This is a genomic window from Caulobacter sp. GW456-12-1-14-TSB4 (assembly GCF_059424195.1).
Genome location: NZ_JBWKZF010000036.1, coordinates 1 through 42719 on the forward strand (window position 1 = coordinate 1; position 42719 = coordinate 42719).

Here is a 42719-nt window from a genome sequence, read left to right on the forward strand (position 1 = left end):
CCCTCCCACGCCTGCGGCGCGGGCCCCTCCCTCTCTCAAAGAGAGAGGGGGTCAATCCCCATCCCTCGCCGGGTGTTCGCTCTTCCCGCCCAATGCTAAAGCTCCGCCATACCCACGGAGACCGCCCATGCCCGACGCCAAGACCTGGATCGCCTTCGGGCTGGTGTGCCTGGGGATGGCCCTGACGCCCGGGCCGAACATGCTCTATCTGGTCAGCCGCTCGATCTGCCAGGGCCGCTGGGCCGGGATCGTGTCGCTGATCGGCACCGCGGCCGGCTTCGTGGTCTATCTGCTGTGCGCGGCGCTGGGCATCACCGCCCTCTTGATGGCCGCCCCGATCGCCTACGACATCCTGCGCTTCGGCGGCGCGCTGTATCTCGCCTGGCTGGCCTGGCAGGCGATCAAGCCGGGCGGCGCCTCGCCGTTCCAGGTGCGCGAGCTGCCCAAGGACAGCCCCGCCAAGCTGATCACCATGGGCTTCGTCACCAACATGCTGAACCCCAAGGCGGCGATGCTGTACCTGTCGCTGCTGCCGCAGTTCATCAAGCCCGAGCACGGCGGCGTGTTCACCCAGTCTCTCGCTCTGGGCCTGACCCAGATCGCCGTCTCGCTGAGCGTGAACGGCGCCATCTGCCTGGCCGCCGGGACGATCGCGACCTTCCTGGCCACGCGCCCCAGCTTCGCCCTGGTCCAGCGCTGGCTGATGGCCACGGTGCTGGGCGGCCTGGCCGTGCGGATGGCCACCGAGGCGCGTCGCTAGAGGTTCTCTTGACGGCGGTGGCGGCGCGGGGGCCTATCCCGCTCCAATGTCTAGATCGAAGCCCGCTTTTGGCGGGCTTCGCCGGAGCCCGCCATGAAGACCGCCCTCGCCACCGCCCTCGCCGTCCTTGCGCTCATTGGCTTTGGCGCGAGCGGCGCCCAGGCCTCCAGCCTCAAGGCCTGCGCGGTGCCGCCCAAGGTGATCCCGGCCCCGGCCGAGGTCCCGCCGGCCGACGAGGTCCACCCCGACGTGCCGATCGCCGCCTATCTGCTGTCGCTGTTCTGGTCGCCCGAGGCCTGCCGCGCCGGCATCCCGGAGTCGGACAAGGTCATCCAGTGCCAGAACAACAGCTTCGGCTTCACGGTGCACGGCCTGTGGCCGAACGGGCCGGACAAGGTCCATCCCCGCTACTGCAAGCCTAGCCCGGCGATGAGCCCGGCGACGGTGAAGGCCAATCTTTGCATGACCCCCTCGCCCTGGCTGCTGCAGCACGAGTGGCAGGCGCACGGCACGTGCCGCTGGGACAGCCCCGAGGCTTATTTCAAGAAGGCCCAGAAGGTCCGCAAGAGCCTGAACGTGCCCGACCTGGCGCCCGCCAACGACACCATGACGGCCGGCCAGATCCGCGACGCCTTCCTCAAGCGCAACAAGGGCATGACCCGCGACGGCCTCAATGTCCGGGTCAAGGACGGCCGCCTGACCGAGGTCTGGGTCTGCCTGGACCTGAAGTTCAAGCCCGCCGCCTGCCGGGGCGGCAACGGCGCCCCGGACAGCTCGCAGTTGCGGGTGACGCCGCGGGGCTAGGCTAGCACTTCCCCGGACTGTCGGACTTCAGCACGCAGATCATCTTCTGCCCCCGCATCGGGCCGTAACGCGTGACCAACTGCCCTTCGAAGAAGGTCCACTTGGCGCGGGTGTCCTGGGCGGCGACGTTCATCGCCTTGGCGTAGTCGCCCCGGGTCGTTCCGGCGGTGTCCTTGTTCAGGACCGCGTGCTTGACGCGGCCGTTGCAGTGACTCGACTCCGGGAAGCCGTCGTAGCAGCCGGTAATCAGTCCGGCCGGGAACGCCGCGCCGGCCGGCGACAGCCACGGGGCCGGGGCGCCATTGTTCAGGCCCGCCGGATTGCCGATCGAGGGGTTGGGCCGCGCCGCGTCGATCCAGTTGCTGTGCGAGTAGAAGTCCTGCGAGGCGTGGAAGGCCACGCCCATGTCCTCCAGCACGTTGCACTTGGCCCGGCCCTTGGCGCCGTTGAAGGTGCAGCCGCCGAAGATGCTGGTGCTGTCCAGCGCCCCGTTCGGCTTCACCAGGCCCGAGGCGTCGTTCACCGCCTCATTGATCTTGTTCATGATCCAGGTCCGGCAGGCCGTCAGCTGGGTCTGGGCCGCCGCCTGGCTCTGGGCGTAGCCCGGCGTGTTGAAAAAGTCGCCGCCGTCGCAGTGCGCGGCCTTGTTGCTCATCAGGCCCCGGGCCGGATTGTCGGGCGAGCCGACGGCCCCGAACGTTCCCGTCTTGCCGGCCAGTTCGGACAGGGTGTCGCCGCCGAAGCCCAGCCCGGACAGGCCCTGGCGCGTGATCCGCTCATGCTCGGCGTTCTGGCCCATGCCATGGATGGTGCCGAAGGCCAGGGCCTGGGGCGCGGTGATCGAGACAGCGGCCAGAGCCGCGATAACCAAGGCACGCTTACGCATCGGACGAGTCCTCCCTGTTATGCACCTATCGATTGCATATCTCGGAATACAAGTCACGATGGAAAGCGCGGCGAGAGGTGACCAATCGACGATCATGCCGAGGCGCCGAAAACCTCGTCCTACGACAAGCTCAGGATGAGGCTTCTTCGAACCGCCGCGAAAGATCGCCCTCACCCTGAGCTTGTCGAAGGGTGAGGACGAACTCCGGGCGTCAGCCTTCGATAAAGGCCAGCAGGTCCTTGTTGATGGTCTCGGCCTGCGTGGTCGCCATGCCGTGCGGGAAGCCCGGATAGGTGATCAGCGTACCGTTCTTCAACAGCTTGATCGCTTGGCGGGCCGAGGCGTCGATCGGCACGACCTGGTCGTCCTCGCCGTGCAGCACCAGCACCGGCAGGTCGATCGCCTTCAGGTCAGCGGTGAAGTCGGTTTCCGAGAAGGCGGCCACACAGTCGTACAGCGCCTTCACGCCGGCTTGCATGCCCTGACGCCACCAGTTGTCGATCACACCTTCCGAGACCTGCGCGCCCTCGCGGTTGAAGCCGTAGAACGGGCCGGCGGCGACGTCGCGGAAGAACTGGGCGCGGTTGTAGGCCGTGCCATTGCGGAAGCCGTCGAACACTTCCAGCGGCAGGCCGCCCAGATTGGCGTCGGTCTTCAGCATCAGCGGCGTCACCGCGCCGACCAGCACGGCCTTGGCGACGCGGCCGGGCTCGGCGCGGGCCACGTAGTGAGCGACTTCGCCGCCGCCGGTCGAGTGGCCGATGTGGATGGCGTTCTTCAGGTCCAGGTGCTTGGCCAGGCCGATGACGTCCGCGGCGTAGGTGTCCATCTCGTTGCCGGTGTCGGTCTGGCTGGACCGGCCGTGACCGCGACGGTCATGAGCGATGACGCGATAGCCCTTGGCCAGGAAGAACATCATCTGGGCGTCCCAGTCGTCCGACGACAGGGGCCAGCCATGGTGGAAGACGATCGGCTGGGCGGTCTTGGGGCCCCAATCCTTGAAGAAGATCTGCGCGCCGTCCGTGGTGGTGAAATAGCCGCTGCTCATGTCCGTCTTCCCTCTGCTGGGAGGCCGTCTGGCCCGTCCCGTTGTTCCGATGAGGAGAGAATGGACGCGACGGATCGTCGCGGATATGGAAACTATGGAAATCCATTGTTTCCGATCTTGATCTTACCAAGCCAGCAGCGACAGCCCTGGAATATCGCGGAAGTCGGCCGCGTTGAGCGTGACCAGGGTCGCGCGGTGCGTCAGCGCCTGAGCGGCGATCATACGGTCCACGGTTTTGCGCCTGGAGTAGCCCGTCGCCTCGACGATCGTGCGGTAGGCATCGGCCGCCCTGCCATCGAAATCGAGAACAGGAAGGATTCTCAACATCGCATCCAGGCGATTGCGGCGAATGCCGGTCCCGGATGGCTCGCGGCAGACACCGCCCTCCAACTCCACCCGACTGATAACCGACAGGAGGATCGCACCGTCCAACGCCGCGAGCTGCTCAGCGATCACGGGATCGCCATCGCGCAAACAGATCGCGACACTGGTGTCGAGAACGTACGTCACTCAGAGGCCGGGACGTTCAGGGAACAGGTCTTCGTCGCGGACTTCGATGCTGTCAGGGCGCGGTAGCTTGTTCAGCTCCGCCACCAGATCCTTGATGGAGCCCTTTGTCGGATAGATGGTTAGGACATCGCCCGACCGAACCAAGGTCAGCTCCACGCCCGGACCAAAGGCCATGTCGCGTGGAAGCCGCACGGCTTCGCTGTTTCCGCTCTTGAAGGTTCTGCTCGTCGCGGTCGCCATCGCCAGTCCTTGATCAAAAGGCGGGGAGTGATGACGCGTATATACCATTCTGAGATCCTCCCTGAAAGCGACAGCCTAGAACCCCTTCAGCGCCCAATCGTAGCGCTGAGCCGGCTGGTAGCCGAGGGCGGGGTTGGCGCGGACGATCGCCCGCAAGGGCTCGTCCAGATCGCGCATGACGACGTCGATCAGGGCGCTGCGGGCCGCGCGGATCGCTTCGTCCTTGGGTGCTGTGCGCGAGCAGGCGGGGCATCGGGCGACCTCGCCGCCGTCACCACGCACCACCTGGACATCGACACGGCAACCGCCGCACTGCACGACATGGTCGGCCATGACCCGCTCCCGTTCCACAACTCATGATGGAACAAAAGAAGAACGCCCACAAGCCCGAAACGCAAAACGGGCGGTCCCTTTCGGAACCGCCCGTTCGCTAGCGTGTCACTTCGTCAGAAGCGCGGAGCTTATTCCGCGGCGCCTTCCGGAGCGTCTTCGGCCTTCTTCGACAGGTCTTCACCGGTCTCTTGATCGACGACCTTCATCGACAGCTTGGTCTTGCCGCGGTCGTCGAAGCCCAGGAGCTTCACCTTGACGATCTGGCCTTCCTTCAGCACGTCCGACGGCTTGGCGACGCGTTCGTTGCTGATCTGGCTGACGTGGACGAGGCCGTCCTTGGCGCCGAAGAAGTTCACGAAGGCGCCGAAATCGACGACCTTCACGACCTTGCCGTCGTAGATCTTGCCCACTTCGGCTTCGTCGGTGATCGACTTGATCCAGTCGATCGCGGCCTTGATCTTGGCGCCGTCCGAGGCCGAGACCTTCACGGTGCCTTCGTCGTTGATGTCGACCTTGGCGCCGGTGGTGGCGACGATCTCACGGATCACCTTGCCGCCCGAGCCGATCACTTCACGGATCTTGTCGGTCGGGATGGTGATGGTCTCGATCTTCGGAGCGAAGTCGCCGACCTCTTCACGCGGGGCGTCCATGGCCTTGTTCATTTCGCCGAGGATGTGCTCGCGGCCACCCTTAGCTTGAGCCAGGGCCTGCTCCATGATCGCGGGCGTGATGCCGGCGATCTTGATGTCCATCTGCAGCGAGGTCAGGCCTTCGCTGGTGCCGGCGACCTTGAAGTCCATGTCGCCCAGGTGATCTTCGTCACCCAGGATGTCCGACAGAACCGCGAAGCCGTCCTTTTCCAGGATCAGGCCCATGGCGATGCCCGAGACCGGACGGATCAGCGGCACGCCGGCGTCCATCATGGCCAGCGACGAACCGCAGACCGTGGCCATCGAGGACGAACCGTTCGACTCGGTGATCTCCGAGACCAGGCGGATCGTGTAGGGGAAGTCTTCCTTGGCCGGCAGCATCGGGCGCAGGGCGCGCCAGGCCAGCTTGCCATGGCCGATTTCACGGCGGCCCGGGCTGCCCATACGGCCGGTTTCACCGACGCTGTAGGGAGGGAAGTTGTAGTGCAGCAGGAAGGATTCCTTGTAGGTGCCTTCCAGGGCGTCGATGAACTGCTCGTCGTCGCCGGTGCCCAGGGTGGCGACCACGATCGCCTGGGTCTCGCCGCGGGTGAACAGGGCCGAGCCGTGGGTGCGCGGCAGGATGCCGACTTCACCCAGGATCGGACGGACCTTGTCGACGGTGCGGCCGTCGATGCGGATGCCGGTGTCCAGGATCGAGCGGCGGACGATGTCGGCTTCCAGTTCCTTGAAGACCGAGACCAGCTTCAGCGGGTCGATGCCGGCCGGGTTGGTGTCGCTCTTGGCGAAGGTCTCGATGGCCTTGGTCTTGGCGGCGCCCAGCGCGGCGACGCGGTCGCCCTTGGCTTGGATCTTGTAGGCGTCGGCCAGGTCCTTGCCGACGGCCTTCTTCACTTCGGCCTTCAGGGCGTCGGTGTCTTCCGGTTGGAAGTCGAAGGGCTCCTTGGCGGCGTGCTCGGCCAGGTCGATGATCGCGTCGATCACGGCCTGCATTTCCTTGTGGGCGAAGTTGACGCCGCCCAGCACGATCTCTTCCGAGAGCTCCTGGATTTCCGATTCAACCATCATCACGGCGTCGGCGGTGCCGGCCACGACGAGGTCCATCTTGCTTTCCTTCAGCTCGTCGAGCGTCGGGTTCAGCACGTAGCCGCCATCGACGTAACCGACGCGCGCGGCGCCGATCGGGCCCATGAACGGGGCGCCCGACAGGACCAGGGCGGCCGAGGCGGCCACCATGCCCAGGATGTCGGGATCGTTCTCGAGGTCGTGCTGCAGCACGGTGACGACGACCTGGACTTCGTTCTTGAAGCCCTTGACGAACAGCGGACGGATCGGACGGTCGATCAGGCGGGAAACCAGGGTTTCCTTTTCCGACGGACGGCCTTCACGCTTGAAGAAGCCACCGGGGATCTTGCCGGCCGCGAAGGTCTTTTCCTGATAGTTGACCGTCAGCGGGAAGAAGTCTTGGCCGGGCTTCGCCTTCTTGGCGAACACGGCGGTGGCCAGGACGACGGTTTCGCCCATGGTGGCCAGAACGGCGCCGTCGGCTTGACGGGCGATGCGACCGGTTTCGAGGACCAGCGTCTTGCCGCCCCACTCGATCGTCTTGCGCTTGATATCGAACATTTTTGCTTCTTTCGGTTCCGAAGGACCCATTTCCTTCAGGACGGACAGGGGCGGGCGGCCGAAGGGCGGTCCCGAGATTTCCTCATCCAGTTCGACAGGCGCCCGAAGATCGTGATCTCCGGCCTACATGTCCGGATCACGCTTAGAGCGAATCCGCGACAACCTCTCGTTTCGGCCTGTCTCGAAACGAAGGCTAGAAAAGCATTCGGCCGCCCTACGAAAGCAGAGCGGCCGAATTGTGCCTTAGCGACGCAGACCCAGCTTTTCGATCAGGGACTGGTAACGGGCGACGTCGGACTTCTTCAGGTGGTCGAGAAGCCGGCGACGCTGGGAAACCAGCTTCAGCAGGCCACGACGGCTGTGGTTGTCCTTCTTGTGCGTCTTGAAGTGCTCGGTCAGGTTCGAGATGCGCTCCGAGAGGATCGCGACCTGGACTTCAGCGCTGCCGGTGTCGCCTTCGGTGCGGGCGTGTTCGGCGATGAGAGCGCTCTTGCGCTCGATGGTGATCGACATCGGGTTGTCTCCGCTCAGGTGAGTTGGAAGACCCGCACCGGATTGAGCTTCCCGGCGCGCATCTCGCACAAGGCCACCAGTCTGTCCCCGGACATGGCGGAAACGGTGCGATCGCCGGGCGGAAGCTCGGCTTTCAGCGTTTCAACCTGACGCGGAAGCAGGACGATGGCGCGTCCCTGTGCAAGCCGGAAGGCGTCTTCATCGGTCACGGCCAACGCCGGGATGTCGTCCAGCGCGGTCTCGACCGGAAGCAATGCCTCCGACAGCCGGGCCTCATAGCTCAAATTCTCAAGGGTTTCCAGCGATATCGCGCCGCTCTCGGTAAACCCGCCCACCCGCGTGCGGCGCAGGTCGGCGACGTGACCGCAGGTTCCCAGCGCCTTGGCCAGGTCCCGGACCACGGCGCGGACATAGGTGCCCTTGCCGCATTCCATCTCCAGGGTGACGTGGTCGGCGTCGGCCGCCTCGGTCACGCGCAGGGCGAAGATGTTCACCTTGCGGGTCGGCAGCTCGAACTCGACCCCGTCGCGGGCCAGGTCATAGGCGCGCTCGCCGTCGACCTTGATGGCCGAGAAGTTCGGCGGGACCTGGTCGACCTCGCCGATGAAGGCGGGCAGCGCGGCCTCGACCTGCTCTCGGGTCGGCCGCACGTCCGAGGTCGCGGTCGTCTCGCCCTCGCGGTCCAGGGTCGTGGTGTCGCGGCCCCAGGCGATGGTGAAGCGATAGGCCTTGTCGGCGTCCATCAGGAACGGGACGGTCTTGGTCGCCTCGCCCAGCGCGATCGGCAGGATACCGGTGGCCAGCGGGTCCAGCGTGCCGGCGTGGCCGCCCTTCTGGGCGTTGAACGCGCGGCGCACCTTGGAGACGGCCGTGGTCGAGGTCAGGTCATAGGGCTTGTCCAGGCAGATCCAGCCCGAGACGGCGTCGCCCTTCTTGCGGCGCGCCATTTAGGCCTCGTCGTCTTCGTCGATGACGTCCGCCAGGGTGCGGACGTCCTGCTGGACGCGCGGGTCGTCGAACAGGCGGTCCATATAGGCCGCGGCGCCGAAGCTCTCGTCGTGAATGAACTTCAGGTCCGGCGTGAACTTCATGTCGATCAGCTTGCCCAGACGGCCGCGCAGGAAGCTCGCGCCGCGGTTCAGGGCCTTCATGACTTCCTTGATGTCCTCGTCCCCGCGGCCGACCTCGCCCTTCAAGCCGGCGCCGAGCGGCTCGACGAAGCAGACGGCGTGCCGCAGGTCGGGGCTCATCCGCACTTCGGACACCGTGAACGAGACGTTGACCAGCACCGGATCGGCCAGGCCTTCCTCGCGGAAGACGTCGACCAGGGCGTGGCGGATCAGTTCGCCGGCGCGGAGCTGGCGTTGCGAGGGGCCCGTGGGGCCCTTCTTGGCATCGGCCTTCTTGGGACCAGAAATGCGCTTCATGGCGCGGAATCCTTGAGGCCCGGCCGGCGGATCGAACGCCGGTGCGCGGGGAAAATCGGAAGGCGGGGTGTCTAGGCCTGTCGGACCCGGAAGTCCAGCCTTACGCCCCCACCCGCGCCTTGAAGAATGCGATTACCTGATCGCGGGCCTTCATGCTGCCGCTGTCCGGGACCGAACGGTGCAGGTGCAACGTCAGCACCGAGTGCGGGTCCATCGGCACGCCTGGCGCGGCGTCTTCATCGGCCAACTCGACCACCTCGACCTTGTCGCCGAACTCGGCCTTGAGGCGAGCGATGCGCGCGTCGGGCACCAGCTTGTCGGAGGTGAAGCGCAGGGCCAGCAGCGACAGGTCCTCGTCCTTGAACCTCCGCTTGGCGCAGGCCAGCTCCGAGGCCGAGCAGTCCAAACCGCCCTTGTCCTTCAGCGGCAGCGAGGGCTGGGACAGCACCGGGGCCACCACGGCCGGCTCGGTCATCATGGCCAGGGCGAAGCCGCCGGTGAAGCACATGCCGACGGCGCCGACGCCCTTGCCGCCGCACTCTTCGTGCGCCTTGCGGGCCAGGGCGCGCAGCCAGTCGACGATCGGGCTGGAGCGGCCGTCCTTCCAGACGCTGAACTCGCGGCGCACGCAGATGTTCTTGAGGATCACGCCGACCGCGTAGCCGCGCGTGACGGGCTTGGCCGGCTTGCCGAACAGGCTGGGGCACCAGGCGGTCAGACCGGAGGCGGCCAGGTCGCGGGCGAAGGCCAGCACGCCTGGATGCAAGCCCGGCACCTCGTGGATGACGATCACCGCCGGTCCGGAGCCGATCTTGTAGACCTCACGCGTCCAGCGCCCGTCATCGAACTCGAAACGCTCGAACCCCGCCAGCACATCGTCCGCCATGCCCCGCCCCTCTTTGTTTCGAGGAGGCTAGACTGGCCAGGATCAGAAGGCCATCGCCCGCTCCCAGACGGGTCGGGGCCTGCCCTGCTCGGGACGTTCGGAGAGGTCGCCGGGCTCGAGCAGCAGGCGGATCTCGATCTCGGCCGAGCCGTCGGCGGGCGCGGGACAACGGCGCACCCAGGCGGCGGCGTCCTCGCGGGAGGCGACATCGAAGACCCAGAAGCCGGCGAGGGTGCGGCCCCCACTCAATGTATCGGGGGCGACGACGTCGGGGGCCATCCGCGCGCCGCGCGCCGAGAGTTTGGCCCGGTCAGCGACGCCGGCCCGGATCAGTTCGGCGTCGTAGTCGCGCATCGCCTGGCCCAGCTCGGGGCCAACGTCGGTTTCGACCTTCAGCAGCACCATGAACCGCATCGCGCGTCTCCCGCCGGCCATACCCGTCTTTGGGGGCCGGCCCTGTCTTAAAGACGCGCCAGCTTCCCTTGTTGCGACATGGGGGACGGAAATTCTTGAACGGATGGCCTAGTTGGTTGTGTCGGGATGCTGCGGGCTGTCGGTCCAGTCCGACATCGGGTCGGGCCCGTCGTGCTTCCTCGGCAGCCGCCATTCGCCGCGATACGAGAAGTCCAGCGTGCCGCAGACGTGGGCCTTTCCATCCGCCTTCGGATCATTGCCGAACGCCTGGATACGCAGGTCGCGACGCAGGGCGATGGTGCTGAACGACAGCCACAGGCGCGTCGAACCGGGGCAGAAGGCGCGGACATAGATCTTGCCCTGGGCCGCCGTGGCGTCGACCTCGTAGAGCGAGGCGTTACCGTCCACGCCCTCCATCGCGTCGAGACCGCCGGGGTCGAGGTCCTTCTGGCGGCCGTCCTTCAGCCGCGCCTCGGCCGGCACGCCGGTGGCCAGCACCTTGATCGGCCGGCTGGCGCCCATGAAGCCTTCCTTGAACAGGATCGTCACGCCCGCGCCGGTCAGCCGCTTCGCGTCGGGCGAGATCGGGTCGTAAGAGAACATCCGCGTCTCGGCCCAGGCGGTATTGGCCGCCAGCAAGGCCAGGGCCACGCCCCCCCAGATCGCTCGGTTCATCGCTTCAGGTGCAGGTTCGCGGCCTCGGCGTCGAAGCTGGTCAGGCGCCAGGTCGATCCTTCCTGGGTGAAGGTCAGCAGGCAAGGACCGTCCCTCTTGGCCGCGCAGACCCGGCCATCGCCCGTGGGCCGCAACATGCTGGCGATCGCCACCCGGCCCGGGATCGGGCGATCGGGGGTGTAGCCATAGTAGTTGGCCGCCGCGTGGAAGGTCTCGGGCCGGATCAGCGCCTCGCCGGCCGCGTCGGCGATCGGACCCGCCGCCAGGGCGGCCAGGGCCATCACGCCGTTGCTCGACCCGCCGCGCTGGCGCGCCTCTTCCATCAGCCGCGTCTCGATCTGATACTTCAGCGCCCGCCGATCGACATGGTTCTCGAAGGTCGCCCGGTCGTTGTCGCGAATGGCGACCAGCAGGTCGTGCACGTCGCCGCCGGCGTCGAGACGGTTCACGGTCGCGCAGGCGCTCAGCGAGGCGGCGACAACGGTCAAGGCGAGGAGGGCTCTGATACGCATACGGAAGGCGTAGCTCGGGATTGGGGCGATTTCCAGTCTGGAACGGTCAGGCCGCCGCAGCGACGGCTTTGGGGCTGCGAGCACGCGCCTCGGGCGACATGTTCTCCAGGCAGGCGCGCAGGAATCTGGCCTCGGCGCCTGGATCGACAAAGAACCGGCGCGGCAGGAAATAGGCCATGCCCATACCGACGAACAGCCAGCAGTCTCGCCCCGGAATGATCTCCGAGATCGACCACCAGACCAGGCGCGTCTCCGTCGTCGGTCCCGCGATGACGAAGACTTGGTCCTCGATGCGGTAGGTCATGTCCATGCGTGGAGGAACGCCGCGCGCGCGCCAAGCGTCCTGCGCCATTTTAGGCGCAAACCTTAGCAAGAGCACCAAACCAAAGATCGCGGTCGCGATGTTTGCCAGATAGCCTTGGCCGGGCGCCACCCGATCAACCAGCCAGCTGCCGGCAAGGCCACCGACGATGATCATGGCCAGCACGTACCATTGGAAATGCCGTCGCCAGCCCAACACATGCTTGTTGAGCGGCGCGCAGGCCTTCCGCCCCTCGAAGGTCGCGATCTCGCCCCTGACTTCCATGCCGAACTCCAGACGCAAGAAAGGCGCGAGCTTGCGCCCGCGCCTTCCTTTAAGCTGAGTTCCGATCGAACGCCTAGTCGAGCTGGCGCTTGATCTCCTCGACGGTGAAGCACTCGATGGTGTCGCCGACCTTGATGTCCTGGAAGCCCGCGAACATCATGCCGCACTCCTGAGCGACGGGGACTTCGTTGACCTCGTCCTTGAAGCGCTTGAGCGTCTGCAGGGTGCCCAGTTCCAGAACGACGATGTCGTTGCGGATGATCCGGACCTTGGCGCCCTTGCGGACCACGCCTTCGGTGACCTTACAGCCGGCGACCTTGCCGATCTTCGAGATGTCGAAGGCCTGCAGGACCTCGGCGTTGCCGAGGAAGGTTTCGCGCTGGATCGGGGCCAGCATGCCCGAGAGCACGCCTTTGATGTCGTCCAGCAGGTCGTAGATGATCGCGTAGTAGCGGATCTCGACCCCTTCGCGTTCGGCCAGGGCTCGCGCCTGCGCCGAGGCGCGGACGTTGAAGCCGATGACCGGCGCGCCGGCGCCCTTGGCCAGCATGACGTCGCTTTCGCTGATCGCGCCGGCGCCCGACAGAATGATCCGCGCGCGGACCTCGTCGGTCGACATCTTGTCCAGCGAACCGATGATCGCCTCGGCCGAACCTTGCACGTCGGCCTTGATGATCAGCGGAAGCTCTTTCAGCTTCTTGTCCTGCAGCTTGGCCATCATGTCGGCCATCGAAGCGCCGGCGCCGATCGGCGCCAGCGACTTCTCGCGCTTCTGGCGGATGCGGTACTCGGTCAGCTCGCGAGCGCGGGCTTCGTTCTCGACCACGGCGAAGGCTTCGCCCGGCGAGGGCACGCCGTCCAGGCCGAGGATCTCGACCGGGGTGGCCGGACCGGCTTCGGTCAGCTGCTCGTTGCGTTCGTTCAGCAGCGCGCGAACGCGGCCGAACTGGGCGCCGGCGACGACGATGTCGCCGCGCTTCAGCGTACCGCGATTGACGAGGACGGTCGAAACCGCGCCACGACCCTTGTCCAGCTTGGCCTCGATCACCACGCCGTCGGCGGTGCGGTCGGGGTTGGCCTTCAGGTCCAGCACTTCGGCTTGCAGCAGGATGGCGTCGAGCAGGTCGTCCAGACCCGTGCGGGCCTTGGCCGAGACCTCGATGATCTGGGTGTCGCCACCCAGGCTTTCGACGACGATCTCGTGCTGCAGCAGCTCGTTGACCACGCGGGTCGGATCCGAGCCCGGCTTGTCCATCTTGTTGACGGCGACGATGATCGGCACGTTGGCGGCCTTGGCGTGTTTGATCGCCTCGATCGTCTGCGGCATCACGCCGTCGTCACCGGCCACCACCAGCACGACGATGTCGGTGATGTTGGCGCCGCGAGCCCGCATCGCCGAGAAGGCGGCGTGGCCGGGGGTGTCGAGGAACGTGACGCGCTGGCCGTCCTTCAGGCGAACCTGATAGGCGCCGATGTGCTGGGTGATGCCGCCGTGTTCGCCAGCCGCCACGTCCGTGGCGCGCAGGGCGTCCAGAAGCGACGTCTTGCCGTGGTCGACGTGACCCATGATCGTGACGACCGGGGGACGCCCTTCCAGGTGATCGTCGATGTCCTCGGCGCCGATGAAGCCTTCTTCGACGTCGGCTTCCGACACGCGCTTGACGGTGTGACCGAACTCGGTCGCCACCAGCTCGGCGGTGTCGTTGTCGATGACGTCGTTGATCTTCAGCATCACGCCCTGACGCATCAGGAACTTGATGATCTCGACGCCGCGCACGGCCATCCGGTTGGACAGCTCCTGCACGGTGATGACGTCGGGAATGACGACTTCACGCGCGACGCGGGTCTGTTCGGCGACGCCGCCGCGACGCTTTTCCTTTTCACGTTCGCGAGCCCGGCGGACCGAGGCCAGCGAGCGCATGCGATCGGCCGAATCCCCGTCACCGGCGACAGCCTGGATCGTCAGGCGGCCTTCGCGGCGCTGCGGAGCGCCCTTGACGCGCGAGACGGCCTTGTTCGGCGCGTTCGCGGCCTTGCGGCGATCGTCATCCTCGTCCGGACGGCGGCTGACTTCGCCACCGGGACGCGGGGCCGAGCGCATGGCGCGTTGGATTTCCGGCGTGGCCGGGGCCGAGGCGGGAACGCCGGGACGCGGACCGCGCGGCGGACCGCCGGGACCACGGGCGCCCGGAGCCGGACGCGGCGCGAGGGCCGAGTAGCGGACGGTCTGCTGCGGCCGGTCGCCTTGCGGGCGATCACCCTGCGGACGGTCGCCACGGTAGCCGCCGCGATCGCCCTGCGGACGATCACCGTCGGGACGCGGACCGCGCGGACGGTCGCCCTCGGGACGGGGAGCCCGTTGACCGAAGTTGGCGTTGGCGTCGGGACGCGGCGCGCGTTGGTTGAACGGACGGTCGCCCTGCGGAGCCGGACGATAGGTCGTCGTGCTCGGACGATCGTCGCGACGATCGCGGCTGGGCTCGTAGCTACGGGTCTGGCCGGGAGCCGCCGCCGAACGGGGACCGTCATGGCGTTGGCCGTCGTGACGTTGACCATCGTGACGGGGGCCCTCGTGGCGAGGACCTTCGTGACGCGAACCTTCGTGACGGGGCGCATCCTGGCGCGGAGCCTGCGGCGCGGCCGGGGCCTGCGCGACAGGACGCTGGACCGGAGCGGTCGCCTGCGGGGTCACCGGCGCGGCGGGCGCGGCCGGAGCTTGAGAAACCGGAGCCTGGGCGACCGGAGCCGGCGCCGCCGGAGCGGGCGGCGGAGCCGCGGCCGCGCGTTCGGCCGCGGCCTTGGCGGCGGCTTCACGCTGGGCGGCGTCCTGGGCGGCGCGAGCGCGCGCAGCCTCGGCGGCCTGGTCGGCCTGCTGACGAGCTTGGTTTTCACGAGCGGCGTCGACGACGCGCTGGCGAGCGCGCAGTTCTTCCTGCGAGAGACCGCCAGCCGAACCGCCACCACCCGACGGGGCGGCGCCGCCGCCTTGCGATTGTTGCGGACGGGGCTGCGGCGGGGCGTCGTGGCGACGCTCGGCCGAAGACGGCGCGGCGAGATTGCCGGTCGCGGGCGCGTGGGTGCGCGTGCGCTTGGTTTCGACCACCACCGTCTTGGTCCGGCCGTGGCTGAAGCTCTGCTTCACGACGCCCGCGCTCACCGAGCCCTGGCGGGGCTTCAGCGTCATCGGGGTGCGTCCGCCGTTCCGGCCGTTTTCGTTCTCGTCGCTCATGCGCTCGCTTGTACTTCCGCCAGGCGGTACCTGGCTAAAAAACCGATGTTTCCATGTGAGAAAGGGGCCTGGACGTACCTGCCGAAACAAGCGCGTTTCCCGACCCTTCACTCACGAACGCGACCCGAATAGCCGCGCCCAACGTCAAAGATTCTAGAGCTTTTCCATCGCACCGGCGGTTCCCCGGTGGGATGCAAAAACCCTAGGCCTGCCTCGATCGGCTAGCCAACCCGGGCGAACAGGCTCGCCCTTTTCATGAGAGGCCTCATCCGCCCAGGGCGGGAAGGCCTCTAGCCATCCTCACGTCCGTTCGCCGACCATTCGGGAGGCAAAAGCGGGCGGAAACCTGACAAACGCTCGACATCCTGTGTCCAGCTATCGATGCCGCGCCCGGCAAGGAGTGCGGTGTGTATCACATTCTCACCGCCCAAGGCCAAACCCAATTCATCCGAATTGAATGCGCCCAGCAAACGGGGCGGTCTGGGAGCCTTGCGGGCCGCGTTCAGGATCTTTCGGCGACCATCCTCGGCGCTATCCGAGGCTTCGATCAGCCAGGCGACGTTGCCCGTCCCCAGGGCCGCGACCACCTTTTCGTAGCCTGAGATAATGGTCCCGGCCTTCCGCGCAAGACCCAGGCTGTCCAGGACGCGCTTGGCCAGCAGGGCCTCGACCTGATCGGCCAGGTCGGCGGGTACGGTCAGCTTGGTCTTGGCCGAGCGCGAGAACAGACCCTTCTTGGCCGCCGTCGCGATCGAGTCCCGGTCGGCGCCGACCCAGATGCCCCGGCCCGGCAGCTTGCGCGCCACGTCCGGCACCACCACCCCGTCCGGCCCCGCCACGAAGCGGACCAGGCGCGCCTCGTCCGTCGCCTCGCCCAGGACGATGTCCTTGCGCAGACGATTGGCTTCGGCGTGGGTCTTGGGGGCGGTTGGTTCTGTCATCGTCTCTTTTGCTTGGAGCCTGGCGGACGCCGAAACCGGTTTCCACTTTCGACTGCCAGGCTCTCGAATGGCGAACGGCCCCGCGGATTGCTCCGCGAGGCCGTCATCTAACGCTCCGAAGGGCCTTAGGCCTCTTCGTCCGACGCGAGCTCTTCCGAAGCCGGCGCTTCGGCGGCGACCTCTTCGGCCTCGCCTTCGGCTTCGGCTTCAGCCTCGTACTCCGGCTCCGGCTCGTATTCCGGCTCCGGCGGGGCCTCGACCCAGCCCATGACGATGCGGGCGCGCATGATCAGCGCCTCGGCGTCTTCCGGCGACAGGTTGAAGCTTTCCAGGATGCCCGGCTCGCGCACGCGCTCGCCGTTCTTGGTCTCGAACCAGCCGCGCATGTCGTCCGGCACCAGGCCCGCGAAGTCCTCGACGGTCTTCACATCGCCTTCGCCCAGGGCGACGGCCATGGCCAGGGTCACGCCCTCGATGGCCAGGACCTCGTCCTGCACGCCCAGCTCCAGACGCTTGGCGTCCAGGGCGGCGGCTTCCTTGTCGAGGAATTCGCGGGCGCGGGCCTGCAGCTCCTCGGCGGTTTCCTCGTCGAAGCCTTCGATCGAAGCGATCTCGTGCGGCTCGACGAACGCGACGTCTTCCACCGCGGCGAAGCCTTCGGTGACCAGCAGCTGGGCGATGACTTCGTCGACGTCCAGGGCTTCCTGGAACAGGGCCGTGCGCTCGGTGAACTCGCGCTGACGGCGCTCGCTCTCCTGGCTTTCGGTCATGATGTCGATCTGCCAGCCGGTCAGCTGCGAGGCCAGGCGGACGTTCTGGCCGCGACGGCCGATGGCCAGCGACAGCTGCTCGTCCGGCACCACGACTTCGACGCGCTCGTCTTCCTCGTCCATGACGACCTTGGAGACTTCGGCGGGGGCCAGGCCGTTGACGATGAAGGTGGCTTCATCTTCCGACCACTGGATGATGTCGATCTTCTCGCCCTGCAGCTCGGCCACGACGGCCTGCACGCGCGAACCGCGCATGCCGACGCAGGCGCCGACCGGATCGATCGAGCTGTCGTTCGAGATGACGGCCATCTTGGCGCGCGAACCCGGGTCGCGGGCCACGGCGCGGATCTCGATGACGCCGTCATAGACTTCCGGCACTTCCTGCGCGAACAGCTTGGCCATGAAGCCGCCGTGCGCGCGGCTCAGCATGATCTGCGGACCCTTGGTCTCGCGACGGACGTCGTAGATGTAGGCGCGGATGCGGTCGCCGACGTTGAAGTTCTCGCGCGGGATCGACTGGTCGCGGCGCATGATGCCTTCGCCACGGCCCAGGTCGACGATGACGTTGCCGTATTCGACGCGCTTGACGCTGCCGTTGACGATCTCGCCGACACGATCCTTGTACTCTTCGTGCTGACGCTCGCGCTCGGCTTCGCGGACCTTATGCATGACGACCTGGCGGGCCATCTGGGTCTGGACGCGGCCGATCTCGAACGGCGGCAGGTTCTCTTCGTAGACTTTGCCGATCTCGGCGTCGCGCCAGGCGCGCTTGGCGATCGACAGCTGCATCTTGCCGATCTCGCCTTCGAGTTCGGCGTCGTCGGCGACGACCTCGATCACGCGCTTCTGCGTCGTCTCGCCCGTCCGCGGGTCGATCTTGACGCGGATGTCGTGCTCGGCGCCGTAGCGGGCGCGAGCGGCCTTCTGGAGCGCGTCCTCGATGGCCTCGATGACGACTTCCTTCTCGATGCCTTTTTCACGCGCGACCGCGTCGGCGATCTGCAGGAGTTCGAGCCGGTTGGCGGCGATGCCGATGGCCATGGTCAGTCCTCTTCACTTTCGGACAGGTCGTCGTTGTCGGATTGCAGACGGGCGGCGCGCTGCTTGGCGCCCCGCTCCATCAGGGTGTCGGTCATGACGAGCTTGGCGTCGATGATCCATTCGAACGGGAAGTAGACGGTGACGTCGTCCTCGCCCTCGATGTTCAGGCCGACCTGGTCGTCCTCGACGCCGGCCAGCTCGCCCTTGAAGCGCTTGCGGCCCTCGGCCACGCGATCCAGCTCGATGCGGGCCTCGAGGCCGGCATAGTCGTTGAAGTCCTTCAGGCGGGTCAGCGGGCGATCGATGCCAGGACTGGAGACCTCCAGCGTGTATTCGCCGGTGATCGGATCGGCCGCGTCCAGGATCTCGGAGACGCCGCGCGACAACTTCGCGCAGTCCTCGACGTTCATGTCGCCGCCGCTGCCGTCTTCCTGCAGCGGATGTTCGGCCATGATCTGCAGGCGACGCTGCTCGGCGCCGCCCATCAGGCGCAGCCGGACGATCTCGTAGCCAAGCGTCTCGGCCACGGGATCGAGCATCTCGATCAGGTCACGGTCTTCCTGCGTCTTGCCGCGCACGTTTCTCTCAACTCATTCGGGCCGCCGGTGTCGCCGAGCAGCCAAACAAAAAGCGGCAGCCTTTCGGCCGCCGCTCGAAAGCGCCATCTAGCGCTAACGGACGATGTAGGACGCTTTATAGGCGAACTGATGGGCGCTGTCGACTCGTTGGTCGGAAATCTCCGACTCCAGCCTTCCGCACCGCAGCAATTTTGGCCTATAAGCCAGCCCGCGCAGGCCGCCTCTCCGCGGACCTCATAAGACGAAGAGTCACAATGGACCTCTCAAAGATTCCGACCGGGGTGAACCCGCCTTACGACCTCAACGCCATCATCGAGATCCCGCAGGGCGGCGAGCCGGTGAAGTACGAGATCGACAAGGAAAGCGGCGCCCTGATGGTCGATCGCTTCCTGCATACGGCCATGTTCTATCCGGCCAACTACGGCTTCATCCCGCACACCCTGGCCGATGACGGCGATCCCGCCGACATCATGGTCGTGGGTCCGACCCCGGTGGTGCCGGGCGCGATCATCCGCTGCCGCCCGATCGGCACGCTGATGATGGTCGACGAAGCCGGTTCGGACGAGAAGATCCTGGCCGTGCCGGTCGACAAGCTGCACCCGTTCTACACGGGCGTCTCCAGCTGGCGCGACCTGCCGACCATCCTGACCGAGCAGATCGCCCACTTCTTCCAGCACTACAAGGACCTGGAAAAGGGCAAGTCGACCAAGATCAGCGGCTGGGCCGACATCGACGAGACCGCCGAGATCATCCGCACGGCGATCAAGCGCTACAACGAGACCTACTAGGTAGAGCTCATGGCCAGGATCGATCTGACACTGCGGATCATCCTGGCCGACCCGCCGCCCGGCGTGGTCTTCTCCAAGCAGGACGCCAAGAACCGGCCGGTCGATCCGGTCAGGGCGCCTCCAGAAAAGGGGGGCGGCGACCTCTCCTTCGACATCCCCATCACCCTGACCGAAACGCCGGCTGGCCTTCGCCCCGGCGGCGGCTTCGTGCGCAACGATAGCCGGGGACGGTTCGTCTATATCGCCTCGGGCCAGGCGGCGGGCGACTGCCAGACGGACTGGCAGCGGCGCATCAAGGTCTATCTGCACGACCTGCCGGCCGATATCACCGCCGGCGAGGTGCTGGAGGCGACCATCGCCGGCCGCGCCAAGGACGGCGGGCCGGCCTGCGCGACCGTTCCGCTGCTCAAGACCTGGGCGCGGGTTACGCCCGGATAAAGTCCAGGAACACCGGGGCGCAGTCGCCCAGCTTCTTTTCCTCGTAGCGCGTGGTGACGTGGTCCGCCGGGATCGCGTTGCGGTCGGCGTCAGCGTCGGCGAAGCGGAAGTTCGGATCGGCCAGCACCCGCTCGGTCGTCCACTCGCCGTAGTCGGCCCAGTCGGTGGCGAAGCGCAGGGCGGCGCCCGGCTTCATGACGCGGGCCAGCTTGGCGACGAATTCCGGCTGGATCAGGCGGCGCTTGTTGTGGCGGGCCTTGTGCCAGGGATCGGGGAACATGATGAACACCCGGTCTAGGCAGGCGTCCGGCAGCCAGTCGACCACATCCCGGGCGTCGCCCTCGTGGACGCGGACGTTCTTCAGGGCCTGTTCCTCGATGTGGCGCACGGCGCTGGCCACGCCGTTGACGAACGGCTCGGCGCCGATGACCAGGGTCTCGGGGGCGCGGCCGGCCTGGGTCGCCATGTGCTCGCCGCCGCCGAAGCCGATCTCCAGCCACACGGCCTTGGCGTCCGGCATCAGGTCCAGCGGCTGGAACGGGCCGTGCGGCACGGCGATCTCGGGCAGCAGGGTGTCGAGCAGGGCCTGCTGGCGCGGCTTCACCGGACGCGCCTTGATGCGGCCGAACGAGCGCAGCGGGCCATGGGGTTGGGTCGGATTGGTCATGGGCGGGCGTCTTAGAGCTTTGAGCGGGAAATGAAAACGGGCTCCGACCCGGCAAGGATCGGAGCCCGCTTCACGATGGGTCGAAGGGTGAGGCTTACGCCAGGCCCTTCAGTTCGCCCACGAGGTCGGTCTTCTCCCACGAGAAGCCGCCTTCGTTGTCCGGCGTGCGGCCGAAGTGGCCGTAGGCGGCGGTGCGGGCGTAGATCGGACGGTTCAGCTGCAGGTGCTCGCGGATCGAGCGCGGGGTCGCGCCGCCGATCAGCTGCGGCAGGACCTTTTCCAGCACCGCCGGATCCACCTTGCCGGTGCCGTGCAGGTCGACGTGGAACGAGACCGGCTGGGCGACACCAATCGCGTAGGCGATCTGGATGGTGCAGCGATCGGCGAGGCCCGCGGCCACGACGTTCTTGGCCAGGTAGCGGCAGGCATAGGCGGCCGAGCGATCGACCTTGGTCGGATCCTTGCCCGAGAACGCGCCGCCGCCGTGCGGGGCCGCGCCGCCGTAGGTGTCGACGATGATCTTGCGGCCGGTGACGCCGGCGTCGCCGTCCGGACCCCCGATCTCGAAGCGGCCGGTCGGGTTGACCAGCCACTGGGTCTTCTTGGTGATCAGGCCGTCCGGGAACACCGGCAGGATGTGCGGCTTGATCAGCTCCAGCACGCGCTTGGAGGTCGCGGCCTTGCCATCGATCTTCTTGGCGTGCTGGTGCGACACCACGATCGAGACGACGCGGACCGGGCGGCCGTTGCCGTCATATTCCAGGGTCACCTGGCTCTTGGCGTCCGGTTCCAGTTCCTTGAGCTCGCCGCTGTGACGCAGCTCGGCCAGGCGCTTCAGCACATTGTGGCTGTATTGCAGGGTGGCCGGCATCAGCTCCGGGGTCTCGGTGCTGGCGTAGCCGAACATGATGCCCTGGTCGCCGGCGCCTTCGTCCTTCTTGTCGCTGGCGTCCACGCCCTGGGCGATGTGCGCCGACTGGCCGTGCAGGTAGTTGGCGTACTTCGCCTTCTGCCAGTGGAAGCCCTTCTGCTCGTAGCCGATGTCCTTGATCGCCGCGCGAACCTTGGGCTCGAGCGAGGCGAGGATGTCCTTGGTGAGTTGCTTGTTGGCCTTCTTGTCGCCATCCGGCTTGCCGGCGCGGACTTCACCGGCCAGCACGATGCGGTTGGTGGTCACCAGGGTTTCGCAGGCGACGCGCGCCTCGGGATCGGCGGTCAGGAAGGCGTCGACGACGGTGTCGCTGATACGGTCGGCGACCTTGTCGGGGTGACCTTCGGAGACGCTCTCGCTGGTGAAGATGTAAGACGAACGGCTCAAGAGACAGCTCCGGTCATGAAATTCCGCGCACGCGGACAGGCGCCCGGTACGGCGTCAGTTAGACCGGAACCATATAAAGATATGTTTATGCGATCAAGCGGAGCTTGAGAGACTTACGCCTCGTCGTCGTCCGCGCCCTCTTCCTCGGCCATCGAGCGGACCAGCTCCAGGATGCGCCGGCGCACCTTCGGCTTGGTGATCCTGGGGAACAGGCTGGCCAGTTCCAGGCCTTCGGGCGTCATCAGGAAATCGTGGACGAACACGTCGCCGTTCTCGGCCATGCCTTCGCTGCTGGTGTCGGCCAGGCCCTCGAAGAAATAGGCCACCGACGACTGCAGGCTCTTGGCGATCTCATAGAGCTTGCTGGCGCTGACCCGGTTGGCCCCGCGCTCATATTTCTGGATTTGCTGGAAGGTCAGGCCCAGGTCTTCGGCCAGCCGCTCCTGGCTGACGCCGAGGATTTTCCGGCGCATGCGGATGCGCGCCCCAACGTGCAAATCGATGGGGTTGGGATGACGTTCGGTGTCCGGCAGGTCGCTCATACCCACGCTTGATAGCTGAAATTGCGGTTTTAATTCAGCCTAAGTCTTTCACGCGTGCAATAGAGGAAAAGGATTTACCTGTCAGTCGGCGAGCTGACGCAACCGCAGATATCAGTAGAAGCGCGAGAAACGCGAAATTTCCGAAGTTGTCGAAGGGTGTAACTCCACCCATTCCCGGTATTTGCGCGTCGATGACTCCGCTTTTGCCTAGATCGAGTCGCGCACCGGGGATGATTCGACCGCGCGCATCGATCACGGCGCTGACTCCGGTGGGCGTGGCGCGCAAAATCGGCTTGGCGCTCTCGATGCCGCGATAGCTGGCCAGATTGAGGTGCTGCAAGGGCCCGGAGGTCACGCCGAACCAGGCGTCGTTCGAGACATTGATCAGGACTCGGACGTTTGGATCGCTCTTGGCCAAGCCAGGAAACAGGCTCTCGTAGCAGATCAGCGGCTGGACCAGCAGGCCGGGCGAAACGCGCAGCGGCGCCGGGCGCGGACCGGTGGCGAACCCGTCGCCCAGATGCGCCAGGCTCTTGAAGCCGATCGCGGTCAGGAACTTTTCCGCCGGCAGATATTCGCCGAACGGCACCAGCCGGTGCTTGTCATAGACCCCGACCACCTCGAGATCGGTCGCGGCGCGCTTCAGGGCGATCAGACTGTTGTAGTAGGTCGGCGTCTGCAGCGGCCCCTGATAGCGATAGCCGCCGATCAGCAGCAGCTGGCCCGGCTGGAGGCTATCGACAATCGCTTGCCGCACCCAGGTCCCGGGCGCCAGATAGTCGTTGGTCGCGGCCGGCAGGGCGCCCTCGGGCCAGATGACGATGTCGGCGGGCTTACCCTTGTAGGGGCTGGCGGTCAGCGAGACGTAGGACTGGACGATCTGCGAGAAGCGCACGGCGTCCCACTTGGCGTCCTGCTGGATGTCGGCCTGAACGATCCGCACGGTGGTCGGCGGGCCCTTGGCCAGTGGTTGCGACACCGCCACCGCGCCATAGCCGTAGAGCGCCACCAGGCCGCCGGCGGCCGAGCCCAGCGCGATCTTGCCCGCCTTGCCCTCGCGCCACACGGCGGGCGCGGCGGCGATGGCCAGGGTGATCCAGGTCAGGCCGTAGGCGCCGACCACCGCCGCGAACTGCGACGGCCAGGACCCCGCGCGCCAGGCCTCCCCTGGCAGATTCCAGGGAAAGCCCGTGAGAATGTGGCCGCGCGTCCACTCCAGCGCCGCGAAGGCGCCGGCGAAGGCCAGGACCCGCCAGGCGCCGGCCGGCCGGATCCAGCGATAGACCACCGCCGCCAGGCCCCAGAACAGCGCCAGGCCCGAGGCCATGGCCGCCACGGCGAACGGGGCCATCCAGCCCTGGTTGGCGGCGTCGACCATGAAGGCCTCGGCGATCCACCAGGTCCCGAGCCCGAAATAGCCCACGCCCGCCAGCCAGCCGCGCCAGAACGCCGAGCGCAGAGGCTTCTCGGCGTTGGCGTCGTCCAGCAGATGGAGAAGACCGGCATAGCCCAGCAAGCCCGGCAGCACGCCGAACGGCGGATGGGCCAGGGCGGCGGCGAGGCCGGCCAACAGCGCCAGCACCGGACAGCTCCAGGCCTTGGCGCGGAAGTTCGTCCAGACGGCCGTCACGAGGCGGCGACACCCTCGACGGCCGGCGCGGCCTGCGGCGAGGAGCCGCCGCGCACCCGCACCCGGCGCACCCGGCGCGGATCGGCCTCGACCACCTCGAACTCGTAACCGTCGGGATGGGCGATCACCTCGCCCCGCTGCGGCACGCGGCCGGCCAGGGCCACGACCAGACCCGCGACCGTGTCGATGTCCTCTTCCATGTCGGAAGGAGCCAGTTCCAGGCCAAGGGCGGCCTCCAGCTCTTCCAGCGGCGCGCGGGCGTCGGCGTCATAGACCCCGCCCGGCCGCGCCACGATCGCCACGGCGGCCGCGTCGTCATGCTCGTCGTCGATCTCGCCGACCACCGCCTCGATCAGGTCCTCCATCGAGACCAGGCCGTCGGTGCCGCCGAACTCGTCGATGACGAGGGCCATGTGGATACGGCTGGTGCGCATGCGGAGCAGGAGGTCGGCGGCCTTCATCGAAGCGGGCACATACAACGCGTCACGGCGCAGCTTGTTCAGCACGACGTCGCCAGGCGCGGGGCGCTTGGCCTCGTCGGACAGCAGTCGGAAGATGTCCTTGACGTGGACGACGCCGACCGGGTCGTCGAGGGTCTCGCGATAGATCGGCATCCGCGAGTGCTCGGCCTCGGCGAACTGGGCGACCACGGTCTCGAAGGGCGTGGAGAGCTCGACCGAAACGATGTCGGCGCGCGGGGTCATGACGTCGGCGACCCGCAGGGTCTGGAAGGCCTCGGCCTGGTCGACGATGTCGACGGCGCCGGTCGCGGGCGGCGGTTCGGGCGGCCGCGACGGCTCGCCCCCGCCGGTCAATTGCCGGCGCATGCGTCGAAGGAACGCCCGCACGCCCCGGCTTCTGCGAACCGGACCGGCGGGCTGTTGACTAGGCTCGTCGCTGGGCATGGCCCTGTTCAGCGCCCCTCTTCATCACCGGCATAGGGGTCTGGAACGTCCAGGCCCGCCAGGATTTCGCGCTCGAACGCTTCCATGGCTTCCGCCTCTTCGTCGTTCTCGTGGTCGTATCCTAAGAGATGAAGCACGCCGTGCGCCACCAGATGTTGCAAGTGGTGCGCAAGAGACTTGCCCTGCTCGGCCGCTTCGCGTGCGCAGACACCGTAGGCCAGGGCGATGTCGCCGATCTGGCCCTCGGGATTGGGCGGCGAGGGGAAGGACAGGACGTTGGTCGCATAGTCCTTCTGGCGGAAGTCGCGATTGAGGGCCTGGACGCTGTCGTCGTCGGTCAGCAGGATCACGATCCCCTGGCCTTCGATGTCCTCATGGGCGTCCAGCACGGCCTGGGCCGCGCGCCAGACCAGGGCTTCGGCGTCCTCGGCCGCCGCGGTCCAGGCCTCGTCCTCGATCTCGATGTCTACGGTGATGGTCATCAGCGCGGTGTATTCTGCGCCGCGTCCGCGTCATAGGCCTTTACGATCCGTTCGACGAGCGGATGGCGCACGACGTCCGACGCGGTGAAGCGCGACACCGACACGCCCTCGACCCCTTCCAGAATCGACACGGCGTGGGCGAGACCGGAGTCGCGCGGGTTCAGCAGATCGACCTGGGTCGGGTCGCCGGTGACGACCATGCGGGCGCCCTCGCCGATCCGGGTCAGGACCATCTTCATCTGCAGGCGCGAGCAGTTCTGGGCCTCGTCGACGATGACGAAGGCGTGGGCCAGCGTGCGGCCGCGCATGAAGGCGATCGGCGCGACCTCGATTTCCAGCTTCTCGCGGCGGCGACGCAGCTGGTCGGCGCCCATGATGTCGGTCAGGGCCTCCCAGACCGGGGCCATGTACGGATCGACCTTCTCGTTCAGGTCGCCCGGCAGGAAGCCCAGCTTCTCGCCGGCCTCGACGGCGGGACGGGTGACGATCAGACGATCGACCTCGCCGCGCAGCAGCATGCCCGCGCCATGGGCCACGGCCAGGAAGGTCTTGCCGGTGCCGGCGGGACCCAGGCCGAAGGACAGCGGATGGGTGGCCATCGCCTCCATGTAGTGGGCCTGGCCCTTGGTCTTGGGCGAGACATTGCCCTTGCGCACCGCGCGGGGCGAGGCCTGGCCACCGGCTTCCTGCGAGCCGCCGATGGCGATGCGGACATCGGCCTCGACCACTTCCTCGCCCGCGTCGGCGCGGCTCGCCAGGCTCTGCAGCACGCGCTTGGCGCCGGTGCGACCCCGGGCGTCGCCGGTGATGGTGACGCCGCCGCCCGGCGTCTCGATCAGCACCTTGAAGGCGTCCTCGATCAGGGCGGCGTGGCGGCCCGACGGGCCGGAAACGGCGTGGACGGCGTCGTCCGACAGCGGCAGGAACTCAGGCGTACGGCTCAAGCGGTCTCCAGAACGGAAGAGGTTTCGAGCACGCCCGCCAGGCTCATCTTGGCGGCGTCCTCGATACGGACAGGCACGATCGTCCCGATCAAGCTTTCAGGGCCCGAGGCATGGACGGCCTGCAGATATGGGCTGCGACCCACGATCTGGCCAGGGTGACGGCCCGACTTCTCGAACAGCACCGGCATGACCTTGCCGACCTGCGACGCGTTAAAGGCCCGCTGCTGTTCATCAAGCAGCTGGTTCAGGCGATCCAGGCGCTCGGCCTTGACCGCCTCGTCGACCTGGCCGGGCATGGCCGAAGCCGGCGTGCCGGGGCGGCGCGAATACTTGAACGAGAAGGCCGAAGCGAAGCCGACCTCGCGGACCAGCTCCAGGGTCTTCTCGAAATCGCCGTCGCGCTCGCCGGGGAAGCCGACGATGAAGTCGCCGCTCATGGCGATGTCCGGCCGCGCGGCGCGGATCTTCTCGATCAGCTTCACATAGCTTTCGGCCGTGTGGTCGCGGTTCATGGCTTTCAGGATCTTGTCCGAACCCGCCTGCACCGGCAGGTGGAGGTAGGGCATCAGCTCCGGCAGCTCGCCGTGGGCCTCGATCAGGTCCTCGCCCATGTCGCGCGGATGGCTGGTCGTGTAGCGGATGCGGTCCAGGCCATCGATCTTGGCCAGCTGGCGCACCAGCTTGGCCAGGGTCGAGCCGTCGCCATCATAGGCGTTGACGTTCTGGCCCAGCAGGGTGACCTCGCGCACGCCCTTGCCGGCCAGTTGCTTGGCCTCCTCGACGATGTCGTTCACCGGCCGCGACCACTCACCGCCGCGCGTATAGGGCACCACGCAGAAGGTGCAGAACTTGTCGCAGCCCTCCTGCACGGTCAGGAACGCGGTGACCCCGGTCACGTGGCGCTCGGCCGGCAGGGCGTCGAACTTCTCGTCGGCGGCGAAGTCGGCGGCCAAGCGCTCGCCGGTCGCCCGGTGGGCGCGGGCGATCAGCTCGGGCAGCTGGTGATAGGCCTGCGGACCGACGACCAGATCGACCGCCTGCTGGCGATGCATGATCTCCTTGCCCTCGGCCTGGGCGACGCAGCCGGCCACGGCGATGGTCATGCGACCGCCGTCCTTGGCCTTCCGGTCCTTCATCTGCTTGATGTAGCCGAGCTCGGAATAGACCTTCTCGGTCGCCTTCTCGCGGATGTGGCAGGTGTTCAGCACCACCAGGTCCGCGCCTTCCGGCTCATCGACCACGCCATAGCCCAGCGGGCGCAGGACATCGGCCATGCGCTCGCTGTCATAGACGTTCATCTGACAGCCGTAGGTCTTGATATAGAGGCGCTTTTGCGGGGTCTCGCTCATGGGCGAGGTTATGGGGTCACGCGGCCGAACGTGCAAGGTCGCGGCCTAGATCCTCCCCTCCGGGGGAGGTGGCCCAGAGGGCCGGAGGGGGCAGCGCGGCCTACACGGCATTAGCCCCCTCAGTCGCTCCGCGACAGCTCCCCCAAAAGGGGAGCATCTGCCGCTTAGTCCTCCAGCGGCACGCCGTAGAGCTCCAGCCGGTGGTCGATCAGCTTGTAGCCGAGCTTGCGGGCGATCGCGTGCTGCAGGGCCTCGATCTCCTCGTCCACGAACTCGACGACCTTGCCGGTCTTCATGTCGATCAGGTGGTCGTGGTGGTGGTCGGGCGTCTCTTCGTAACGCGAACGGCCGTCACGGAAGTCGTGGCGCTCGATGATGCCGCTTTCCTCGAACAGGCGGACCGTGCGGTACACGGTGGCGATCGAGATGTGCGGGTCGATGGCGTGGGCCCGGCGGTGCAGCTCCTCGACGTCCGGATGGTCGTCGGCGGACGACAGCACGCGCGCGATCACGCGGCGCTGGTCCGTCATGCGCATGCCTTTTTCGATACAGGCCTTTTCGAGTCGATCCACGGCGGAGCTCCGTCTTGAGTCGCGGGCAAGATAGGGGGTCGGTCGCTAACTGTTAAGCGCCCGCCGCATGACAAGCGCGTCCTTGGCCCCATCCGGATGGGGATAATAGCCTTTACGCAGGCCGACCTTGGAAAAACCAGTCGATTGATAGAGCGCGATGGCCGCCAGATTGTCGGCGGCCACCTCCAGGAACATCGCCTCCGAGCCGGTCTCGACGGCGATGCCGGCGGCGATCTCGACCAGAGCGGCGCCCCAACCGCGCCGGCGGGCGACCGGATCGACGGCGATGGTCAGGATCTCGGCCTCGCCGGCGATCGACCGGCACAGGATGAAGCCCTTGGCTTCCGTCGGCTCACCGGCCTCGCCCAACACGGCGAAGGCGCCGGGCGATTTCAGCAGTTCGTCGAACTCCAGCGCCGTCCAGGGCCGGGGGAAGGCCTTGTCGTGCAGGTCGGCGAGATCGAAAGAGGCCTCTGGCCCAACGGGACGCAGGTTCATGCGGCCGGCAACGTCGCGTAGGGCGCCCGCAGATAGAGCGGCCGGGGCGAATGGCTCGGGGCTGGCTTCTTGGCGACGAGGCGCGCGATGGAGACCGGATCGGGCGCGGCCGGGGTCAGCACGATCGCGCTGCTCAGCGCGTCGGCCAGCAGCGGTCCGCCGGAGCCGATCAGGGTCGCCGGACCGCCCGAATAGAGCTCGGCCAGCCGCGCGGCGGCTTCACCCAGGCCCAGGGCGTCGGGGGCCATCAGCGAGACGCCGTCGGCGAAGACCTGGATGTACACTTGGGCCATCCGCGCATCGAGCACGGCGGCGACGAAGCCTTTTTGGCCGAACGCCAGGCTCTCCAGCGTGTTGACCCCGACGCACGGGATCGACAGCGCCGTGGCCAGACCCTTGGCGAAGGCCAGGCCCACGCGCAGGCCGGTGAACGAGCCCGGGCCGACCGTGACGCCGATGCGGGTGAGGTCGGAAAAGGCGATGCCCGCTTCAGTTGCGGCTTCACGCGCCAGGACGCCGATGCGCTCCTGGTGGCCGCGGGTCATGGGCTCGCTCTTGGCGGCCAGCACGCGCTCGCCGTCCAGCACGGCGACCGAGCTGGCGCCGAGGCAGGTGTCGATCGACAGGATCATGGATCAGCCGGCGCCGACGACCGCGCCTTCGGCCGGACGCCAGACGAACTCGTTCAGCTGGCCCTTGGCCTTCAGGGTCGCCTCGGGCGGCACGGCCTTGCCGGTGTAGCCGGGGACCCCGAACACGTACGACACCTGGGGCGCTTCGGGGCGGACGCAGATGGTCATGTTGACCTCGCGGCCTTCACCGGCCCGGCACTGATCGACCGTGAAGCCGAGGTCGGCCCACTTGGCCAGCAGTTGCTCATCCTTGGGACCGCGCGCGTCGCCGGCATTGACGCGGACATAGGCGATCTCGGCCGAGCCATCTTCACCTTCAGGCGTCTTGCCGATCTCGGCCAGCGGGACGTTGTCCTGCTCGACATTGATGATCGCCTGGGGCGGGCCTTCGCCGAAGTGCAGGAAGGCCTGCTCGACCTTGGCCTTCGGGAACAGGACCTTCAGCGTATTGAGGTCGAAGGCCACCGAACCGTTGATCGGACCGACGCCGTCGTTGCTGACCTTCAGCGGGCTACCGGCATAAGGCGCGATGGCGACGCGGACAGGCGCTTTGGTCCCAGCCTCAGCGGCCGGAGCGGCGGGGGCCTCGTCCTTCTTCGCCGGCCCACAGGCGGCGAGCAGCACGAGCGGCAGGGCGAGAAGGGTGTGGCGGAGGGTCATAACCCTCCTTCTAGCGAATGTACGCTAAGCGTACAAAACTCTTGTCATCCCGGAAGCCTCGCAGAGGCTGTCCGGGACCCAGGGGCCAAGCCCAGTGCGGTGGCCCCTGGGTCCCGGCTCTCCGCTTCGCTGCGGCCGGGATGACAAGCTTTGTTGGACTACAGAATCTTCGCCGCTTCGTCGAAGTCCAGGCGCGGATTGCGCGGGAACAGGCCCTCTTCCGTGCCGTGGCCGATCGAGGCGATGAAGTTGCTCTTGATGTTGGTGCCCGCGAAGAACTCCGCGTCCACGCCGGCATTGTCGAAGCCCGACATCGCGCCGACGTCCAGGCCAAGAGCCCGCGCCGCCAGGATGAAGTAGCCGCCTTGCAGCGAGCTGTTGCGCAGGGCGCCCCACTCGCGGGCCTGCAGGTCGTTGAACCAGTCCTTGGCGCCCGGGGCGTGCGGGAACAGCTTGGGCAGGGTTTCCGGGAAGTCGAGGTCGTAGCCGATGATCACGGTGGCCGGGGCCTGCAGGATCTTCGGGGCGTTCGAGCCCGACGACAGCTTGGCCAGGCGCTCCTTGGCCTCTTGCGAGACCACGAAATAGAAGCGGGCCGGGGTGGAGTTGGCGGCCGTGGGGCCGAACTTGGTCAGTTCGTAAAGCTCGCGCAGCGTGCTTTCCGGCAGGGGCGTCGGGTCCCAGCCGTTGCGGGTGCGGGCTTCGGTGAACAGCTGGGCGAGCGTCGCGTCTTCGAGCTTGGCCATGGTCGATCCTTCGGTAGGCTATCTGTAACTCTGAGAGTTACGATATAGGCGCCCGCGCCAAGATCAACACCCCAAGAAAGACTTCTCGCGCCTTTAGAGCGTCTGCTCGACCCGGGTCACTTCCGGCACATAGTGCTTGAGCATGTTCTCGACGCCCGACTTCAGGGTCGCCGACGACGACGGGCAGCCCGAGCAGGCGCCGCGCATGTGCAGCCAGACGACGCCGGTCTGCGGCTCGAAGCGCGAGAAGACGATGTCGCCGCCGTCCTGGGCCACGGCCGGACGGATGCGGGTGTCGAGCAGGTCCTTGATCTCGGCGACGATCTGGGCGGTGTCCTCGTCATAGACGCCGTCCTCGTCATGGCCACCCTCGGCGCCCGAGGCCTGGTCCAGCAGCACCGGCCGGCCGCTGGTGAAATGGTCCATGATCGCCGCCAGGATCGGCGCCTTCAGGTGCGGCCACTGGGCGTCCTCGCCCTTGGTCACGGTCAGGAAGTCCGGACCGAAGAACACCCGCGTCACGTCGCCGAGGTCGAACAGGGCCTTGGCCAGCGGCGAGGCGTCGCCCTCTTCCGGCGTGCGGAATTCCCGAGCGCCCTCACCCAGCACTTCGCGGCCGGGCAGGAACTTCAGGACCTCGGGGTTCGGGGTGGTTTCGGTCTGAATGAACATGGCCCTGAAATGGACCTCGCGAGGTCGTGACGCAAGACCGGTGAGTCGTCGCATTTTAAAAGTGACACCGGCGTCATTTTCTGACGATATGCTCGCAAAACATCGATCCGTGGGAGGATCCAAGATGAGCGATGGTTCGGTTGACCTGAAGGAAGCGGCGCGCGCGCGGGCCTATTCCATTCCTCTCGAGGACTATCACGTGGCCGATCCGGACCTGTTCCAGGCCGACGCCATGTGGCCCTACTTCGAACGCCTGCGGAAAGAAGACCCCGTCCACTGGTCGAAGGGCAACGAGGAGATCGGGCCCTACTGGTCGATCACCCGCTACAACGACATCATGACCGTCGACACGACCCACCAGGTCTTCTCGTCGGACGCGCACCTGGGCGGCATCACCATCCGTGACTTCGACGAGGACTTCGTCCTGCCGATGTTCATCGCCATGGACCAGCCCAAGCACGACATCCAGCGCAAGACGGTCAGCCCGATCGTCTCGCCGCAGAACCTGGGCCGGCTGGAAGGCATCATCCGCGAGCGGGTCTGCCAGATCCTGGACACGCTGCCGATCGACGAGCCGTTCGACTGGGTCGACAAGGTCTCGATCGAGCTGACCACCCAGATGCTGGCCACCCTGTTCGACTTCCCTTGGGAAGAGCGCCGCAAGCTGACCCGCTGGTCGGACGTCGCCACCGCCTCGCCCGAGAGCGGCATCGTCGAGAGCGAGGACCAGCGCCGCGCCGAGCTGCTGGAGTGCCTCGCCTACTTCACCAACCTGTGGAACGAGCGGGTCAACCAGACCGAGCCGGGCAGCGACCTGATCTCGATGCTGGCTCACGGCGAGGCCACCCGCGACATGCCGCCCTTCGAATATCTGGGCAATGTCATCCTGCTGATCGTCGGCGGCAACGACACCACCCGCAACTCGCTGACCGGCGGCCTCTACGCCCTGTCGAAGAACCCGCAGGAAGAAGCCAAGCTGCGCGCCGATCCTTCGCTGATCCCGAACATGGTCTCGGAGATCATCCGCTGGCAGACCCCGCTGGCCCACATGCGCCGCACGGCGCTGGAGGACTACGAGCTCGCCGGCAAGACCATCAAGAAGGGCGACAAGGTCGTCATGTGGTACGTCTCGGGCAACCGCGACGACACCGTGATCGAGAACGCCGACGCCTTCATCATCGACCGGCCCCAGGCCCGTCGCCACCTGTCGTTCGGCTTCGGCATCCACCGTTGCGTCGGTAATCGCCTGGCCGAGATGCAGCTGAAGATCGTCTGGGAAGAGGTGCTCAAGCGTTTCCCCCGCATCGAGGTCCTGGAAGAACCCAAGCGCGTCCACTCGACCTTCGTGAAGGGCTACGAGCGGATGATGGTGCAGATCCCGGAGCGGGTCTAAGCTTAAGGGCATGAGCCTCGCCGATCTGGTCCGTCTGAAAGCCCGCCGAACCTTCGGCGAACACCTTCCAGGCGCCCTGGTCGAGAACCTGACGCCGGATCGCCAGGCGCTGGCCGTGGTCCGAGCCGGGGAAGGCCGGGGTTCGCCCATCGCCATGCTTGAGGATGGCGACCACCGCTGGACCCTGCTGACCGACAGCCATCTGGTCGGCCTGACGACGCTGGGCGTCCGCGCCATACGGCTGGAGGCGATCCGCGAAGACTATGAAGTCCGTGGCGACCTGGGCGACGAGAAGGCCCTGCTGAATCAGGTGTCGTACGATGGCGAGACCTGGTTTCGGGCGCCGTCGGCCGAAAACCTCATGCTGCTGTTGAACGTGCTGCTGTCCGCCGCGCGCAAGAACAAGAGCGTCGGCGTCTAGGCCAGCGCTTCGATCTCCGCGTCCGTAAGGTCGCCCGGCACCACGGTGACGGGCAGCTTGCGGCCGGCGAAGCCGACGCCCTCCTTGGCGATGGCCGAGATCAGCGGGCCGGGGCCGCGGCCGGCCGTCGAGGTGGCCAGGATCAGGATCTTGATGGCCGGGTCGGCGGCGATGACCTGCTTCAGCGCCGTGCGGACGCTGTCGGCGTGCTTGATGATGAACTCGGGCGGCAGGCCGGTGGCGGCCACGACCTGAGCGGCGAGGCTCTGGAGCAGGGCCTCGGCCTCCTCGCGCTCCTGGCGCTCGATCTCCTCGCGCACGCCGCTCCAGTGCTCGAACTCGGCGGGCGAGATCACCTTCAGCAGCGCCACGTGACCATTGGTCGAGCGCGCGCGGCGGCAGGCGTATTTCAGGGCCGCCGCGAACTCCGGCGTGTCGTCGGCGATGACGAGGAACTTGCGGCGGCCTTGAACGGCAGGAGCTGAAGCGGCGTCGGTCATGACCTGACAGAACGCCGCTTCAACGCAGACCTCAAGCCCCCCAGAAGCCGACCAGCTTCTTGACCTCGGCCAGGGTCGGGGCGGCGGCTTCGGAGGCCTTGGCCGCGCCCTTGGCCAGGATGGCGTCCAGCACCGCCGGATCGCCGAGCAGGCCGCGCATCTTGTCGCCGACCGGGGCCAGCTTCTCGACCGCCAGGTCCGCCAGGTCCGGCTTGAAGGCGCCGAAGCCCTTGCCGGCGTAGTCAGCCAGCACCTCGGCCTTGGTCCGGCCCGACAGCGCCGCGAAGATGCCGACCAGGTTGTCGGCCTCGGCGCGGGCGGTCAGCTCCTCCAGGGTTTCCGGCAGCGGTTCCGGATCGGTGCGGGCCTTCTTGATCTTGGCGGCGATGGTGTCGGCGTCGTCGGTCAGGTTGATGCGCGAATTGTCCGACGGGTCGGACTTGCTCATCTTGGCCGAACCGTCGCGCAGGCTCATCACGCGCGCGCCAGGACCCTGGATCAGCGGATCGGGCTGCGGGAAGAAGCCCGGCGCGCCGAAGTCGTGGTTGAACTTCTGGGCGATGTCGCGGGTCAGCTCCAGGTGCTGCTTCTGATCCTCGCCGACCGGCACGTGGGTGGCCTTGTAGACCAGGATGTCGGCCGCCTGCAGCACCGGATAGGTGTAGAGGCCCACCGAGCTGCGCTCCTTGTGCTTGCCGCTCTTCTCCTTGAACTGGGTCATGCGGTCGAGCCAGCCGAGGCGGGCGACGCACTGGAAGATCCAGGCCAGCTCGGCGTGCTCGCGCACCGCCGACTGCGGGAAGATCGTCGCCTTGTCCGGGTCCAGGCCCGAGGCGATGTAGGCGGCGGCGATCTCGCGGGTCTGCTGGGCCAGCAGCGCCGGGTCCTGCCAGACGGTGATGGCGTGCAGGTCGGCCACGAAGATGAAGGTGTCGATCTCGTGCTGCAGGCGGGAGAACTTCACCAGCGCGCCGAGATAGTTGCCCAGGTGCAGGGCGCCCGAGGGCTGGACGCCCGAGAGCACGCGGTTGGGGCCCGTATAGGCGACGGGAGTTTGGTCGGTCATGGCTTCAGCCTTGGCTGTAGAATTCGAATGGGGTGGCTAGGCGCGGATGCGCGCTCTGCGTCCAGCGGACGCAAAGCCTAAAGTCGGAAAGAGCCGCGCCATCGCGGCGCGAGGAGACCGATCGGAGCCATGCCCCGCTGGTTAGCCTCCTCGCGGGCATGGATCAAGCCTTGCCCCGGCGAAGCGCCGCCTTCAGCTCGGCCGGCTTGACGCCGCCGAACAGGAACAGCAGCGGCGGATAGACCGCCACGCCGGCGAGGCACGTCAGGGCCAGGGCGACCTCCTTGGCCCCCAGGGCGTGGCCATGCAGGCCGATGGCGCGAAGCGGCGCCTCGATCAGCTCGCGGTAGTGCGCGGCGGTGGCCAGCGCCAGGCCCATGCCCAGGCTGGCGATCAGGATCCGCGCCAGCCGCGACCAGGTCTGCAGGCTGGGGCCGTATTCCTTCTTGGCCGACAGGCCCCAGGCCATCTGGCCGACATTGATCCACGAGGCGATGGCGGTCGCCGCCGCGATGCCGCGCACGCCGACCCACTGGAACAGCACCACGCCGAACGCGATGTTCACGCCCACCGAGATCAGGGCGTAGCGCATCGGGCTCTTGGTGTCGCCGCGCGCGAAGAAGGCCCGCGAATAGAGCTGCTGCAGCACGAAGGCCGGGGTGCCCAGGCCGTAGAAGAACAGCGCCGCCGCCGTCTGGCTGGCGTCGAAGGCGGTGAACTCGCCGCGCGTATAGAGACCGTCCGACAGGAAGCCCGGCATGGCGATCAGGGCCGCGGCGGCCGGCAGGGTCAGGGCCATGGCCAGGGTGATACCCTGGTCCATCGCGCTCTGGGCGTCCTCGCGGTCGCCCGAGTGCACGGCGCGCGACAGGCGCGGCAGCAGGGCGACGCCAATGGCCACGCCCACCAGGCCCAGTGGCAGCTGGTAGAGGCGATCGGCAGTGGCCAGCCAGGTCCGGCCGCCGGGCACGTGGCTGGCCAGGTTGCCGGAGATGAAGATGTTGACCTGGGTGGCGCTGGCCGCGAGAGCCCCCGGGATGGCCTTGCCGATCAGCTCGCGCACTTCCGGGGTCAGGCGTGGCATCCGCCAGTGGACCTGGGCGCCGGACTTGTTGACGCCCCAGGTCAGCAGGGAGGCTTGCGCGACGCCGGCCACGATGACGCCGATCGAGCCCCACTGCGCCGCCCCGACCGCCGTGGTCTGGGGCAGGATGAAGGCCAGGGTGCAGATGTTCAGCAGGATCGGCGCGCCGGCCGACAGGATGAAGCGGTCGCGGGCGTTCAGAACGCCCGACAGGTGGGCCACGATCGCCATGCACGGCAGGTACGGCATGGTGATCTGGGTCAGCAGCACCGCCAGCTTGTACTTCTCGGTGCCCCAGCCGAAGCCCGGGCTGATCAGCATCATCAGCCACGGCATGGCCAGCTGGCAGACGACGGTGATGATGATGGTCGAGGCCGCCAGGGTGGCCATGGCGTCGGCGGCCAGGATGTCGGCCTTCTCCTCGCCGTCGCGCTGCAGCGACTTGGCGTAGGCCGGCACGAAGGCCGCCGCGAAGGCGCCCTCCGCGAAGAACCGGCGGAACAGGTTCGGGAACGCCAGGGCCGCGTTGTAGGCGTCGGCGGCCGGGGTGGCGCTGGCCCCCATCCGGTACGAGACGGCCAGATCGCGCGCGAAGCCCATGAACCGGCTGACCAGGGTCAGGCTGGAATAGATCATCGACGACTTGAGCAGCCCGCCCTTCTTGGGAGCGGGCGAGGTCTCGGCGGAGGCGGGGGGAGCGGCGTCGGTCACCAGCGGCTTGTGTGCCGCCGCCGATAGGCCGTCAAGCGACAGCACGCAGAACGGCTCCCAGACAGAAATGTGACCGGTAACAGATTTCGATTGACGGCGCTGTCTTCCGCCCGCAACCCTCGATGGCAAGACCCGCGTTCGACGGGCCAGGAGGAAACTCAAAGATGCGCGGAGCCTCGCTCGCCCTTTCGCTCGCCGGTCTCATGGCGACAACCTCTCTTGGATTTGGCGCCTACGCCCAAGTCCCGCAGATGAAGCTGAACGACGCCGGCTACTACGCCGCGCCGGGGGCCGAGGTGCTGGTGTTCAGCAACTGGTACGACAGCCTGTTCAGCGACGCCAAGATCAGCGGGGTCGAGCTGATCCAGCGCGGCGTGCGCACGGCCACCAATGGCGATGTCCGCCTCTCGCCGACGCCCGGCCAGTGGGACCCGATCGGCAAGCTGGTCGACCGCAAGGCCGATCCCAAGACCGGCGTGGTCGAGGCCACGCTCGAATACGCCGAGCACGGCTTCCGATACGTGATCCGCTCCGAGCCGCGCGGCGGCGACGTCGTGGTCAGCATCGTGCTGGACAAGCCCCTGCCCCAGGCGCTGGAGGGCAAGGCCGGCTTCAACCTGGAATTCCTGCCGTCCGCCTATTTCCGCAAGACCTTCATGGCCGACGGCAAGGCCGGCGCCTTCCCACTCTATCCGGCCAGCGACATGGCGCCCGTGGACGGCCGGCCCGAGCCGCTGCCGCTGGCCCAGGGAAGGCGCTTCGTGCTGGCCCCCGAGGACGCGACCCATCGCGTGACCCTGACCTCGTCCGCGCCCATCGCCCTCTATGATGGCCGCAACCAGGCCCAGAACGGCTGGTTCGTGGCGCGCGGGATGCTTCCCTCGGGCAAGACCGGCAAGGTGCTGGAATGGACCCTGTCGCCCCAGGCCGACGCCGCCTGGGTCCGCCCGCCGATGATCGCCCACTCCCAGGTTGGCTACGCGCCGAACCAGGCCAAGACGGCGGTGATCGAGCTGGACGCGGCCGACAAGCCGGCGGCGACCGCCCGACTGCTCCGCATCTCCGACACCGGCGCCTTCACCACCGCCCTGGAAGGTCCGGTCAAGCCGTGGGGCCGCTACCTGCGCTATACCTACGGCCGGTTCGACTTCAGCGCCGTCAAGCAGCCTGGCGCCTATGTGATCGAATACGGCAAGACCCGCAGCGCCCCGTTCCGCATCGGGCCGGACGTCTTCGCCGACGCCTGGCATCCGACGCTGGACGTCTATTTCCCGGTCGCCATGGACCACATGTTCGTCAACGAGGCCTATCGCGTCTGGCACGGCGAGGCGCACAAGGACGACGCCCTTCAAGCGCCGGTGAACCACGAGCACCTCGACCTCTACGCCCAGGGCCCGACCACCGACACGCCGTTCAAGCCGGGCGAGCACATCCCCGGCCTCAATGTCGGCGGCTGGTTCGACGCCGGCGACTTCGATATCCGCACCCAGACCCAGTACGCGGTCGTGAGCGACATGGTGCAGACCTGGGAGCAGTTCCGCCCGACCCGCGACCAGACCAGCGTCGATGACACGAAGCGCCGGGTCGAGATCCACGTCCCGGACGGCAAGCCCGACCTCGTCCAGCAGATCCGCCATGGGACCCTGCAGCTGGTCGCCCAGCACCGCGCGGTCGGCCACGCCATCCACGGTATCGTCGAGCCCGACCTCGGCCAGTACACCCACCTGGGCGACGCGGTGACCAAGACCGACGGCATTCCCGGCACCAAGGACGACCGCTGGGCCTTCACCAGCAAATCCTCCGCGCTCAACTACGGCTCGGCCGCCGCCCTCGCCGCCGCCAGCCGCGCTTTGCGGGGCGCCGACGACGCCCTGGCCGACGAGAGCCTGGCCATCGCCAAGCGCGTCTGGGACGACGAACACAGCCATCCGCCCGACCTCTACCGCCACGGCAACACCACCGGCGGCAACCTGACCGACGAGGAGTTCGACGCCACGGTCGAGCTTCTGGTCACCACCCAGGACCCGAAATACGCCGCGCGCATTGAGGCGATGTGGCCAGAGGTCGAGAAGCGTTTCGCCGCCAACGCCCGCACCGCCGCCCTGGCGATCCCGTTCATGCCGGCCGCGTACAAGGCCCGGATGGAGCCGGCGGTCCGCGCCTGGCTGGCGGCGGACGCCCAGCACGCCAAGGACAATCCGTTCGGGGTGTTCATCGGCACGGGCGGCTGGGCCGGCAGCGGCCAGGTGGTCGAGGCGGGCCTGACCCACGCGGCCTTGCGCAAGGCCTTCCCCGACATCGTCCCGGCCGACGGCGTCTTCCGCGCCCTCGACTATCTCTACGGAACCCATCCGGGCTCGAACCTGTCGCTGGTCTCCGGCGTCGGGACCCAGTCGAAGGAAGTGGCCTATGGCAACAACCGCGCCGACTTCAGCTTCATCGCCGGCGGCGTCGTGCCGGGCGTGCTGATCATCAAGCCGGACCTCCCCGAGAACAAGGAGGACTGGCCCTTCCTGTGGGGCGAGAACGAGTACGTCGTGAACGTCGCGGCCGGCTACATGCTGCTGGCCCAGACGGCCAACGCCCTAGCTGGCGGGCGCTAGCGGATATTCCCGTTCCAGCCGGTAGGCCGAGCCCTCGCTGGTCTGCCAGCTGGAATAGAGGCCGAAGCGATCGACGTGGAAGGCCGGGGAATGCAGCAGATTGTGGGTCTGGATCCAGGCCCCGACCTCCTGCGCCGCCGCGCGCTTCAGATAGGCCAGGGTGACGTGCGGCGTGTAGAGCCGGCTCTCGGGCTTCAGCTCCACCGACCGGGCGGCGCTCTCATTGGCCTTCTGCAGCCGGCGCAGCGGCGCGCTGTCCTCGACCCCGGCCCAGACGGCGTGGATGTCGGCGCCCTCGCCGAAGTGGCCGGCGCGGGTCAGTTCCAGGTCGAAGGCCGGGGCCTGGATCTGCTCCAGCGCCTCGTCCAGCTCCGCCGCCACCGGCTCCTGCACGTCGCCGATGAACCGCAGGGTGATGTGGAACGCCTCCAGCGGCCGCCAGCGCGCGCCCTCGATGCCGTGCTGGCGCGAGAGCAGGCCCTGGCCGATCTCCGGCGGGATGGCGATGGCGGTGAAGAGGCGGATCATCCGAGTCTTTGTTCTGACGGGCGTTTTTTCCGAAAACCGGTTCCCACTTTTCGGAACGCGCTCTACGGGCAGGGGCTGGGGTGTTGGACGTGGATGGCGTTGACGGCCTTTTCCAGGTCGTCGGTCCAGGTCAGGTCGAAGGCGTCGATGTTCGTCTTCAACTGCTCCATCGAGGTGGCGCCGATGATGGTGGCGGTCACGAAGGGGCGGGTGTCGCAGAACTTCAGCGCCAGCTGGGCCGGGTCCAGGCCATTGGCCTTGGCCAGGTCCACATAGGCGCGGAACGCCTCGGCCGCGCCGGGACCCTCGTAACGCTGCATGCGGTTGTAGAGCGCCTTGCGGGAGCCTTCGGGCAAGGCGCCGTCCAGGTACTTGCCGGTCAGCTGGCCCTGGGCCAGGGGCGAATAGGCCAAGAGGCCCACCTGCTCGCGCATGGCGATCTCGGCCAGGCCCGTCTCGAAGGTGCGGTTGGCCAGGTGGTAGGCGTTCTGGATCGAGGCGATGCGGGGCAGGCCCCCACCTCCATTTCTTGGGGTCTCGCTCTCGGCCAGGAATTTCATCACGCCCCAGGGGAACTCGTTCGAGACGCCGACATGGCGGATCGAGCCCTTCTTCACGTGGGCGTCCAGCGCCTCGAGGATGTCGCCGAAGCTCTCGAAGTCCTGCTCGTAGTCGGTGTAGCCGGCCCCGCCGAAGACCCGCACCTTCCGGTCGGGCCAGTGCAGTTGATAGAGGTCGAGATAGTCGGTCTTCAGGCGGCGCAGCGAGCCCTCGACGGCCTCGTCGATCTGGGCCTTGGTCTGGCGGGTGGTCGCCCCGTCCTTGCGCATCCACGGAAGGCCGCCGAAGGCCGCGCCCTGGCCGGCCACCTTGGAGGCCAGCACGATCTCGTGGCGCTTGCCGGTCTTCTCCAGCCACGCGCCGATATGTTGCTCGGTGCGGCCTTGCGTCTCCGGATTGGGCGGGCTGGCGTACATCTCCGCCGTGTCCCAGAAGTTGACCCCGCGCGAGAGCGCGTAGTCCATCTGTTCGTGCGCTTCGGCTTCGGAATTCTGCGAGCCCCAGGTCATGGTGCCCAGGCAGCAGCGCGAGACGGACACGTCCGTGCGGCCCAGCTTGACGTAGTCCATCGGCGATGCGCCCCTGTTTAGCCTTGTCGGGGGAGCTTTCTACGAGCGTCTGCCGTTGTCCCGCAAGGCTGAGCGCTGTTCAGCCGCTTTCACGAACGCATACCATGAACACTTTCGTGAGGGGATTGCGCGCTCGCCCGGGACACCCGATATTGATGAGGCGTCCACCGTGGACGCTCTAGCTCAAGGGCTTAATTCGATGAACGACTTCAACCGCGACTACGCGCGCTCGATCCCGGCGGATCGCGCCGACATGTCGGTTGACGCCGGCCTGCGTAGTTTCATGCTCGGCGTCTACAACAAGGTGGCGCTGGGTCTCCTGCTGTCGGCCGGCCTGGCCTTCCTGACCAGCGGCTATGTGCCCTCGATCGCCAACGTGCTCTACGAACTGACCCCGGACGGCCGCCTGCTGGGCTTCACGTTGATGGGCATGGTCCTGCGCTTCGCGCCGCTCGTGATGATCGTGGCCTCCATGTTCATCAAGCCGACGGCGCGCACCTCGGGCATCCTGTACTGGGCGCTGGTCGCCTCGATCGGCGCGGGCCTGGGCCTGTGGCTGATCGTCTATAACGTGCAGTCGGTCTTCGCGACCTTCCTGGTCACGGCGATCGCCTTCGGTGGTCTGAGCCTGGTCGGTTACACGACCAAGAAGGACCTGTCGGGCTTTGGTAGCTTCTTGATCATGGGCCTGATCGGCTTGGTGGTGGCCTCGCTGGTCCAAGCCTTCCTGCATCTGCCGGGCCTGGGCTTCATCATCAACATCCTGGGCGTGCTGATCTTCGCGGGCCTGATCGCCTACGACACCCAGAACCTGAAGATGACCTACTACCAGTTGGGCGGTGACCGCGAGTCGACGGCCGTCGCCACCAACTACGGCGCGCTGAACCTCTATCTGAACTTCATCAATCTGTTCCGCTTCCTGCTCAGCTTCATGGGCAGCCGTCGCTAAGGCAGGCTGAAATTCGAAACGACGAAGCCCCGGCGGGAAACCGCCGGGGCTTTTTCTTTGCCCGCATCACGCCCACATTGTCTGGGATGGAGACGAGCATGATCCGAGCCCTCACCCTGACCGCCGGCCTGATGCTGGCCACCGTCGCCCACGCCGAGACGGCGATCCCGGCCTATCCGCCGGTCGCCAAGGGTCCGAACCTCTCCACGCCCCTGAACCTGAAGCCGGTCGGCCCGGTCGAGCTGCGCTACGCCAATGCGCGCCCGCCCCTGCCACGCGGGGTGGCCCGGACGGCGATCGAGCGCAAGGAAGGCGCGGTCTCTGGCGGCGTCGGGGTCCTGTGCGGCATCCAGCCCAGCGCCGACACCAGCGGCATCGGCACGGCGCGCGGCTATGACAACGATGGCCGCTTCGTCGGCGCCAAGCTGGGCTTCTCGTTCTAACCGTTCTTTGTTGGCGCGCGTCGGGCGGCGAAACCGCTCACACTTTCGCCTGACGCGCTTGGCTCAGTCGACGACCGAGAACTTGCCCTTCTCGAACACCCGCAGCACCTGGGCCAGCTCGTGGCCGCGCTTGAGGATCTGGCCGCCTTGGCCGACCACAGCCCATGCGCCCTGCTTGCGGGCCAGGTCCGGACGCTTCTCGACGCGATAAAGCGGCGCCTCGGCCGCGTGGCGGAAGATCGAGAACACGGCGTAGTCAGAGAGACCAGCAATGCCGTAGTCGCGCCACTCACCGGCCGCGACCATGCGGCCATAGAGGCGCATCAGCTGGTCCAGCTCACGCCGCTCGAAGAAGATGACGCCGCCAACGGGCGCGGACTGAGATTCCAGGGCCATCGCTGGAATCTAATCCCAAATCGGACGATTGGAACAGGCCGGCTGCACGAAAGCGCTTTCGTGTCGCGGCGGTCACGCCCGAGCGAAAAGACACGCCATGGCCATGCTGCGCCCTGATATGACCTTATTTCGGACCTTCGGCCGCCTGTTTGCGGGACGATAAAGTGATCGTCGGCTGATCGGACACCCTGTGGTCCAGGATCCTGAACAGCCCCCCCAGCCC

At 67.2% G+C, this 42719-nt stretch carries 48 protein-coding genes and 2 pseudogenes; 10 read left to right on the plus strand and 40 right to left on the minus strand.

What is annotated here, in order from left to right; translation table 11 throughout:
- Positions 1 to 127 precede the first annotated feature (127 nt).
- Together AC07YH_RS23525 and AC07YH_RS23530 are read left to right on the plus strand one after the other, a co-directional pair.
- Positions 128 to 760: a LysE family translocator gene (locus AC07YH_RS23525; RefSeq protein ID WP_494749331.1), complete on the plus strand. Its 633-nt coding sequence runs from the start codon at positions 128 to 130 to the stop codon at positions 758 to 760.
- A gap of 93 nt (positions 761 to 853) precedes the next feature.
- Entirely contained in the window at positions 854 to 1564 is a 711-nt protein-coding gene (locus AC07YH_RS23530) for a ribonuclease T2 (protein WP_494749332.1), read from the plus strand.
- A 1-nt stretch (position 1565) separates the two neighbouring features.
- Here AC07YH_RS23530 and AC07YH_RS23535 read toward each other — a convergent pair whose 3' ends face one another.
- Positions 1566 to 2450: a hypothetical protein gene (locus tag AC07YH_RS23535; protein WP_494749333.1), complete on the minus strand. Its 885-nt coding sequence runs from the start codon at positions 2448 to 2450 to the stop codon at positions 1566 to 1568.
- A gap of 77 nt (positions 2451 to 2527) precedes the next feature.
- Between AC07YH_RS23535 and AC07YH_RS23540 the strand changes: the two are divergent.
- Positions 2528 to 2642: pseudogene (locus AC07YH_RS23540) on the plus strand (hypothetical protein); the annotation flags it as partial.
- A gap of 19 nt (positions 2643 to 2661) precedes the next feature.
- Here the strand turns inward: AC07YH_RS23540 and AC07YH_RS23545 are convergent.
- The 17 genes from AC07YH_RS23545 to rimP form a co-directional block, all read right to left on the minus strand.
- Positions 2662 to 3498, minus strand: coding sequence for an alpha/beta fold hydrolase (locus tag AC07YH_RS23545; protein WP_494749334.1), 837 nt, complete (start codon positions 3496 to 3498; stop codon positions 2662 to 2664).
- A gap of 123 nt (positions 3499 to 3621) precedes the next feature.
- Positions 3622 to 4008 carry a PIN domain-containing protein gene (locus AC07YH_RS23550; RefSeq protein WP_494749335.1) on the minus strand — a complete coding sequence of 129 codons (387 nt, stop codon included), beginning with the start codon at positions 4006 to 4008 and terminating at the stop codon, positions 3622 to 3624.
- Complete coding sequence (locus AC07YH_RS23555) at positions 4009 to 4248, minus strand: antitoxin (protein ID WP_494749336.1); 240 nt, start codon at positions 4246 to 4248, stop codon at positions 4009 to 4011. It lies immediately after the preceding gene.
- A 75-nt stretch (positions 4249 to 4323) separates the two neighbouring features.
- Positions 4324 to 4581, minus strand: coding sequence for a hypothetical protein (locus AC07YH_RS23560; RefSeq protein ID WP_494749337.1), 258 nt, complete (start codon positions 4579 to 4581; stop codon positions 4324 to 4326).
- A 128-nt stretch (positions 4582 to 4709) separates the two neighbouring features.
- Positions 4710 to 6857: a polyribonucleotide nucleotidyltransferase gene (pnp, locus tag AC07YH_RS23565; protein WP_494749338.1), complete on the minus strand. Its 2148-nt coding sequence runs from the start codon at positions 6855 to 6857 to the stop codon at positions 4710 to 4712.
- Between the two features lie 243 nt (positions 6858 to 7100).
- The gene (gene rpsO, locus AC07YH_RS23570; RefSeq protein WP_494619826.1) at positions 7101 to 7370 is read right to left on the minus strand and encodes a 30S ribosomal protein S15; all 270 of its coding nucleotides are present in this window, start codon (positions 7368 to 7370) and stop codon (positions 7101 to 7103) included.
- A 14-nt stretch (positions 7371 to 7384) separates the two neighbouring features.
- On the minus strand, positions 7385 to 8317 hold the full coding sequence (gene truB, locus AC07YH_RS23575) for a tRNA pseudouridine(55) synthase TruB (RefSeq protein WP_494749339.1): 933 nt from the start codon (positions 8315 to 8317) through the stop codon (positions 7385 to 7387).
- On the minus strand, positions 8318 to 8797 hold the full coding sequence (rbfA, locus tag AC07YH_RS23580; RefSeq protein ID WP_494749340.1) for a 30S ribosome-binding factor RbfA: 480 nt from the start codon (positions 8795 to 8797) through the stop codon (positions 8318 to 8320).
- A 100-nt stretch (positions 8798 to 8897) separates the two neighbouring features.
- Complete coding sequence (locus AC07YH_RS23585; RefSeq protein WP_494749341.1) at positions 8898 to 9683, minus strand: dienelactone hydrolase family protein; 786 nt, start codon at positions 9681 to 9683, stop codon at positions 8898 to 8900.
- A 42-nt stretch (positions 9684 to 9725) separates the two neighbouring features.
- Complete coding sequence (locus tag AC07YH_RS23590; protein WP_494749342.1) at positions 9726 to 10097, minus strand: YciI family protein; 372 nt, start codon at positions 10095 to 10097, stop codon at positions 9726 to 9728.
- Positions 10098 to 10205: 108 nt separating this feature from the next.
- Positions 10206 to 10772 (minus strand): hypothetical protein, encoded by a 567-nt coding sequence (locus tag AC07YH_RS23595; RefSeq protein WP_494749343.1) that lies wholly within the window; start codon positions 10770 to 10772, stop codon positions 10206 to 10208.
- Positions 10769 to 11284 carry a DUF2939 domain-containing protein gene (locus tag AC07YH_RS23600; protein ID WP_494749344.1) on the minus strand — a complete coding sequence of 172 codons (516 nt, stop codon included), beginning with the start codon at positions 11282 to 11284 and terminating at the stop codon, positions 10769 to 10771. The genes AC07YH_RS23595 and AC07YH_RS23600 overlap by 4 nt, the downstream gene beginning before the upstream one ends.
- A 46-nt stretch (positions 11285 to 11330) precedes the next feature.
- Positions 11331 to 11888: a YcxB family protein gene (locus AC07YH_RS23605; RefSeq protein ID WP_494749345.1), complete on the minus strand. Its 558-nt coding sequence runs from the start codon at positions 11886 to 11888 to the stop codon at positions 11331 to 11333.
- Positions 11889 to 11943: 55 nt separating this feature from the next.
- Positions 11944 to 15099, minus strand: a complete 3156-nt coding sequence (gene infB, locus AC07YH_RS23610; protein WP_494749346.1) for a translation initiation factor IF-2 — start codon at positions 15097 to 15099, stop codon at positions 11944 to 11946.
- 290 nt (positions 15100 to 15389) lie between these two features.
- Positions 15390 to 16040 (minus strand): RNA-binding protein, encoded by a 651-nt coding sequence (locus AC07YH_RS23615; RefSeq protein WP_494749347.1) that lies wholly within the window; start codon positions 16038 to 16040, stop codon positions 15390 to 15392.
- Between the two features lie 125 nt (positions 16041 to 16165).
- Positions 16166 to 17851 (minus strand): transcription termination factor NusA, encoded by a 1686-nt coding sequence (gene nusA / locus AC07YH_RS23620; RefSeq protein ID WP_494749348.1) that lies wholly within the window; start codon positions 17849 to 17851, stop codon positions 16166 to 16168.
- 2 nt (positions 17852 to 17853) lie between these two features.
- Positions 17854 to 18429 carry a ribosome maturation factor RimP gene (gene rimP / locus AC07YH_RS23625; protein WP_494749349.1) on the minus strand — a complete coding sequence of 192 codons (576 nt, stop codon included), beginning with the start codon at positions 18427 to 18429 and terminating at the stop codon, positions 17854 to 17856.
- Positions 18430 to 18683: 254 nt separating this feature from the next.
- On the opposite strand from rimP, the gene ppa reads away from it, so the two are divergent.
- Together ppa and AC07YH_RS23635 are read left to right on the plus strand one after the other, a co-directional pair.
- Positions 18684 to 19217, plus strand: coding sequence for an inorganic diphosphatase (gene ppa, locus AC07YH_RS23630; RefSeq protein ID WP_494749350.1), 534 nt, complete (start codon positions 18684 to 18686; stop codon positions 19215 to 19217).
- A gap of 9 nt (positions 19218 to 19226) precedes the next feature.
- Complete coding sequence (locus AC07YH_RS23635) at positions 19227 to 19655, plus strand: DUF5990 family protein (RefSeq protein WP_494749351.1); 429 nt, start codon at positions 19227 to 19229, stop codon at positions 19653 to 19655.
- On the opposite strand, the gene trmB is transcribed toward AC07YH_RS23635, so the two are convergent.
- The 15 genes and pseudogenes from trmB to AC07YH_RS23710 all read right to left on the minus strand — a co-directional run bounded on the left by trmB (position 19642) and on the right by AC07YH_RS23710 (position 31272).
- On the minus strand, positions 19642 to 20322 hold the full coding sequence (gene trmB, locus AC07YH_RS23640; protein WP_494749352.1) for a tRNA (guanosine(46)-N7)-methyltransferase TrmB: 681 nt from the start codon (positions 20320 to 20322) through the stop codon (positions 19642 to 19644). The two genes, AC07YH_RS23635 and trmB, sit on opposite strands and share 14 nt — an antisense overlap.
- 94 nt (positions 20323 to 20416) lie before the next feature.
- Entirely contained in the window at positions 20417 to 21640 is a 1224-nt protein-coding gene (metK, locus tag AC07YH_RS23645; RefSeq protein WP_494749353.1) for a methionine adenosyltransferase, read from the minus strand.
- Between the two features lie 113 nt (positions 21641 to 21753).
- Entirely contained in the window at positions 21754 to 22188 is a 435-nt protein-coding gene (locus AC07YH_RS23650; RefSeq protein WP_494749354.1) for a helix-turn-helix domain-containing protein, read from the minus strand.
- Between the two features lie 28 nt (positions 22189 to 22216).
- Positions 22217 to 23812 carry an apolipoprotein N-acyltransferase gene (gene lnt / locus AC07YH_RS23655; RefSeq protein ID WP_494749355.1) on the minus strand — a complete coding sequence of 532 codons (1596 nt, stop codon included), beginning with the start codon at positions 23810 to 23812 and terminating at the stop codon, positions 22217 to 22219.
- Complete coding sequence (locus AC07YH_RS23660; RefSeq protein ID WP_494749356.1) at positions 23809 to 24717, minus strand: hemolysin family protein; 909 nt, start codon at positions 24715 to 24717, stop codon at positions 23809 to 23811. Before AC07YH_RS23660 ends, lnt begins: the two co-directional genes overlap by 4 nt.
- Before the next feature lie 8 nt (positions 24718 to 24725).
- The gene (ybeY, locus tag AC07YH_RS23665) at positions 24726 to 25181 is read right to left on the minus strand and encodes an rRNA maturation RNase YbeY (protein ID WP_494749374.1); all 456 of its coding nucleotides are present in this window, start codon (positions 25179 to 25181) and stop codon (positions 24726 to 24728) included.
- Positions 25182 to 25198: 17 nt separating this feature from the next.
- Entirely contained in the window at positions 25199 to 26143 is a 945-nt protein-coding gene (locus AC07YH_RS23670) for a PhoH family protein (protein ID WP_494749357.1), read from the minus strand.
- The gene (miaB, locus tag AC07YH_RS23675) at positions 26140 to 27492 is read right to left on the minus strand and encodes a tRNA (N6-isopentenyl adenosine(37)-C2)-methylthiotransferase MiaB (RefSeq protein WP_494749358.1); all 1353 of its coding nucleotides are present in this window, start codon (positions 27490 to 27492) and stop codon (positions 26140 to 26142) included. The genes AC07YH_RS23670 and miaB overlap by 4 nt, the downstream gene beginning before the upstream one ends.
- A gap of 164 nt (positions 27493 to 27656) precedes the next feature.
- Positions 27657 to 28064 carry a Fur family transcriptional regulator gene (locus AC07YH_RS23680; protein WP_494619867.1) on the minus strand — a complete coding sequence of 136 codons (408 nt, stop codon included), beginning with the start codon at positions 28062 to 28064 and terminating at the stop codon, positions 27657 to 27659.
- A 45-nt stretch (positions 28065 to 28109) separates the two neighbouring features.
- Positions 28110 to 28562, minus strand: coding sequence for a ribosomal protein S18-alanine N-acetyltransferase (gene rimI / locus AC07YH_RS23685; RefSeq protein ID WP_494749359.1), 453 nt, complete (start codon positions 28560 to 28562; stop codon positions 28110 to 28112).
- A complete protein-coding gene (gene tsaB, locus AC07YH_RS23690; protein WP_494749360.1) occupies positions 28559 to 29194 on the minus strand; it encodes a tRNA (adenosine(37)-N6)-threonylcarbamoyltransferase complex dimerization subunit type 1 TsaB in 636 nt (211 codons plus the stop codon). The genes rimI and tsaB overlap by 4 nt, the downstream gene beginning before the upstream one ends.
- Before the next feature lie 3 nt (positions 29195 to 29197).
- Positions 29198 to 29854 carry a DUF1131 family protein gene (locus tag AC07YH_RS23695; RefSeq protein WP_494749361.1) on the minus strand — a complete coding sequence of 219 codons (657 nt, stop codon included), beginning with the start codon at positions 29852 to 29854 and terminating at the stop codon, positions 29198 to 29200.
- 10 nt (positions 29855 to 29864) lie between these two features.
- Positions 29865 to 30003, minus strand: a pseudogene (locus AC07YH_RS23700) (hypothetical protein); the annotation flags it as partial.
- 9 nt (positions 30004 to 30012) lie between these two features.
- A complete protein-coding gene (locus AC07YH_RS23705) occupies positions 30013 to 30600 on the minus strand; it encodes a malonic semialdehyde reductase (protein WP_494749362.1) in 588 nt (195 codons plus the stop codon).
- A 93-nt stretch (positions 30601 to 30693) separates the two neighbouring features.
- Positions 30694 to 31272, minus strand: coding sequence for a NifU family protein (locus AC07YH_RS23710; protein WP_494749363.1), 579 nt, complete (start codon positions 31270 to 31272; stop codon positions 30694 to 30696).
- A 124-nt stretch (positions 31273 to 31396) separates the two neighbouring features.
- Between AC07YH_RS23710 and AC07YH_RS23715 the strand changes: the two genes are divergently transcribed.
- Positions 31397 to 32665 carry a cytochrome P450 gene (locus AC07YH_RS23715; RefSeq protein ID WP_494749364.1) on the plus strand — a complete coding sequence of 423 codons (1269 nt, stop codon included), beginning with the start codon at positions 31397 to 31399 and terminating at the stop codon, positions 32663 to 32665.
- 10 nt (positions 32666 to 32675) lie between these two features.
- Positions 32676 to 33086, plus strand: coding sequence for a hypothetical protein (locus AC07YH_RS23720; protein WP_494749365.1), 411 nt, complete (start codon positions 32676 to 32678; stop codon positions 33084 to 33086).
- On the opposite strand, the gene AC07YH_RS23725 is transcribed toward AC07YH_RS23720, so the two are convergent.
- From AC07YH_RS23725 to murJ, 4 genes are all read right to left on the minus strand, one after another.
- A complete protein-coding gene (locus AC07YH_RS23725; RefSeq protein WP_494749366.1) occupies positions 33083 to 33586 on the minus strand; it encodes a universal stress protein in 504 nt (167 codons plus the stop codon). The genes AC07YH_RS23720 and AC07YH_RS23725 overlap by 4 nt on opposite strands.
- A gap of 31 nt (positions 33587 to 33617) precedes the next feature.
- The gene (gene trpS / locus AC07YH_RS23730; RefSeq protein ID WP_494749367.1) at positions 33618 to 34652 is read right to left on the minus strand and encodes a tryptophan--tRNA ligase; all 1035 of its coding nucleotides are present in this window, start codon (positions 34650 to 34652) and stop codon (positions 33618 to 33620) included.
- Between the two features lie 77 nt (positions 34653 to 34729).
- Positions 34730 to 34783, minus strand: coding sequence for a hypothetical protein (locus AC07YH_RS23735; RefSeq protein WP_494749375.1), 54 nt, complete (start codon positions 34781 to 34783; stop codon positions 34730 to 34732).
- A gap of 32 nt (positions 34784 to 34815) precedes the next feature.
- Positions 34816 to 36447 carry a murein biosynthesis integral membrane protein MurJ gene (gene murJ, locus AC07YH_RS23740; protein WP_494749376.1) on the minus strand — a complete coding sequence of 544 codons (1632 nt, stop codon included), beginning with the start codon at positions 36445 to 36447 and terminating at the stop codon, positions 34816 to 34818.
- Positions 36448 to 36698: 251 nt separating this feature from the next.
- Here murJ and AC07YH_RS23745 point away from each other — a divergent pair, with 251 nt between their 5' ends.
- Positions 36699 to 39050, plus strand: coding sequence for a glycoside hydrolase family 9 protein (locus AC07YH_RS23745; protein WP_494749368.1), 2352 nt, complete (start codon positions 36699 to 36701; stop codon positions 39048 to 39050).
- Here the strand turns inward: AC07YH_RS23745 and thpR are convergent.
- Positions 39033 to 39578 carry an RNA 2',3'-cyclic phosphodiesterase gene (gene thpR / locus AC07YH_RS23750; RefSeq protein WP_494749369.1) on the minus strand — a complete coding sequence of 182 codons (546 nt, stop codon included), beginning with the start codon at positions 39576 to 39578 and terminating at the stop codon, positions 39033 to 39035. The genes AC07YH_RS23745 and thpR overlap by 18 nt on opposite strands.
- A gap of 62 nt (positions 39579 to 39640) precedes the next feature.
- Positions 39641 to 40708, minus strand: coding sequence for an aldo/keto reductase (locus AC07YH_RS23755; protein WP_494749370.1), 1068 nt, complete (start codon positions 40706 to 40708; stop codon positions 39641 to 39643).
- Positions 40709 to 40907: 199 nt separating this feature from the next.
- Between AC07YH_RS23755 and AC07YH_RS23760 the strand changes: the two genes are divergently transcribed.
- Together AC07YH_RS23760 and AC07YH_RS23765 are read left to right on the plus strand one after the other, a co-directional pair.
- Positions 40908 to 41657 carry a Bax inhibitor-1/YccA family protein gene (locus AC07YH_RS23760; protein WP_494749371.1) on the plus strand — a complete coding sequence of 250 codons (750 nt, stop codon included), beginning with the start codon at positions 40908 to 40910 and terminating at the stop codon, positions 41655 to 41657.
- Positions 41658 to 41755: 98 nt separating this feature from the next.
- Entirely contained in the window at positions 41756 to 42100 is a 345-nt protein-coding gene (locus tag AC07YH_RS23765) for a hypothetical protein (RefSeq protein ID WP_494749372.1), read from the plus strand.
- A gap of 63 nt (positions 42101 to 42163) precedes the next feature.
- Here the strand turns inward: AC07YH_RS23765 and AC07YH_RS23770 are convergent, their stop codons facing one another.
- Positions 42164 to 42496 carry a DUF2794 domain-containing protein gene (locus AC07YH_RS23770; protein ID WP_494749373.1) on the minus strand — a complete coding sequence of 111 codons (333 nt, stop codon included), beginning with the start codon at positions 42494 to 42496 and terminating at the stop codon, positions 42164 to 42166.
- Positions 42497 to 42719 lie beyond the last annotated feature (223 nt).

Excerpts from the sequence above, each read along its gene's own strand:
- AC07YH_RS23555 (WP_494749336.1), bottom strand. The coding sequence starts at position 4,248 with ATGGCGACCGCGACGAGCAGAACCTTCAAGAGCGGAAACAGCGAAGCC.
- rbfA (WP_494749340.1), bottom strand. The coding sequence starts at position 8,797 with ATGAAGCGCATTTCTGGTCCCAAGAAGGCCGATGCCAAGAAGGGCCCC.
- AC07YH_RS23755 (WP_494749370.1), bottom strand. The coding sequence starts at position 40,708 with ATGGACTACGTCAAGCTGGGCCGCACGGACGTGTCCGTCTCGCGCTGC.
- AC07YH_RS23720 (WP_494749365.1), top strand. The coding sequence starts at position 32,676 with ATGAGCCTCGCCGATCTGGTCCGTCTGAAAGCCCGCCGAACCTTCGGC.
- ppa (WP_494749350.1), top strand. The coding sequence starts at position 18,684 with ATGGACCTCTCAAAGATTCCGACCGGGGTGAACCCGCCTTACGACCTC.
- AC07YH_RS23705 (WP_494749362.1), bottom strand. The coding sequence starts at position 30,600 with ATGGCCAAGCTCGAAGACGCGACGCTCGCCCAGCTGTTCACCGAAGCC.
- AC07YH_RS23595 (WP_494749343.1), bottom strand. The coding sequence starts at position 10,772 with ATGAACCGAGCGATCTGGGGGGGCGTGGCCCTGGCCTTGCTGGCGGCC.
- AC07YH_RS23560 (WP_494749337.1), bottom strand. The coding sequence starts at position 4,581 with ATGGCCGACCATGTCGTGCAGTGCGGCGGTTGCCGTGTCGATGTCCAG.
- rpsO (WP_494619826.1), bottom strand. The coding sequence starts at position 7,370 with ATGTCGATCACCATCGAGCGCAAGAGCGCTCTCATCGCCGAACACGCC.
- AC07YH_RS23615 (WP_494749347.1), bottom strand. The coding sequence starts at position 16,040 with ATGACAGAACCAACCGCCCCCAAGACCCACGCCGAAGCCAATCGTCTG.
- AC07YH_RS23585 (WP_494749341.1), bottom strand. The coding sequence starts at position 9,683 with ATGGCGGACGATGTGCTGGCGGGGTTCGAGCGTTTCGAGTTCGATGAC.
- miaB (WP_494749358.1), bottom strand. The coding sequence starts at position 27,492 with ATGAGCGAGACCCCGCAAAAGCGCCTCTATATCAAGACCTACGGCTGT.
- AC07YH_RS23770 (WP_494749373.1), bottom strand. The coding sequence starts at position 42,496 with ATGGCCCTGGAATCTCAGTCCGCGCCCGTTGGCGGCGTCATCTTCTTC.
- rimI (WP_494749359.1), bottom strand. The coding sequence starts at position 28,562 with ATGAACCTGCGTCCCGTTGGGCCAGAGGCCTCTTTCGATCTCGCCGAC.
- AC07YH_RS23660 (WP_494749356.1), bottom strand. The coding sequence starts at position 24,717 with ATGCCCAGCGACGAGCCTAGTCAACAGCCCGCCGGTCCGGTTCGCAGA.
- AC07YH_RS23635 (WP_494749351.1), top strand. The coding sequence starts at position 19,227 with ATGGCCAGGATCGATCTGACACTGCGGATCATCCTGGCCGACCCGCCG.
- AC07YH_RS23710 (WP_494749363.1), bottom strand. The coding sequence starts at position 31,272 with ATGTTCATTCAGACCGAAACCACCCCGAACCCCGAGGTCCTGAAGTTC.
- truB (WP_494749339.1), bottom strand. The coding sequence starts at position 8,317 with ATGGCGCGCCGCAAGAAGGGCGACGCCGTCTCGGGCTGGATCTGCCTG.
- trpS (WP_494749367.1), bottom strand. The coding sequence starts at position 34,652 with ATGACCGACCAAACTCCCGTCGCCTATACGGGCCCCAACCGCGTGCTC.
- thpR (WP_494749369.1), bottom strand. The coding sequence starts at position 39,578 with ATGATCCGCCTCTTCACCGCCATCGCCATCCCGCCGGAGATCGGCCAG.
- AC07YH_RS23535 (WP_494749333.1), bottom strand. The coding sequence starts at position 2,450 with ATGCGTAAGCGTGCCTTGGTTATCGCGGCTCTGGCCGCTGTCTCGATC.
- AC07YH_RS23715 (WP_494749364.1), top strand. The coding sequence starts at position 31,397 with ATGAGCGATGGTTCGGTTGACCTGAAGGAAGCGGCGCGCGCGCGGGCC.
- AC07YH_RS23600 (WP_494749344.1), bottom strand. The coding sequence starts at position 11,284 with ATGCGTATCAGAGCCCTCCTCGCCTTGACCGTTGTCGCCGCCTCGCTG.
- AC07YH_RS23725 (WP_494749366.1), bottom strand. The coding sequence starts at position 33,586 with ATGACCGACGCCGCTTCAGCTCCTGCCGTTCAAGGCCGCCGCAAGTTC.
- nusA (WP_494749348.1), bottom strand. The coding sequence starts at position 17,851 with ATGGCCATCGGCATCGCCGCCAACCGGCTCGAACTCCTGCAGATCGCC.
- pnp (WP_494749338.1), bottom strand. The coding sequence starts at position 6,857 with ATGTTCGATATCAAGCGCAAGACGATCGAGTGGGGCGGCAAGACGCTG.
- AC07YH_RS23765 (WP_494749372.1), top strand. The coding sequence starts at position 41,756 with ATGATCCGAGCCCTCACCCTGACCGCCGGCCTGATGCTGGCCACCGTC.
- AC07YH_RS23530 (WP_494749332.1), top strand. The coding sequence starts at position 854 with ATGAAGACCGCCCTCGCCACCGCCCTCGCCGTCCTTGCGCTCATTGGC.
- AC07YH_RS23760 (WP_494749371.1), top strand. The coding sequence starts at position 40,908 with ATGAACGACTTCAACCGCGACTACGCGCGCTCGATCCCGGCGGATCGC.
- AC07YH_RS23590 (WP_494749342.1), bottom strand. The coding sequence starts at position 10,097 with ATGCGGTTCATGGTGCTGCTGAAGGTCGAAACCGACGTTGGCCCCGAG.
- AC07YH_RS23545 (WP_494749334.1), bottom strand. The coding sequence starts at position 3,498 with ATGAGCAGCGGCTATTTCACCACCACGGACGGCGCGCAGATCTTCTTC.
- AC07YH_RS23525 (WP_494749331.1), top strand. The coding sequence starts at position 128 with ATGCCCGACGCCAAGACCTGGATCGCCTTCGGGCTGGTGTGCCTGGGG.
- trmB (WP_494749352.1), bottom strand. The coding sequence starts at position 20,322 with ATGACCAATCCGACCCAACCCCATGGCCCGCTGCGCTCGTTCGGCCGC.
- tsaB (WP_494749360.1), bottom strand. The coding sequence starts at position 29,194 with ATGATCCTGTCGATCGACACCTGCCTCGGCGCCAGCTCGGTCGCCGTG.
- AC07YH_RS23695 (WP_494749361.1), bottom strand. The coding sequence starts at position 29,854 with ATGACCCTCCGCCACACCCTTCTCGCCCTGCCGCTCGTGCTGCTCGCC.
- AC07YH_RS23745 (WP_494749368.1), top strand. The coding sequence starts at position 36,699 with ATGAAGCTGAACGACGCCGGCTACTACGCCGCGCCGGGGGCCGAGGTG.
- infB (WP_494749346.1), bottom strand. The coding sequence starts at position 15,099 with ATGAGCGACGAGAACGAAAACGGCCGGAACGGCGGACGCACCCCGATG.